The organism is Streptomyces sp. NPDC003393, from assembly GCF_053589015.1.
In genome coordinates this window covers 1-57,671 of sequence record NZ_JBSFRB010000021.1, presented here as the reverse complement: position 1 = coordinate 57,671, position 57,671 = coordinate 1, and the positions used below count along the sequence as shown (strand labels likewise).

Here is a 57,671-nt window from a genome sequence, read left to right as displayed (position 1 = left end):
CGAGGACAACCAGCCGTCGGTGACCGTCCAGGTCTACCAGGGCGAGCGGGAGATCGCCGCGTACAACAAGAAGCTCGGCATGTTCGAGCTGACCGGCATCGCGCCCGCGCCGCGCGGGGTGCCGCAGATCGAGGTCGCCTTCGACATCGACGCCAACGGCATCATGCATGTCTCCGCCAAGGACCTGGGCACCGGCAAGGAGCAGAAGATGACCGTCACCGGCGGCTCCGCGCTGCCCAAGGACGACATCGACCGCATGGTCCGTGAGGCCGAGCAGCACGCCGAGGAGGACCGGCGCCGGCGCGAGGCTGCCGAGACCCGCAACCAGGGCGAGCAGCTCGTCCACCGGACCGAGAAGCTCCTCAAGGACAACGCCGAGCGCATCCCGGCGGACGTCAAGTCCGAGACGGAGACGGCGCTGACCGACCTGAAGGACAAGCTCAAGGACGGATCCGCCGACACCGCGGCGATCCGGCAGGCGATCGACCGTACGGCGCAGGCCGCGCAGAAGATCGGTACCGCCCTGTACGAGAAGGCGCGGGCCGAGCAGCCGCAGGGAGCGGCCGGGGCGTCCGCGGGTGGCACGACAGGCGGGTCCGAGGACGAGGTGGTGGACGCCGAGATCGTCGACGAGGACAAGCCGGACGCGGCCTGACGGCGAGCGGGGCGTCAGGCCGTCGTCCGCGCCGCCGTCAGCGTCTTCGTGCGTACTCAGGCACTGCGGTCCGGGCGGTGCCCTTCCAGGGGTGTGAGGTGGGCCAGGCACAGCGAGGGCTCGACGAACGGCTGCAACCGGTCGACGTTCAGGGGGGCGCGTACTTCCTTCAGCGCGCCGCGCATGAGGCCCAGGTGCAGGGAACAGACCACGTCCTGGTGTTCCTCGGCGACTTCGCGGAACGGGCAGTGCCGCAGCGGGACGACCGGGTCGGGGCGGTCCTGGACCGGGCCCGGGGAGAAACCGACGTCCGTGAGCACCTCGGTCAGCCGCCGGACGGCCTCCGCCGCGTCGATGCGCTGGGCGGGCGAGGGGGTGTCGGCGAGGTAGCGGCCCCATGCCTCCCCGGCGTCGACCGCGGCCTGGGCCGGTTGGGGCAGTGCCTCCGTGACGAGGCCGGTGAGCATCTGGGCGAGCAACTGGTAGCTGCGGCGGCCCGCCGGCACGCGGGGGGAGGCGGCGGCGCGGTAGACGGCGCGGGGCCTGCCGGGCCGTCCGTGCCCCTCCGTGGCGCGCTCGGCGAGCCCCTCCTTGACCAGCGTGTCGAGGTGGAAGCGGGCGGTGTTGGAGTGCAGGCCCGTCTGCTCGGCGATCTCCCGTACGCCTACTGCTCCGGGCGCGGCGCGCAGTACGTCGAGTACCTGGGCCCGGCTCTCGCCCACGGCGGGAGACCCGGCCGGATCATGCAGCGTCCGCTCACTCATTTCACCGATTTTACCCAGTGCGTGTCGTAGAAACGAGGGAAAACCCGTCGCGCGTGTGCAGACGCCGGTTGCGTCATGCGTCGTCGGGCTGTGCCGTCACCGGGGCGAGATCGGAACGGCGGCGGATCTGCATGCCGGGACGGCGGCGGTGCACCGTCACGTACGCCAGGCCCCGGGGGCCCGCGGTGATGCTGCGCGTCGAACCGTGCGGCAGCCACACGAGCCGCCCCTCGGCCAGCCGCAGTTGTCCCTCGGGGGTGTCCATCACGCCGTCGCCGGTGACGACGAGGACCAGGACGTCCAGGTCGGGCTCGGCGTGGGTGCCGATGTGCTCGCCGGCGGGCAGCCGGATCAGGTTGGCGTCGAGCTGGCGGCCGGACTCGGCCAGTTTCCACAGGACGCCGGTGGCTACGGACTGTTCGCCGGCGAGGACCCCGACGTCGCACAGCACCCGCGCCGCGGCCGTCTCCGGCAGGTCGCCGGAGCGCTCCTCAGGCATCGTCGGCCACCCGGGTGATGCGGATCTGCCACTGCTCGGGCCCCGACTCGACGTACTCCCAGGTGAAGCGGCCGGGGTGGGTGGCCTCGAACTCGCGGCGCAGCGGCTTGGGGTCGTGGTTGTTGACCAGGACGAAGGACTCTCCGTCGGCGAGGCGGGCGAAGCGGGTGAAGATGCGCGGGTGGCGCCGGCCGTGCGGGATCTCGCGGACGTCGACGACGGCCGAGTCCTGAAGCCGGCCGCCCTTCAGGAGGGTGGTGAAGTCGCCGACCAGGGCGGGCAGGTCGACTCCCGGCAGTGCTGCCAGGGCGGGCAGCAGTACGGCGCGCTCCATGCCGAGATGGACGGTGAGCATGCCGGCGAGGGTGCGGGTCGCCGCAGCGTGCCGGGTGCCGTCCGTCGAGCCGGTCAGGGAGTCGGCGTGCCGGCTGATCGTGCCGGCCGCGGTGCGCAGTGCCCGGACCAGCAGCCGGGTCTCGGCGGCACCGGACGCGGCGGCGTACAGCGTCTGATCGGTGGCGGTCAGGAAGCGGTGCAGCTGTTCGGTGAACGCGGTGCTGAGCTCTTCGCGGGGCTCGGTGAGCGCGGCCAGACCGTCCAGCAGGCGCTGGTGGCTTTCCTCGACGACCGCCCGCGCCCGCAGGCCCGGGTCGGTGTCGGTCGCCTGGATGTACACCTCAGCGGCGGGTGACATGTGCGGTCCCCTCTGTCTCGGCCCGGGCGGAGTGTCCGTGGCTCCTCCCCGGATTATTACATGCACGCTAGTAAAAAATCGGATACGGCGCCACCGGCGGCGGGGGCCCGGGGGTGTCGTGACCGCGCATGGCCGCCAGGGCGCTCTGTGCGGCCGGGGGGCCGTCGAGTGGGCTGTCAGCAGAGCCACTTGGGCCAGTCGCCCCGCGCCGCCCCCGGCGGCGCCGGCGACGCGCCGGGCGGTCGCGGTGGTGTGCGCTGTCGCGTGCGGCGGGCCGGCGCGCCGGGAGGGCGCCGGTGGACCGTCAGACACGACAGGCCGTTTCGCCCGCCGTGAGGTGGGCGGTGGACCCGTGCGGAAGCCACAGCAGCGCTCCCTCGGTCAGCTCCCGCCGTCCGTGCCGGGTGGTGACGGTGGCGTCCCCGGCCAGGATCAGCAGAAGGGCGTCCGGGTCCTCTCCGTCGTGGACGCGCAGGCGTTGCCCCGGCAGCGGGCGGCTGATGCCGGCGCCCAGCTCGCTGCCGGGCGCTGACAGCCTCCACACTCCCCGGCCGGTGTCGCGGCGACGGCGGTGAGGGCCCGCGTGTCGCACAGCAGCCGCGGCGCCGGGGCGCTCCGGGTGCCGTGGCCCCGCTGGTCGTCGGCGCCGGCCGCGGTGGTGAATGGTTCAGTCATCGGTGACGACCCGTTCGACGTCGGGGACGGCGGGCCGGTCGGCGCGGCCGCCGTCGAGGAAGGCCGTGAAGTCGGCGGCCAGGGTGGTGGGTTCGACGTCCGGCAGGGCGATGAGGGCGGGCAGGAGCACGGCCTGTTCCACGGCGGACTGGGTGGCCAGGCGCGCCTCGATGCTCTGTGCGACGGTCCTCGCGCGGTGCGCGTCGTCGGTCCGGGTGAGTGCGTCGATGTCCTCGTCGAGTGCGGTCGCGGCGGTGCGCAGGGCCCGGATCAGCAGGCGGGTCCCAGGGAGGTCCGCGGCCGGTGCGTACAGGGCCCGGTCGGTGGCGTCGAGGTGGCGGCGTACCGGGCCCGCGCAGAAGTCGGTCAGGGCCGCGAGAGCGGCCTCGCGGGCGTCGGCGCCCAGTTCCAGTTCGGTCAGCAGCGCGACTTTCGGCCGCAGCTCGGCGAGGAGCCCCTGCAGGCCGGTGCGGATCACCGCCCGCGCCTGGACGGCCGATTCGTTCTCGGCGGCCCGGATGAACACCTCTGACGTCGGCGTCATGGCTCTGCCTCTTCCCCTGTCGCACCCCGAACGGACACCCTCAATTATTACATGTAGTATTCGTAAAAACTGGGGCCGGAAACCCCGTCGAGGGGAGGAGGTGCGCCGATGACCTACGTGATCGCGCAGCCCTGTGTGGATGTGAAGGACAAGGCGTGCGTCGAGGAATGTCCGGTCGACTGCATCTACGAGGGACAGCGGTCGCTGTACATCCACCCGGACGAATGCGTGGACTGCGGGGCCTGTGAGCCGGTCTGCCCGGTCGAGGCGATCTTCTACGAGGAGGACGTACCGGCCGAGTGGCGGGAGTACACCCGGGCGAACGTGGAGTTCTTCGACGCTCTCGGGTCTCCGGGCGGTGCGGCCGGGCTCGGGTCGATCGAGCGTGACCATCCGCTGATCGCCGCTCTTCCGCGACAGGGGGAGTGAGGGCGGGAACTTCCGCGGACGCCCGGGTCAGCCGGTCTTGGCGATGGTCAGCAGTGCCGCGGCGTCTTCGAGGGCTTCGAGGCTGTGGCGGGCGGGCGGTACGAGCAGCAGGTCTCCGGCGATGCCCTCCCAGGCATCGTCGCCGCTGTGCAGCCGTACCCGGCCGCGCAGTACGAGGACCGTGGCCTCGCCGGGGTTCTCGTGCTCGGCCAGGGCGGTGCCGGCGCGCAGGGCGATGAGCGTCTGGCGCAGGGTGTGTTCGTGGCCGCCGTACACGGTCTCGGCGCTGCGGCCGGTGGAGGACGAGGCGGCCCGTTCCAGATGTTCGCGGACGCGGGCGTCGAGAGAGAGCTTCTGCATGGGCTGAGGGTGCCGTTTCTGTGTCAGTAGCGGACGCCGATGCGGCGCCAGCGGCGCCCGCTGGTACCGGGTTCGGTGGGATGGGCCGCCGTACGGGAGCGGTACAGGACGAACGGGCGCCACAGGTACCACAGCGGCACACTCCAGGCGTGTACCAGCCGGGTGAAGGGCCACACCGCGAGGATGGCCCAGGCGGCGGTGGCGTGGACCTGGTAGATGAGCGGGGCGTCGGAGATCGCGGCGACGTCCGGGTTCCCCGCGAACAGGCCGCGGAACCACAGGGCGACGCTCAGCCGGTAGTCGTAGCCGGCTCCGAAGAGGTTGATGCCCATCGTGGGAATGATGCCGAGCACGATGACGATCGCGAGCAGGATCAGGGCGAGCCAGTCGACCGGGCTGGTCGTGGACCGCACCCGGGGCACCGTGGTACGGCGGAAGGCGAGGATGGCCACACCGAAGATCACGGCGAGCGCGGCGATGGTGCCGCCGATCGAGGAGAACCAGCGGTAGGTCTCCTCCGGGATGCCCAGCCAGCGGGTGAACGACTCGGGGACGAGGATGCCCAGCACGTGGCCGGCGATGGCCGCGAAGGTGCCGTAGTGGAACAGCGGTCCGCCCCATTTCAGCAGGCGGCGCTCCTGGAGCTGGGTGGACCGGCTGGTCCAGCCGAACTGGTCGTAGCGCCAGCGCCAGACGTGGCCGACGACGAAGGTGACGAGGGCGAGGTAGGGCAGGATGACCCACCACCACAGGTCCCAGGAGCTCATCGGCCCTCCTTGGCGCTCAGGAACGGTCTCGCGGTCGGCTGGGGGAGCGACGCCGGGTGCCCGGGCGCGAAGTGGGGATCCGGCTCGGTCTGTTCCGGCGGCCCGAAGGGCTCCAGTCCGGTGTGTTCCGGTGGCCCGAAGGGTTCCAGGCCGACCTGTTCGCCCGGTGGCCCCTCGGCGGCCAGCCGGCGCCAGGTGTCGCGCTCGCGGCGGCTCGGTTCGGGCAGCCGGCCGCAGAGAACGTCCAGAACGTCGGCGTAGGGAGCGGAGCGCTCGCGCAGCGCCTGCCGGAGTAGTTCGAGTCCGGCCCGGCACTGCAGCAGGACGCGGTGGCCGGACTCGGGAGCGAGGGCGGCGAACTCCAGGACCAGCGGCAGGAAGTCGGGCAGCTCGAACTCGGGCGGTTCGTGCCCGGCCTGGCGGTAGGTGTGCTTGAGGGCGAGCAGGGCCATCCCGCGGGCACGGGTGTCGCCGTGCCGGTAATAGGTCAGGTGGAGGGAGCGGCGGCGGGTGTGGTCGAAGGTGTCCACGTACCGCTCGGCCGCCACGGGGGGCGGCAGACCCCGCAGGTGGTCGCGGACGGCGGTGAGACGGGCGCGGTCGGCCTGGACGCGGACGGCGGGGAGCGCGGCGGCGACATCGTCGAGACAGGCGAGCATCGCTTCGTCGGGGTAGCGCAGCAGGACGGCGGCGATGCGGTGCACGACCGGGGTGTCGGGGGCCCGGCGTCGCGCCCGGCGCGGGCTCATGAGGCGTCCGTCCCGGTGCCGAAGAGGCCCGGGGCCGAACTGTTGCCGTCCCAGCCGAGGAGGTTGAAGCGCACCTGTCCGTCGCTGTCGCGGAACTGGCTGCCGCCGCCGGGTGCCGTGAGCCCGGGCAGGGCGGGCGGTGGCACCGGGCCGAGCCGGTCCTCCCCGTGGCCCGCCTGGTCGGCGACGCCGCCGGGGCGGTCCAGGGAGCAGTGCTGGGCCATCAGGGCGCCGGAGCCCTCGGCGTGCACCCGGGGGATGACGTAGCGGTCGTCGTACTTGGCGATGGCCAGCAGCCGGTAGAGGTCCTCGATGTCGTCGGCGCTCGCGCCGACCGAGTCGAGCAGTTCTCGGTCGGGCGGGTCGCCGAGCTGCCGGCCGCGCATGTGGGCGCGCATGGCGGTGAGTCTGCGCAGCACGTTCTCGACCACGGTGGTGTCCCCGGCGGTGAAGAGGTTGGCCAGGTACTCCATGGGAATGCGCAGGGAGTCGATGGCGGCGAACACGCGGTCGGGGTCGTCGTCGTGGTAGCCGGTGGCGTGCACCGCGTCCGTGACCGGGGACAGCGGGGGCACGTACCAGACCATGGGCATGGTGCGGTACTCCGGGTGCAGCGGCAACGCCACCCGGTGGCGCTTGATCAGCGCGTACACCGGGGAGCGCCGGGCGGCCTGGATCCAGTCGTGGGCGATGCCGTCCCGTTCGGCCGCCGCCTGCACCTCGGGGTCCTCGGGGTCGAGGAAGACCGACAGCTGCGCCTCGTACAGATCCTTGTCGTCCTTGACCGAGGCGGCGTCCAGGACGGCGTCGGCGTCGTAGAGCATCACCCCGAGGTGACGCAGCCGGCCCACGCAGGTCTCCGAGCAGATGGTGGGCTGACCGGCCTCGATGCGCGGGTAGCAGAAGGTGCACTTCTCGGCCTTGCCGGTGCGGTGGTTGAAGTAGACCTTCTTGTAGGGGCAGCCCGACACGCAGAACCGCCAGCCGCGGCAGCGGTCCTGGTCCACCAGGACGATGCCGTCCTCCTCCCGCTTGTACATGGCCCCCGACGGGCAGGAGGCGACGCAGGACGGGTTGAGGCAGTGTTCGCAGATGCGCGGCAGGTAGAACATGAACGCCTGCTCGAACTCCATCCGCACCCGTTCCGACAGGCCCTTCAGGTTCGGGTCGGCGGTGGCGTACTCGCCGGCCCCGGCGAGGTCGTCGTCCCAGTTCGGGCCGTGCACGGGCCGCATGTCCAGGCCGGTCAGCTGCGACTTGGGACGTGCGCTGGTGAAGCTGTCGGACAGCGGCGCGGTGGTCAGGCTCTCGTAGTCGTACGTCCACGGCTCGTAGAAGTCGTCGAGCGAGGGCAGGTCGGGGTTGTAGAAGATGCTGAGCAGCTTGCGCACCCGGCCGCCGGACTTCAGCGTCAACTTGCCCCGGCGGTCGAGGGTCCAGCCGCCCTTCCACTTCTCCTGGTCCTCGTAGCGGCGGGGGTAGCCGGCCCCGGGTTTGGTCTCGACGTTGTTGAACCAGACGTACTCCGATCCGGGCCGGTTGGTCCACGTCTGCTTGCAGGTCACCGAGCAGGTGTGGCAGCCGATGCACTTGTCGAGATTCATGACCATGGCGACCTGGGCCATACAGCGTCCGATTGTGCCTGCGGCACGGGGCATCAGAACTGCACCTCCTGGCTGCGGCGGCGGATGACGGTGATCTCGTCGCGCTGGTTGCCGGTGGGGCCGATGTAGTTGAAGCCGTACGAGAACTGGGCGTAGCCGCCGATCAGGTGGGTGGGCTTGATGAGCAGCCGGGTCAGGGAGTTGTCGCCGCCGCCGTGCAGGCCGGAGGTCTCGCTCTTCGGCACGTTCAGGTGGCGGTCCATGGTGTGGTACATGAACACCGTGCCCTCGGGCATGCGGTGGGTGACCACCGCGCGGCAGGCGACCACACCGTTGCGGTTGTACGCCTCGATCCAGTCGTTGTCGGCCACCTGGATCTTCTCCGCGTCCAGCGGGCTCATCCAGATCACCGGACCGCCCCGGAACAGCGTGAGCATGTGCAGGTTCTCCTGGTACTCGGAGTGGATGGACCACTTCGAGTGCGGGGTCAGGTAGCGCACCACGAGCTCCGGGTGGCCGTCCGGTGAGCGGCTCGGGTCGCCGAAGTGGGCCGTCATGTTCAACGGAGGCCGGTAGACGGGGAGCTGTTCGCCGAACTCGGCCATCCAGTCGTGGTCGAGGAAGAAGTGCTGGCGGCCGGTGAGGGTGTGCCAGGGCTTGAGGCGTTCGACGTTGACGGTGAACGGGGAGTAGCGGCGGCCGCCGGACTCGGTGCCGGACCACTCGGCGGAGGTGATCACCGCACGGGGCTGGGTGCGGGTGTCCTCGAAGGTGATGCGGTCGCCGGAACGCTCCTCGGCCAGGTCGGCCAGGTCCACGCCGGTGCGCTCCTCCAGCGCGCGCAGCGACGCGACCGCGAGACGGCCGTTGGTCGTCCCGGACAGGGCGAGGATCGCCTCGCAGAACTGGTCGTCGCGGGCGATCGAGGGGCGTCCGTCGGCGATGCCGCCGCGCACCGTGCCGTTGCGCCGGCGCAGGTAGTCGATCTCCTGCTCGGGTTTCCAGGTCAGACCCTTGGTGGTGGTGCCCAGGCGGTCCAGCAGCGGCCCGACGGCGGCCATCTTCTCCGCCACCGCCGGGTAGTCGCGCTCCACCACGATCAGCTTCGGCATCGTCTTCCCCGGCACCGGCTCGCACTCCCCGGCCCGCCAGTCCCGCACCCGCCCGTGGGGTTGCGCCATTTCGTCCGCCGTGTCGTGGGCGAGCGGGGCGGCGATCACGTCCCGGCGCACTCCCAGATGGGTGGCGGCGAGCTTGGAGAACTCGGCCGCGACGGTGTGGAAGATGTCGAAGTCGGTGCGGGTCTGCCACGGGGGCGCGATGGCCGGATTGAAGGCGTGCACGAAGGGGTGCAGGTCGGTGGAGGACAGGTCGTACTTCTCGTACCAGGTGGCGGCGGGCAGCACCACGTCGGAGAACAGGCAGGTGCTGGTCATGCGGAAGTCGACGGCCACCGACAGGTCCAGCTTGCCGACCGGGGCCCGCTCGCGCCAGGTGACGTCCTTCGGGCGCAGGCCGGGCGGGGTCTCGCCGGCGGTCACGGCGTCGTCGGTGCCGAGCAGGTGCCGCAGCATGTACTCGTGGCCCTTCATCGACGAGGCGAACAGGTTCGCCCGCCAGATGAGCAGCACCCGGGGGAAGTTCGCCGGGTCGTCGGGGTCCTCGGCGGCGAAACGCAGCCGGCCGGCCTTCAGCTCCTCGACGATGTACTCCGGTACGTCCTTTCCGGCCCGCTCGGCCTCGTCGCACACGTCCAGCGGGTTGCGGTCGAACGCCGGGTGGGAGGGCAACCAGCCCAGGCGGGCGGCCAGCGCGTTGCAGTCCGGCAGGGTGCGTCCGGTCAACCGCCCCTCTCCCAGCGGGCTGGCCAGCGTGTCGGCGGCGAACGCCTCGTAACGCCACTGGTCGGTGGCCAGCCAGAACAACGGCGTACCCACCATGTGACGGGTGGGCCGCTGCCAGTCCAGGCCGAACGCCAGATGGAACCAGCCGGTCAGCGGGCGCACCTTCTCCTGCCCGACGTAGTGCGCCCAGCCGCCGCCGTTGACCCCCTGGCTGCCGGTCAGCATCACCAGGGACAGGAACGCGCGGTAGATCTGGTCGGAGTGGAACCAGTGGTTGGTCCCGGCCCCCATCGCGATCATCGAACGGCCGCCGGTGCGCTCGGCGTTGCGCGCGAACTCCCGCGCCACCCGCGCCGCCGCCTTCGCCGGCACCGAGGTGATCGCCTCCTGCCAGGCCGGGGTGCAGGGCACGCTCGCGTCGTCGTACCCGGACGGCCACCTGCCGGGCAGACCCTCGCGGGCCACCGCGTACTGGGCCAGCACCAGGTCGAACACGGTGGTCACCAGGTGCCCCGCGACCCGCATCGCCGGCACGCCCCGCCGCAGCACCCCGCCGGACTCCCCCGGGCCCGTGTCGAAGCGCGGCAGATCCACCGGCACCGCCTCGCCGTCGGACCGCCCGTACAGGGAGAGCAGGGGGTCCACTCCGTCGAGCCGCAGGTTCCACCGCGGGCCGCCGTCCGGGGAGGTCCAGCGGAAGCCCAGCGAGCCGTTCGGCACGACCGGCTCACCGGTGCGCCCGTCCAGCAGGACCGTCTTGAACTCGGCCGCCTCAGCGTCCTGACCGGGGAGGTCGGCCGCGGTGAGGAACTTGTCCGGCACGTACGCGTCCCCGCGCGCCCGCAGCCGCACCAGAAACGGCAGGTCGGTGTACGTCTTGCCGTACTCGGTGAAGTACGGCACCTGCCGGTCGCGGTAGAACTCGCTCAGGATCACATGGCCCATCGCCATCGCCAGCGCGCCGTCCGTGCCGGGAGCCGCGGCCAGCCAGTCGTCGGCGAACTTGGTGTGGTCCGCGTAGTCCGGCGAGACCACCACGACCTTCTGCCCCCGGTAGCGGGCCTCGGTCATGAAGTGGGCGTCGGGCGTGCGGGTGATCGGCAGGTTCGTGCCCCACACGATCAGATACCCGGCGTTCCACCAGTCGCCGGACTCGGGCACGTCCGTCTGGTCGCCGAACACCTGCGGCGAGGCCATCGGCAGGTCGGCGTACCAGTCGTAGAAGGAGGAGATCGTCCCGCCGATCATGGACAGATACCGGGTCCCGGCCGCGTACGACGCCATCGACATGGCCGGGATCGGCGAGAAACCCACGATCCGGTCCGGGCCGTACCGCTTCACGGTGTGCACCTGTGCCGCCGCCACCAGCTCGCTCACCTCGCGCCAGTCGCAGCGCACGAAACCGCCCTTGCCGCGCGCCCGCTTGTAGACGGCGCACCGCTCGGGGTCCGAGGTCAGCCAGTCCCACGCCTCGACCGGGTCCGCGTGCCGCTCCTTCGCCTGCCGCCACAGGTGCAGCAGCGGGCCGCGCACGTACGGATAGCGGATACGGGTGGGCGAGTAGGTGTACCAGGAGAACGACGCCCCTCGCGGGCAGCCCCGCGGCTCGTACTCGGGGGAGTCCGGGCCGACCGAGGGATAGTCGGTCGCCTGCGTCTCCCAGGTGATCAGGCCGTCCTTGACGAAGACCCGCCACGAGCACGACCCCGTGCAGTTCACCCCGTGTGTGGAGCGCACCTCCCGGTCGTGGCGCCACCGCTCCCGGTAGAACTCCTCCGCGGCCCGGCCTCCCTCGCGGTACAGCGTCCGCCGGTCGGGGGACTGGGCGCCGGGGAAGAAGTACTGCGCCGTACGCATCAAACGCTCGAGCGCCTCACCAGAGAGGTCGGTGCCCACGCCATTCGCCTCCTCGAACGCCCAAGTTGCCTTCGTGCGCGTTGCCTGCTCCGCCCGCGTCGCGTGGTGCCAGGACGTGAGGCGCAAGCATCACCGTGCCCCACCGGGGGGCGGACCGAACAGGTACGACACACCGTCCGCCGGCAGGACATCGCCGCCGTCCGGGCGTCACCGGCCGGCCGGTGACGCCGCGGTCGTCACCCGTCCGGCCCGGGCCTCCCGGCCGGACGGCGCGGGCCGGGCCCGGCCCGCGCGCCGACGACCTGGGAATTCGTGGACAGCCGTTCCGCCGCACGCGTCGCGGGCGCCGCGGTACCAGCGTTCACGTGGGTGCACGGAACCGGCCAGGGACAGTCTCGGCGTTGCCTACCCGGCCTGCAACCGGCTAATCACGCAAGCGGCGTGCCGCTCGGCCTGCCCGCGGCCGGGGGAGCGCGTAGTGTGCATGGCAGCGCGACATGCTGAGGCGCCGGGAGGAAGCACCATGGCGCACAACCCGCGGCAGCGGGGTGAGGACCGGGGCAGCGTGGCCGTGCGGCCTCTGCGGCGTGCTCTGGACCGGCACCGGCTGCGGCACCTGCTGGACGCCGTCGGGGCGGTCAGCGCCGACATGGACACCCGCACCATGCTGCACCGCATCGTGGAAGCGGCCACCGACCTGGTCGCCGCACGCTACGGAGCACTCGGCGTGCTCGCGGAGAGCGGCGAGGTCACCGACCTGATCACCGTGGGCGTCGACGACCCGCAGCTGTGCGCCGCCATGGGCATGCCGCAGGGCCACGGCCTGCTGCACACCATGGTGGACGACCGGGAACCGCTGCGGGTCGCGGACGTGGCGGGGCACCCTCGTTCCGTCGGCTTTCCGCCCGGGCATCCGGTCATGCGGACCCTGATGGGCGTGCCGCTCATGGTGCGCGGCACCGTCTACGGTGACCTCTATGTCGCCGACAAGCTGGACGGCACGCCCTTCGACGACGACGACGAGGGCCTGCTGTCGGCTCTGGCCAGTGCCGCGGGCGTCAGCCTGGAGAACGCGCGCCTCTACGAGCACCTCAAACACGCCGCCGAGCACTTCCAGCGCCGTATGCTGCCCACCCTTCCCGACCTTTCGCCGCTCACGGCCTCGGCCCGTTACGAGCCCGCCTCCGAGCTGCCCAGGCTGGGCGGGGACTGGTACGACGCCATGGCCTTGCCCGACGGCGCCACCTGCGTCGTCGTGGGTGATGTGACCGGGCACGACGTGGAGGCCGCCCCGCTGATGGGCCAGATCCGCGACATGCTGCGGGCGCTCGTCCTCGACCGGGGCGAGCCGCCCGGCCGGCTCGTGTCACGGCTGGACCGCGCCCTGACGGCGTTCGACGACCCGCCGACAGCCACCCTGGTGCTCGGCCGTATCGAGCACGGAGAGGGCGGGCAGTACGGGTTCCGCTGGAGCAACGCCGGCCATCTCCCGCCGCTGCTGGTCGGAGCGGACGGCAGCACGCACTATCTGGCACCCGCCCGGCACGGGATCCCGGTGGGCATCGACGCGTCCGTCTCCCGGTTCACCCACGAACACCCCCTCCCGCCCGGCAGCACCCTGCTGCTGTTCACCGACGGGCTGGTGGAGCGCCGCGACCAGGACATCGACACCGGGCTGGACGACCTGGCCGAGCAGTCCGCCCGACTGGCCACCGCCCCGCTGGAGGAGCTGTGCGACACGCTGATCAGCCGAAACCGTCAGGTTTTCGACGACGACGTCGCCGTGCTCGCCCTGCGCACCCCCGTGGACGACCCGGCACGCTGAGAGACGGGCGCCCGCCCGGAGCCGCCGATGGGGGTGGCACCCGTGACCGGCCCGGCCGGGGCCGACCTCAGGACAAGGGGGGAGGAGGCTCCCCGGGCGTCGACGCGCCGGTCACCGCTCCTCGGCCAGCCATTCGGCGAGGACGGCCGCCTGGCTGTGGTCCACGTCCCGGGTGGCGGTCAGCAGCGTGAGCCTGTCGTGCGCGGCGATGTCCCGCAGACGCTCGGCGGCCTGCCGGTGTCCGGCATCCCGCAGTTCGGCCAGATAGCGGCGGCGGAACTCGGGGAAGCGGCTGGGCTCGTGGGCGTACCACTTGCGCAGATCGCTGGAGGGGGCGACATCGCGCAGCCACTCGTCCAGGTGCGCGTCGTCCTTGCGCATGCCCCGGGGCCAGACGCGATCGACCAGGACACGCTTGCCGTCGTCGGAGGCGGTCTCTTCGTAGACTCGCCGGTAGGTGATCTGCTTGGCCATGAGGGCACCCTCCGAACCGGATCGGCCGCCGGGCCCGGAGCCGGCGGACCGCTCGTACCGCACCGCATACGGACGTGTCTTGCCGTCTCCAGTTTATCGGCGAACCCCCGGGACGCTCCCGGCACAGGCTCGCGGCGGACTCGGCGCGGCGATCGCCGCCTACGCGTCGGGCCGGGCCGGGTCGGGGTGGGCCTCCTCGGTGGGGTGCGGCCAGTGCGCGAGGCTGCCGGGCGAGGGGGCGGACTGCACCGCCTCCTCTGCCGAGGGGTAGATCTCGTAGCTCTCACGCATGCCGCTGAGGTCGAAGATCCTCAGCGTCCGGGCGGAGACGGCGGCGATACGCAGCGAGCCCTCGTGTTCACGGACGCGTTTGGTGATCGCGACGATCACCCCCAGCCCCATCGAGTCCATGAAGCTGACGAAACCCAGATCCAGGACGAAGTGGCGGTGCCCCTCGTCGACCAGCTTGATCACCGCTTCCCGGATCAGCGGCGCGGTGTGCGCGTCCACCTCACCGTCGACCTCGACCACGGTCCAGCCGTTGACCACGTCATAGCTCACCATCAGGTTCTCGTGCCGGACGACGTTCGTTCGCATGGCCATCCCTCTTCCGTCCCCGGGCGGCGCGGCCGTCCGCCCGCACCGCACACCACCGATCCGGCCCCGCCTCGAGTCCACCACTGCGGGTGGCCTGCAACGGGGCGCATCAAACGCGGACGGCCGGGGACGGCAACCCCCTCCTGGCTCGCGGACGCGCAGGTCAAGAGGGGGTGGCGGCGTTCCTTGCGAGGGCTCTCGGATGTCCGGAAGAGACCAGGCGGCCTCGCGCCCTGCTGCGACGGGCGGTTGCGGGGCGCCGGCGACATCGAGGTCCTGGCTGGGGCGGTTCACGAGACGGTGCGCTCGCACGGCATACCCGCCGGTGAGGACCAGGGGATACGGGGAGCCGAGCGCGATCACATCCGCCAGGAGCCGCGTGTGCAGCTCCGGCATGTCCGTCACGCGGCCGCCCGAGTGCGGGAGCCGAGCTGGGGGAAGGCGTCTTCCCACACGGTGCGGCCGACGAGTGTGCGCAGCACCGGCCACAGCACAAAGTCCCTGAGAAGTGACACGGGCGAGGGCGAACCCCCTCCTGGCTGCGACGCGCAGGTCAGGAGGGGCAAAAGGGCGGCTGTTCCGACCGCGTTAAATGTCCCGGAAGATCTCGATCTGCGCCCCGATCGAGTTCAGGCGCTCGGCGAGGTCCTCGTAACCGCGGTTGATGACGTAGACGTTGCGCAGGACGGACGTACCCTCCGCGGCCATCATGGCCAGGAGGACGACGACGGCGGGCCGCAGGGCTGGCGGGCACATCATCTCGGCGGCGCGCCAGCGGGTCGGGCCCTCGACGAGGACACGGTGCGGGTCCAGCAACTGCAGACGGCCGCCGAGGCGGTTGAGGTCCGTGAGGTAGATCGCACGGTTGTCGTAGACCCAGTCGTGGATCAGGGTCTTGCCCTGGGCCACGGCCGCGATGGCCGCGAAGAACGGCACGTTGTCGATGTTCAGGCCGGGGAACGGCATGGGGTGGATCTTGTCGATCGGCGCCTCCAGCTTGGAGGGGCGCACGGTCAGGTCCACCAGGCGCGTACGGCCGTTGTCGGCCACGTACTCCGGCGTGCGGTCGTGGTCGAGACCCATCTCCTCCAGCACCGCGAGCTCGATCTCCAGGAACTCGATCGGCACCCGGCGCACCGTCAGCTCCGACTCGGTGACGACGGCGGCGGCGAGCAGGCTCATCGCCTCCACCGGGTCCTCGGAGGGGGAGTAGTCCACGTCCATGTCGATGTGCGGCACGCCGTGGACGGTGAGCGTGGTCGTGCCGATGCCCTCCACCCGGACGCCGAGCGCCTCCAGGAAGAAGCACAGGTCCTGGACCATGTAGTTGGAGGAGGCGTTGCGGATGACGGTCACGCCGTCGTGGCGGGCGGCCGCCAGCAGCGCGTTCTCGGTCACGGTGTCGCCGCGCTCGGTCAGCACGATCGGACGGTCCGGGTGGACGGAGCGGTCCACGGTGGCGTGGTACTGCCCCTCGGTGGCCGCCACCTCCAGGCCGAACCGGCGCAGCGCGATCATGTGCGGCTCGATGGTGCGGGTGCCGAGGTCGCAGCCGCCCGCGTACGGCAGCTTGAAGCGGTCCATGCGGTGCAGCAGCGGGCCGAGGAACATGATGATGGACCGGGTGCGGACGGCCGCCTCGGCGTCGATGGCGTCCAGGTCGAGGTCGGCCGGCGGCACGATCTCCAGGTCGACGCCGTCGTTGATCCAGCGGGTGCGCACGCCGATCGAGCCCAGCACCTCCAGCAGGCGGTACACCTCCTCGATCCGCGCCACCCGGCGCAGCACCGTGCGCCCCCGGTTGAGCAGCGAGGCGCACAGCAGGGCCACGCAGGCGTTCTTGCTCGTCTTCACGTCGATGGCGCCGGACAGCCGGCGGCCGCCGACCACCCGCAGATGCATCGGGCCCGCGTAGCCCAGCGACACGATCTCGCTGTCCAGGGCTTCCCCTATGCGGGCGATCATCTCAAGGCTGATGTTCTGGTTGCCGCGCTCGATGCGATTGACGGCGCTCTGACTGGTGCCGAGCGCTTCGGCGAGCTGCGCCTGCGTCCAGCCGCGGTGCTGCCGGGCGTCACGGATGAGCTTGCCGATGCGTACGAGGTAGTCGTCTGCCATGAGGTTGAGGTTATCTCAGATATGAGATGGCGCCCGTCAGGGGGGTCCGATCGGGTGAGCCACCGTCAATGACCCCACGGTCAGGGCCCCGACGGCGGTGCGTCGCGTGTCGCGCCATGTCTCGGACGTCCGAAACATACCGGCAAATACGCCCATGTCGGATGACATCCGGGTCCGTTGCTCCGGCCGTCGCCGGGTGCTCCCTCGGATACCCCGACTCGGTCGGCCCATGTGTCCTCCCGTCGAGTCGACTGGGTGCCGGGTGCGCTGCGCCGGTCCGTATCGAACACCTGGGGGGAAACAGTATGGGAGAGCGCGCGGGCTGCCGCACGGACGACAACGAGAAGGTGGTCCCGGGCTTCTTCCGGTAGGGAAGACTGCGCCCGCGCTGACCTGTCGCAGCGAAGGTCGAGCGTTTCTCGGTGGAGGTTGAGTGGTGCGGTCACTCGTGCGAGCAGGACACCCGCGTCGGTGGCGCGTTGCGGCATCCACTTGAAGTGATGGGTTCTGGTCGCCGAGGGAGCCTCGCCATCGGTCCCGGTCGGGCGGCGATGGGCTCGGTCATTCGTCCATTTCGGCCTGGCGTGAAACAGCGACCGCATCGGCTGAGGGCGGGCGTGTCAGCAGCCGTCGAGGAATGTGACCGTCTCGCCGGGCAGCGCCCGGCCCGTACGGACGTGATCGACCGTGACGTCCTCGAACCCGATCGACATGCCGCAGAAGAGCATGAGCTCGGCCGGGGGTGACAGGACCTCCGCGACGCTCCGGTGGAACTTCGCCCAGGCCATCTGCGGGCAACTGTGCAGCCCCTCGGCACGCAGCAGCAGCATGACAGTCTGCAGATACATGCCGGCATCGGCCCACTGGGGCGCACCCATGTCGCGGTCGATGTAGCAGAACAGGGCAGCGGGCGCACCGAAGCAGTCCCAGTTCGCGGACGCGGCCCGCTGGCGCGCCTCCAGGTCCTCACGCGCGATGCCGAGTGCGCCGTAGCGCTGCGCGCCGAAGGCGGATCGGCGCTCGCGGTAGGGGGACTTCAGCGTGGTCGGGTACTGCTCGTACTCCGGCTCGTCCCACGGGTCGCCTGCGGCCAGGCGCTCGCCGGCGCGCTTCTTGACCTCGGCCAACGGCTGGCCGGTCAGCACGTAGGCGTGCCAGGGCTGGATGTTCGATCCGGACGGCGACCAGGCTGCGGCGGACAGGACACGCTCAAGCGTCTCCCTCGGAACCTGCCGGTCGGTGAACCCGCGTACCGCCCGTCGGCTCCTGACCGCCTCATAGACGTCCATGATCGCTTGCCTTCCCATCTGCTCGACGCATCCACTTCCACTACAAGAGAGATAGTGTCACTCGATACTATTTCATGTAAGACTACCCTCGAGCGTGAATCCCCAGCCCCTCGGCGCCCACGCCTGGGGCACGGCATTGTGGAGAGAGCCCATGGCGACACTGCTGCACATCGACTCGTCCGTGTTCCCCGGCGAGGCGTCCTCGTCCCGTTCGGTCACGGCCGCCTTCCGCAAGAGCTGGGAGGAGCAGCACCCCGAGGGCACGGTGATCTACCGCGACCTCGCCGCCGACCCCGTCCCGCACATCACCGCCGACGCCTGGTCAGCCGGTTACGCCGCCCCGCACGAGCGCACCCCGGAGCAGTCAGCCGCGTTCGCCGGGCGCGTGAAGCTCATCGAGGAGCTGGAGCAGGCGGACGCCGTCCTGATCGGCGCTCCCATGTACAACTTCTCGGTCCCGTCGACACTGAAGGCATGGCTGGACAGCGTGCTTCTGCTCGGCCGCACCGCGGGCGAGACCCCCTCCGCCCAGGGCACCCCGGTCGTCGTCGTCGCCAGCCGCGGCGGCTCCTACGCGCCGGGCACCCCGCGCGAGGGCTTCGAGTTCGTCCAGAACTACCTGGAGGCCGTCCTCGAGGGCACCCTCGGCCTGGACCTCGACTTCATCGTCCCGGAACTCACCATGGCCCCCCGCAACCCCGCGATGTCCGACCTGGTCCCCCTCTACGAGGCCTCCCGCGAGCGCGCCTTCGAGGATGCGACCACCAGGGCCAAAGAACTTGCGGAGCGCCTCGCCGCGTAACCGCCGGGCCATGAGTGCCGTGTGATGCCCAGGGCCTCACACGGCACCCTCGCCGAGCGTGCCCTCCGTGGGCGATGGCGACGGTGCTCCGCGACCGAGGCTGGTGGCCCGGACCTGCGAGCCGTGGTATGTGTGACCTGCGAGGATGGCCGCAACTCTCAAGGCGGATTCTCGCGACGGCCACGTGCGACCAAGCGCGCCCAGTCGGCTGACGACCGGCGGGCCTACTCCTCGTCGTCCGCGCGGTAGGCGAACCGGGTCAGCAGATCCTTCAGCTTCTCGGGCTCGCCGGGCTCCAGTTCGGCAATGAGACGCTCGGCCAGCGGCTCCGCCGCCGCATGGGCCGCATCGAAAAGTTCGAGCCCCTCAGGCGTGATCTCCACTGCCCGCACCCGCCGGTCCCCCGGGACGGACCTGCGCACGGCCAGTCCTTTGCGCTCCAGGTCGTCCACGACCCGCATGATGCCCGCCTTGTCCGACCCCGTCGCCGTCGCCAAGTCCCGCTGTACGGTGGGCCCGCGGTTGACCAGCACGATCAGCACCGCGAAATGCCGCAACTCGATACCGAGTGGCCGAAGCGCCTCCCCCATCACCGCGGCCGCGCGCCAGTGCGCCTGACGCAGCAGCAAACCGAGAGCGAAAGGCGAGGCATCCCCGGGGCGGTCGGTCGCACGCGACGCGGCGGATCGGTCAGGAACGTCGGCGGTCATAAGGCCACAGTAACAGCCATCTACTCGTTCGATACGGTATCGATTGAAACTAGCTGAACTGCGCCCGTGGTTGCGGCCCGACCATCGGGTCGCGCGTGATCCTCTGTCGCGGTGGAACGGCGGCACCGACGGTGACGTCCTCGAACCGGGCACTCCACTCGGCGCCCAACGCCACCCGCCGGCGCCGTGCGTCATCGAAGAAGTCCGGATCGTGGTAACGCTCACCCTTCGCCGCAAGAGGCCAGCGGGCCGCGCATGACCATCCGGCCCCCATGTACTAGAGTTATCTCGACATCGAGATATCTGCCGAGGAGCACCGCAGCCGCCCTATCGGTAAGGGTTACCTAACTTAGCCTTGCCTCAGCGGAATGGCCGAGATGCCGTGGCGGCAGCATCGTGGTGGTACGCGCACATCAATGAAGGAGACTGTCGTGTCGGCGAACAGCTTCGACGCCCGCAGCACGCTGCAGGTGGGCGACGAGTCGTACGAGATCTTCCGGCTTGACAAGGTCGAGGGCTCGGCCCGACTGCCTTACAGCCTGAAGGTCCTGCTGGAGAACCTGCTCCGCACCGAGGACGGCGCGAACATCACCGCCGACCACATCCGCGCCCTCGGCAACTGGGAGTCCCAGGCCCAGCCGTCGCAGGAGATCCAGTTCACGCCGGCCCGCGTGATCATGCAGGACTTCACCGGCGTGCCCTGTGTCGTCGACCTCGCCACCATGCGTGAGGCGGTCAAGGAGCTCGGCGGCGACCCGGCGAAGATCAACCCGCTCGCCCCGGCCGAGCTGGTCATCGACCACTCCGTCATCGCCGACAAGTTCGGCACCAACGACGCCTTCAAGCAGAACGTCGAGCTGGAGTACGGCCGGAACAGGGAGCGCTACCAGTTCCTGCGCTGGGGCCAGACCGCCTTCGACGAGTTCAAGGTCGTCCCGCCCGGCACCGGCATCGTCCACCAGGTGAACATCGAGCACCTCGCCCGGGTCGTCATGGTCCGCGACGGCAAGGCCTACCCCGACACCCTGGTCGGCACCGACTCGCACACCACCATGGTCAACGGCCTCGGCGTCCTGGGCTGGGGCGTCGGCGGCATCGAGGCCGAGGCCGCGATGCTCGGCCAGCCGGTCTCCATGCTGATCCCGCGCGTCGTCGGCTTCAAGCTCACCGGCGAGCTGCCCACCGGCACCACCGCCACCGACCTGGTGCTCACCATCACCGAGATGCTGCGCAAGCACGGTGTGGTCGGCAAGTTCGTCGAGTTCTACGGCGAGGGCGTGGCGGCGACCAGCCTCGCCAACCGCGCCACCATCGGCAACATGTCGCCGGAGTTCGGCTCCACCGCCGCGATCTTCCCGATCGACGCCGAGACCATCAACTACATGCGCCTGACCGGCCGCCCCGAGCAGCAGCTCGCGCTCGTCGAGGCGTACGCCAAGGAGCAGGGCCTCTGGCTGGACCCGAACGCCGAGCCGGACTACTCCGAGAAGCTCGAGCTGGACCTGTCCACGGTCGTGCCCTCCATCGCCGGTCCGAAGCGCCCGCAGGACCGCATCGTCCTCGCGAACGCCGCCGAGCAGTTCAAGCTGGACGTCGTCAACTACGTCGACACCGTCGACGAGGCCGGCAAGGACTCCTTCCCGGCCTCCGACGCCCCGGCCGTCCAGACCAACGGCGCCCCCGCGTCCAACCCGGTCCCGGTCACCGCCCCCGACGGCACCACCTACGAGCTGGACCACGGCGCGGTCACCGTCGCGGCCATCACCTCCTGCACCAACACCTCCAACCCGTACGTCATGGTCGCCGCCGCGCTGGTGGCCAAGAAGGCGGTGGAGAAGGGCCTGACCCGCAAGCCGTGGGTCAAGACCACCCTGGCGCCGGGCTCCAAGGTCGTCATGGACTACTACGACAAGGCCGGCCTGACCCCGTACCTGGACAAGCTGGGCTTCAACCTCGTCGGCTACGGCTGCACCACCTGCATCGGCAACTCCGGCCCGCTGCCGGAGGAGGTCTCCAAGGCCGTCAACGAGCACGACCTCGCGGTCACCTCGGTCCTGTCCGGCAACCGCAACTTCGAGGGCCGGATCAACCCCGACGTCAAGATGAACTACCTGGCGTCCCCGCCGCTGGTCGTCGCCTACGCGATCGCCGGTTCCATGCGGACGGACATCACCAAGGAGGCCCTGGGCACCGACCAGGACGGCAACCCGGTGTACCTGAAGGACATCTGGCCTTCGGAGTCCGAGGTCAACGACGTCGTCGCCAACGCGATCGGCGAGGACATGTTCTCCAAGTCCTACTCCGACGTGTTCGCCGGTGACGCCCAGTGGCAGTCGCTGCCGATCCCGACCGGCAACACCTTCGAGTGGGACGCCGAGTCCACCTACGTCCGCAAGCCCCCGTACTTCGAGGGCATGGGCATGGAGCCGGCCCCGGTCGAGGACATCGCGGGCGCCCGGGTGCTCGCCAAGCTGGGCGACTCGGTCACCACCGACCACATCTCCCCGGCCGGCGCCATCAAGGCGGACACCCCGGCGGGGCAGTACCTCACGGAGCACGGCATCCAGCGCCGCGACTTCAACTCCTACGGTTCCCGCCGCGGCAACCACGAGGTGATGATCCGCGGTACGTTCGCCAACATCCGCCTGCGCAACCAGATCGCGCCGGGCACCGAGGGCGGCTACACCCGCGACTTCACGCAGGAGGGCGGCCCGGTCGCCTTCATCTACGACGCCTCGCAGAACTACCAGGCCGCCGGCGTCCCGCTGGTCGTCCTGGCCGGCAAGGAGTACGGCTCCGGCTCGTCCCGCGACTGGGCGGCCAAGGGCACCGCGCTCCTCGGCGTCAAGGCCGTCATCGCCGAGTCCTACGAGCGCATCCACCGCTCGAACCTGATCGGCATGGGCGTCCTGCCGCTCCAGTTCCCGGAGGGTCACTCCGCGGCCTCCCTCGGCCTGACCGGCGAGGAGACCTTCTCCGTCACCGGCGTCACCGAGCTCAACGAGGGCCGCACCCCGCGCACGGTGAAGGTCACCACCGACACCGGCGTCGAGTTCGACGCGGTCGTCCGCATCGACACCCCCGGTGAGGCGGACTACTACCGCAACGGCGGCATCCTGCAGTACGTGCTGCGCAGCCTGATCCGCAAGTAAGGGATCAGCAGGAGCAGTTGGGCCGCATCCCCGGCGACGTGGGTGCGGCCCTCCTCTTTGGCCCCGGAAGGCGTGGGCCTCAGAAGCCGACGAGCGCCTCCAGGTCGATCTCGACCGGGAACGGCACCTCGGTCACGAGCTTCTCGTGGTGCACGGGGTGCATCGGAGCGGGGATGTACGTACGCGTGTCCGCGTTGAGCCAGTACTCGTGCACGGCGAGCTTCTGGTCCCGGTCGAGTTCGACGCGCCAGTAGCAGGGGACCTTGCACGTCGCGAAGAGCGCGGGCTTGCGCACCCGGTCGTCCTGGCGGGAGCCGGGGGAGACGACCTCGACGGCGAGAGCGAGCTTGTCCACGGGGATGCATGCGGCCTCGAAGAAGTTCAGCTTCCGAGGGTCGTAGACGATCACATCGGGCTTGGGCGTGTTCCGTTCGTCCACCATCACGCACTGCTCGGTCAGAACGCGATAGGGCTTGACGCGTGCTTCCTTGAGGGCGTCGGCGATGCCGTCCCGTACCTCGTTGTGCCAGACGTTGGTCTGCCCCCACGCCACGATCACTCCGTCCACAAGTTCCCAGTCAAAGGGCAGCTCAAGGTGTTTGACCTGGTCGAAGGTCCAGCCGGTAGCCGGCGGGAACATCCAGGTGTCCTCGGTGGCCGGGCCGAACTGGGGTGTGGTCATCATCACTGCTCCCATGAGCGACAGTGTGGACGTTGTCACGCCTCGTGGTCTTACGTACGAAGGTACCGTCACCCGAAGTGGCGAGGCGACGAAGCGCCCTTGACCCACCGATCGGTGCCCCAGCCGTTTACAGCAGCCCCGGTTCGCGCTACGTTCACCCCGAAGTGGGAGCGCTCCCAAGTGTCGGTGGACCGGAACCCGCCGCCCGGAAGCGCTCCCACCCCTGCAGGCGTGCGCACACGACGAGGGGGCGGGCCCGGACCGGCCCGCCCCCTCGACTGCTCGGGATGTGCGTCAGGCCAGCAGCTCCACCTCCGCCAGCGCCGCCGTGCCGTCCAGGACCAGGCGGTACTTCTGGTAGGTGCCCGGCTCGGCGATCGTGAACGGACGGGTCTGCTTGTCCCAGGCGAAGGACTCGCCGGCGCGCTTGTCCACCGTGGTCCAGTGCGTGCCGTCGGCGGACGCCTGGAGGGTCCAGCCCGTCGGGGCCTTCGAGTGGTCACCGGAGGAGGTCAGGGTGTACTGGACGGCCTTGGTGACGCCGGTCACCGGAAGATCCACCGTGGTCACCGTCGAGTCCGTCGACGAGGTGTCGTCGAACAGCGCGCCGTCACCCTTCAGCACGTCCGAGCGCGGGCTCGGCGCCTTGTCGCCGGTCGTGATCGACACGGGCGACGCGTTCTTCGCCGTGCCCCACTTCGACGGCCGCGGGCCCATGTCGAACTCCAGGACCCCGCCCTTGGAGAGCAGCGAGTGCGGCAGGTTCGTCGAGTTCCAGGCCTTGCCGTTGAACCGCACACCCTGCACATAGATGTTCTTCGCGCTGTTCTTCGGCGCCTTGATCACCAGGTCGTGGCCGTTCTCCAGGTGGACGGTCGCCTTGGTGAACAGGGGCGAACCTATGGCGTAGTCGCCGCTGCCCATGACCAGCGGGTAGAAGCCCAGCGAGGAGAAGAGGTACCAGGCCGACTGCTCGCCGTTGTCCTCGTCGCCGTGGTAGCCCTGGCCGATCTCGCTGCCGACGTAGAGGCGGGAGAGCACCTCGCGGACCTTCGCCTGCGCCTTCCAGGGCTCGCCGGCCGCGTCGTACATGTACGTGACGTGGTGGGCGACCTGGTTGGAGTGGCCGTACTGGCCCATCCGCACGTCCCGCGCCTCGGTCATCTCGTGGATGATCCCGCCGTAGGAGCCGGCGAACTCCGAGGACGCCGTCTCCGGGGTGGAGAAGTAGGTGTCGAGCTTGTCCCCGAGGGCCTTCTGGCCCCCGTAGAGGTTGGCCAGGCCCCGGCTGTCCTGCGGGGCGGTGAAGGCGTAGCCCCAGCCGTCGGTCTCCGTGTAGTCGTAGCCCCACACGCGCGGGTCGTACTTGGCGGAGTCGACGCGCCAGTTGCCCTTGGCGTCCCGGCCCTGGAAGAAGCCCGCCTTCGGGTCGAACAGCTTCACATAGTCCTGGGCCCGGTTGAGGAAGTACTGCGACTCCTCCTGGTAGCGCTTCTCGCCCGTCTTCTTGTAGAGGGCCAGTCCCATCTGCGCGATGCCGTAGTCGTTGACATAGCCCTCCATCGCCCAGGACAGGCCCTCGCCGGTCGAGGTGCTGGTGTAGCCGAGGAAGGGGGAGGTGCTCATGCCCTTGCGGCCCACGCCCGAGGACGGGGGCACGACCGTGGCGTTCTTCACGGCCGCGTCGTACGCCGCCTTCGCGTCCATGGGGACGCCCTTGACATAGGCGTCGGCGAAGGCCACGTCCGAGGAGGTGCCCGTCATCAGGTCCGCGTAGCCGGGGGAGGACCAGCGAGAGGTCCAGCCGCCGTCCTTGTACCCCTGCACGAACCCGTCGGCCATCTCACCGGCCTGGGAGGGCGTCAGCAGTGAGTACGCCGGCCAGGTGGTCCGGTAGGTGTCCCAGAAGCCGTTGTTGACGTACACCTTGCCGTCGACGATCTTCGCGCCGGTGTGCGTCGGCGTGTCCTGGCCGGGCATCGGCGAGAACGGCGAGGCGTACCGGTACTTCCCGTCGACCTTCTCGAAGCCCGAGTTCGGGTACAGGTACAGCCGGTACATGCTGGAGTACAGGGTGGTCAGCTGGTCCGGCGTGGCGCCCTGGACCTCGACCTTGCCGAGCAGCTTGTCCCAGGTGTGCCGGGCGTGCGCCTTGACGGCGTCGAAGGACGTCCCGTCCGGGATCTCCTGGCGCAGGTTGTCCTCGGCCTGGTCGACGCTGATGAGCGAGGTGGCCAGGCGCAGGGTGACGGCGTGGTCCTTGCCCGCGTCGAAGCGCAGGTAGCCCTTGACGCCACTGGCGGAGCCCTCCTTCACCGGCCTGTCGAAGACGCCGTAGACGAAGAGGCGGGTGGCGCCGGTCGACAGCCCGGACTTCACGTCCGAGTAGCCGGTGACGATCCCGTGCTCCTTGTCCAGGGTCAGGCCGGCCTGGTCGGTGACGTTGTCGAAGAGGACGCTCGCGTCGTCGCCCGGGTAGGTGAAGCGCAGGGCGGCGGCGTGGTCGGTCGGGGCCATCTCGGCCTTGAGGCCGTTCTCGAACGTCACGCCGTAGTAGTAGGGGCGCGCGGTCTCGTTCTCGTGCCGGAAGGCGAGGGCGCGGGCGGTGCGGTCGGTGTCCGGGATGCCGGCGGCGGCGGACGGCATCACCTGGAACGTCTGCCGGTCGCCCATCCACGGACTCGGCTCGTGGCTGACGCTGAACGCCTGGATCGTCGGCAGGTTGTCGGTGTTGTTCGCACGCGCGTACTCGTACAGCCAGCTCAGCGAGGAGGCGTTGGTCACCGGCGTCCAGAAGTTGAAGCCGTGCGGCAGGGCGGTCGCGGGGAAGTTGTTGCCGCGCGAGAAACTGCCGCTGGAGTTGGTGCCGCGGGTGGTCAGCGCGTAGTCCGCCAGGTGCGCCTTCGGCCGCTCGGGGGCCGCGCGCTTGATCGACACGTCGTCCAGCCAGCCGCGGAACTTCGCCGGGCCGGTGGGGGAGTCGTAGGCGAGCAGGATCCGGTCGATGGTCTTGCCGGCCGCGACCGAGCCGATGCGCGAGACGACGTTGTTCCACTGGTTGACGTAGAGCGTCTTGGCCGCGCCCTGCCCCTGCGGGCTGAGGGCGAAACCGTGTTGGTCGGTGGCGCCCAGCCGGCTCAGGTACGTGCCGTCGGTGAAGGCCAGGTCCACGGCGACGTTGGTGGCGTCGTAGTCGCGGTCGCCGTCCGCCATCGACGGGTAGATGCGGTACGACAGTTGGGTGTCGCGAGAGACCTTGACGTCGACGTCGAAGACCTTGTTGTACGAGTACGCCCGCCCCTGGGCCGTGTGCCGGCCGGCGTAGCGCAGCGCCCGCCTGCCCGTGAAGCCGGCCCCGGACTTCGCGGTCGGCGAGCCGCTCGGGCCGCGGTCGACGAGGGAGAGCATGTCCTGCGGGACCGTCCCGTCGCCGTCGCCGGTGGAGAACTGCACGTCGGCGAGCTGGACTATGTTCGAGGCGCCGTTGTTCTTCGTGATGTCCAGCCGGAAGTGCTGGTATTCGGCCGGTTCGGCCAGGTCGTACGTCTTGGTCTGGAACCGTTCGGGGAACGACTCGCCGGAGCGGGTGTCGACGGTCTTCCAGTCCTTGCCGTCGGTGGACGCCTGGAGGGTCCAGTCCTTCGGGTCGCGCTCGGCGAAGTCGTTGGCGGACGTGAGGGCGTATCGAGTGATCTTGACTGGTCTGTCGAAGTCGAACTCGACCCAGCCGGTGGGCTCGAACGTCAGCCACTTGGTGCCCGACTCGCCGTCGACGAGGTTCTCCTTGACCTCACCGCTGCCCGTGTTCTCCCCGCTGGCCCGCAGGTCGGTGACATGGTCGTCCACGTTGCCGGGAATGCCGGTGCTGTAGCCGCCGTCCACGCCCGAGGCGCGCTTGCCGCCGTCCGGCGCGGTGTCGACCGTGTTCAGCCAGTCCGGTGCCGGGTCGCCGGCCTCGAACGAGGACGTGAACTCCGTTGCGGCGGACGGGGCCTTGCCGGGCAGGGCGATCGCCGCCCCCTGGGAACCTGCGGCCATGACAAAGGCGGCCGCCAGAACGACCGCCGGGCTCCATCTGTGCCGTGCTCTGCGCTGCATACGAGGGCACCCTCCCTGGTTCTCCCGCGCCGGACAACGTTGTCAAATTCGGCGCAAGCTCCAGTAGGGAGTCAAGTGACCAGTGGTGTCAAGGGTGTTGTGTGTGGCATTCGGGCGCGAAGTCCGGGATATTTCCCTCAAGGGGGCCACAGGTGACTCATATTTCCGCGAGGTCTCAACTCGGAAAAGACCGGCGGCGAACCTTGCATTCGATCTTGCTCCGTTGGCGGGAAGTGGACTATACCTGTCGGCACTCCGGGGCATCTTCACAGCACCCGATCATCATCGACGTATCACCGAGAACGTCCAGCATCACCGCACTTCCTGCACGACCCAGCTTGACCCGAACGCGGTGCCGGGAAGGATCCGGTTCACCGCCTGAGTCCTGGAGAAGGCGAGGACTTGAGCATGGCATCCACCACCGGCGTAGGCCATCGCGATCTGATCAGGCGGAGCGCGACCGCCGCTCCGGCTTCGGCGACTGTTATGCCGGCATCGCTCAGCTGATCACCGGCGCCGCACCGCGGCTCCGAGACGACGGCGACAACGCCCCACGTGTGGCCGGCGCAAAACCGGTCCGGCCACGGCGGGCGCACACGCAGCACACCCGTACAGATCCGATCGATCAGTGAGGATGCAGAGATGACCATTCGTGCCGGCTCCCTTGACAGGCGGACGCTCCTTCGCGGGGCCATCGCCACCGCGGCGATGGGCTCGTTCGCGGTCGCGTGCAGCTCTCCCTCCAGCAAGGACAACGACAGCTCCGGGGGCCCGAAGGGCGAGAAGAGCGCCACGAACCCGTTCGGTGCCGCCGCGAACTCCACGGTCGAAGCGGCCATCTTCGACGGCGGCTACGGCACCGACTACGTCGACTACACCAACCAGGTGCTCGGCAGCCAGGTCAAGGGCCTCAAGGTCCAGGTCAAGCCGGTCGTCGACATCGCCCCCGAGCTCCAGCCCCGCTTCGTCGGGGGCAACCCGCCGGACCTGATCGACAACTCCGGTGAGGACCAGATCGGCTTCCTCGGCATCCTTGACCAGCTGGAGGAGCTCGACGACCTCTTCGAGGCCAACACCTACGAAGGCAAGAAGATCGCCGACATCGTCTACCCCGGCGTCAAGGTCCCCGGTACGTTCAGGGACAAGTTCGTCGCGCTCAACTACGTGATGACCGTGTACGGCGTCTGGTACTCGAAGACGCTCTTCGAGGAGAACAACTGGACCCCGCCGAAGACCTGGGACGAGGCGCTCGACCTCGGTCAGAAGGCGAAGAAGAAGGGCAAGTACCTCTTCGTCCACGGCAAGGAGGCGGCGACCTACTACCGCACGCTCCTGATCGACTCGGCGATCAAGGAGGGCGGCGACGAGGTCCGGCTCGGCCTGGAGAACCTGGAGAAGGGCTGCTGGTCGCACCCGGCCATCCAGGGCGTCATCAAGGTCATGGAGACCATGGTCAAGGAGAAGATGTTCGTGCCCGGTGGCTCCGGCACCCAGTTCCAGAAGGCGCAGGCGATCTGGAGCAACGACCAGAAGGCGCTGCTCTACCCGTCTGGTGGCTGGATCGAGAACGAGATGAAGAAGGCCACCAAGGCGGACTTCCAGATGACCGGATTCCCGTCGATGACGCTCACCGACAAGCCGGCGCTGCCCTACGAGTCGCTCCGCGCGGCCGCCGGCGAGCCGTTCATCGTGCCCAAGCAGGGCAAGAACCCGGCCGGCGGCAAGGAAGTGCTGCGGGCGATGCTGTCGGAGAAGGCGGCCGCCAACTTCTCCAAGACGAAGCTGGCCCCGACGATCGTCAAGGGCACCGTGCCCGCCGACGGTTACGGATCGACGGCCCTCGTCTCGCAGACGAAGATGCTGGAGGCCGCGGGCACCAACATCTTCAACTACATGTTCGTCGAGACCTACGGGCTGAACACCGACCAGCTGGTGCCGTGGAACTCGTTCCTCGCCGGCGACCTCGACGGCAAGGGGCTGACCGCGGCTCTGCAGAAGATCTCTGACAAGGTCCGGGAAGACGACTCCGTCGACAAGGTCAAGGTCAGCTAGCACCGCGATGAAAGACACGATCCCCACTGCCGAAACCGCGAGCAGCCGGCCCGAGCCGGCCGCTCGCGGCGGGCGGCCACGGCGCCGCAAGCTCACGTTCGACCGGGTGACGTTCTTCCTTGCTTTCCTCGGCGTCCCGCTGGCCATCTTCGTGATCTTCGTCCTGATCCCGTTCGGCCAGGCGATCTTCTGGGCGATGACCGACTGGCGCGGCTTCAGCCCGGACTACAACTTCGTCGGCTTCGACAACTTCACGAAGATGTTCCAGGACGACGTCTTCCTGAAGGCGTTGCGCAACGTCGCACTCCTCGCGGTCTTCGTGCCGCTGGTGACGCTGACGCTCGCCCTGGGGGTCGCCGTGGCCATCACCCTGGGCGGGCCCAGCAAGGGCCCCGTCCGAGGGATCCGGGGAGCGTCGTTCTACCGGATCATCTCGTTCTTCCCCTACGTCGTGCCGGCGATCATCGTCGGTCTGATCTGGGCGCAGATGTACGACCCGAACGCCGGCCTGCTCAACGGCGTCCTCACCGGCCTCGGCCTCGACCAGTTCGACACGTTCGCGTGGCTGGGCGAGAAGGCGACCGCGATGCCGGCCGTGATGTTCGTCATCATCTGGGGGCTCGTCGGGTTCTACGCGGTGCTCTTCATCGCCGCGATCAAAGGCGTTCCCGCCGAGCTGTACGAGGCGGCGAGGATCGACGGGGCCGGCCGGTTCCGCACCACCATTTCGATCACCCTGCCGGCGATCCGGGACAGCGTGCAGACGGCGTACATCTACCTGGGCATCGCCGCCCTCGACGCCTTCGTCTACGTCCAGGCGATGGTGCCGAACGGCGGCCCGGACAACTCGACCCTGACGATCAGCCAGCGTCTGTTCAACGTCGCTTTCGCCAAGCAGCAGTTCGGCTACGCCACCGCGATGGGCGTCGTCCTCGCCGTCGTCACCCTGGTGTTCGCGGCGCTGGTGTTCCTCGTCAACCGTCTCACGGGCGGCGGCGAGGGTGAGAGCAAGAGGAAAGCACCTGGGTCCAGGATTCGGCGTGCCGCAGCCAAGGGAGGTGCCCGGTGACCGCCATTGCCGCCGACCGGAAGCCGGCCAGTGCCCCGAAACCGGCGAGCGACCGGAAGCTGACGCGCATCGCCGCGAGCAGCGACCGCAGATTCGCGGCGATCTCGCACGCCCTGCTGATCCTGTGGTCCGTGATCGTGATCGTGCCCATGCTGTGGGTGCTGCTGTCGTCGTTCAAATCGACCAGCGAGATCCTTTCGTCGCCGTTCTCACTGCCGGATCACTGGCGGATCGAGAACTACGCGCACGCGTGGACCGACGCGAACATCGGAAGGTACTTCCTGAATTCCGTGATCGTCGTGGTCTCGGCACTGATCCTGGTGATGCTGCTCGGCGCGATGTGCGCCTACATTCTCGCCCGGTTCCAGTTCCCCGGCCGCCGGCTGATCTACTACGTGATGCTCGCCGGCCTGACTTTCCCGGTCTTCCTCGCGATCGTTCCGCTCTTCTTCCAGTTGCAGAACTTCGGGCTGCTGAACACGCGTCTCGGGCTGATCCTCACCTATGTCGCGTTCGCGCTGCCGTTCACGATGTTCTTCCTCTATTCGTTCTTCCGGTCGCTGCCGCACGACGTGTACGAGGCCGCGCTGATCGACGGTGCCGGGGACTGGCGGGCATTCTTCCAGGTGATGCTGCCGATGGCCCGTCCGGGCATGGCGGCGGTGGCGATCTTCAACTTCCTGGGCCTGTGGAACCAGTTCCTGCTGCCGGTGGCGCTCAACACCGACCAGGACAATTGGGTCCTCACCCAGGGCATGGCCGCCTACGCGTCCTCGCAGGTCTACGACATCGATTACGGCGCGCTGTTCGCAGCGATCGTGATCACGGTGGTGCCCGTACTGATCGTGTACTGCGTCTTCCAGCGGCGGATCGCCGGTTCGGTGTCACAGGGCACCTTCCGCTGACGCCCACCGCCGCCCGCACGCCGCTCCCCCCGCTGGGAGCGGCGTGCATGTATGTGTCCATGCACCCGGAAACCGTTCAACCTCTTGACGGGAGGCGACCCGAACGGCTCATCTTAGAGTTCACTTGTTGGATAGACGGGGCCTCACCGGAGCGGCCCCGCGCTCAGGAGGTCGTCGTGGAGACTCCAGGGTCGCAGTCGTCGCTGCACCGAGCCAACCTGGAGCGGGTCGTACGTGCCGTGCGTCTTGCCGGTTCCCTCACGCAGGCGGAGATCGCGCGGACCACCGGTCTGTCCGCGGCAACGGTCTCCAACATCGTGCGTGAGCTGAAGGACGGCGGAACGGTCCAGGTCACACCCACGTCAGCGGGCGGCCGCCGGGCCCGCAGCGTGTCCCTGAGCGGTGACGCCGGCATCGTGATCGGCGTCGACTTCGGGCACGCGCATCTGCGGGTCGCGATCGGGAACCTCGCCCACCAGGTGCTCGCCGAGGAGTCCGCGCCGCTGGACGTGGACGCCTCCTGGGTGCAGGGCTTCGACCGCGCGGAAGAGCTGGTCAACCGGCTGATCGCGGCCACCGGGGTGGACCGCTCCAAGATCGCCGGGGTGGGCCTGGGTGTGCCCGGCCCGATCGACGTGGAGTCCGGCACGCTCGGCTCCACGGCCATCCTGCCCGGCTGGGCCGGCATCAAGCCCGCCGAGGAGCTGCGGGGGCGGCTCGGCGTGCCGGTGCATGTGGACAACGACGCCAACCTCGGCGCGCTCGGCGAGCTGGTGTGGGGCAGCGGGCGCGGAGTGCGCGACCTGGCCTACATCAAGATCGCCAGCGGTGTGGGCGCCGGCCTGGTCATCAACGGGAAGATCTACCGAGGCCCCGGCGGCACAGCGGGCGAAATCGGACATATTACACTGGATGAATCCGGCCCGGTCTGCCGCTGCGGAAACCGTGGCTGTCTGGAGACCTTCACGTCCGCACGGTACGTCCTGCCGCTGCTCCAGCCCAGTCACGGCCTCGACCTGACCATGGAAGGCGTCGTACGGCTGGCGCGGGACGGTGACCCGGGCTGTCGTCGGGTGATCGCCGACGTCGGCCGCCACGTCGGCAGTGGAGTCGCCAATCTCTGCAATCTGCTCAACCCGAGCCGGGTGGTTCTCGGCGGTGATCTCGCGGAGGCCGGCGAGCTCGTGCTCGGCCCGATCAGGGAGTCCGTGGGGCGCTATGCCATCCCCAGTGCCGCGCGCCAACTGTCTATTCTTCCAGGGGCACTTGGCGGCCGCGCGGAGGTGCTCGGGGCGCTTGCCCTGGCGCTCAGCGAGATGGGCGATTCCACCCTTTTGGACGGGAACACGCCCGGCACTCTGCACGTGGCCGCTCCTGCCTTCACTTAGAGAACGGATGGCACCGTTGCCATCTCGTTAAGGATTTACTTCTTGACGTCGCACGTGTGGCCGAGTTGACTTCCAGCCACCTCGGCCGCAACGACGCGGCCTCGTCAGGGAGGTTTGAAGAAGTGAACACGCGTATGCGTCGTGCGGCCTTTGCCGTTGCTGCTGGTGCCATGGCCGTCTCGCTCGCCGCTTGCGGCAGCGCCAAGGAGTCCGGTGGCGACTCCGCGAAGTCGTCCTCCAGCAGCGAGAAGAAGGGCGACGACATCAAGGTCGGTCTGCTCCTGCCGGAGAACCAGACCGCCCGCTACGAGAAGCTCGACCGCCCGCTGATCGAGAAGAAGGTCGCGGAGCTGACCAACGGCAAGGGCAAGGTCGTCTACGCCAACGCCAAGCAGGACGCCACCCTGCAGAACCAGCAGGTCGACACCATGATCACCAACAAGGTGGACGTGCTGATCGTCGACGCCGTGGACGCCGCGGCCATCAAGAACTCGGTGCAGAAGGCGAAGGACGCCGGCATCCCGGTCGTCGCCTACGACCGGCTGGCGCAGGGCCCGATCGACGCCTACACCTCGTTCGACAACGTCTCCGTCGGCAAGGCCCAGGGCGAGGCGCTGCTCAAGGCGCTGGGCTCCAAGGCCAAGTCCGGCAAGATCGTCATGATGAACGGCTCGGCCACCGACCCGAACGCCAAGCAGTTCAAGGACGGCGCCCACTCGGTGCTGGACGGCAAGGTGAACATCGGCAAGGAGTACGACACCAAGGAGTGGAAGCCGGAGAACGCCAACGCCAACATGGAAGGCGCCATCTCCTCGATCGGCAAGAAGAACATCATCGGCGTCTACTCCGCCAACGACGGCATGGCCGGCGGTATCATCACCGCCCTCAAGGCCGCCGGTCTGAAGAACATCCCGGTCACCGGACAGGACGCCGAACTCGCGGGCGTCCAGCGCATCCTCGCCGGTGACCAGTACATGAGCGTCTACAAGCCCTACCCGCAGGAGGCCAACGTCGCCGCGGAGATGGCCGTCGACCTCGCCCAGGGCAAGTCCCTCGACTCGGTCGCCAAGGACAAGGTCGACAGCCCGACCGACAAGGCCATCCCGTCGGTCATCGTGCCGGTCGTCTCGCTGACCAAGGCGAACATCAAGGACACCGTCATCAAGGACGGCATCTACAAGATCAGCGAGATCTGCACGCCGCAGTACAAGGCGGCCTGCGCCGCGGCCGGCCTGCAGTAGGCGACGGCTCGACGCGCCTTCCCGCCCGGGGAGCCCACCTCGGACTCCCCGGCCACGGAAGACGCCCCAACGCTCCGCCGGTGCCCCGCGCACAGACAGCCCCGCAAGCTCGCCGGGGCGCCGGACGGAACACCCGCGGGTTGCTCCCAACCCACCCACCCAGCATTCCTGCACAACCTCCCGCCGGGTCAGGCGGCGAAGGAGATGGTTCACGTGTCCGCTACGCCCGTGCTGGCGTTGCGCGGGGTCTCCAAGCGGTTCGGTGCCGTCCAGGCGCTCACCGACGTAGAGCTTGAGGTCCACGCCGGTGAGGTGGTCGCCCTGGTCGGCGACAACGGCGCCGGAAAGTCCACGCTGGTCAAGACGATCGCCGGCGTGCACCCCATCGATGAGGGCGTCATCGAGTGGGACGGCAAGGCCGTCCAGGTCAACAAGCCGCACGACGCCCAGAACCTGGGCATCGCGACGGTGTACCAGGACCTCGCGCTGTGCGACAACATCGATGTCGTCGGCAACCTGTACCTGGGCCGGGAGATCCGCCGCCGCGGCGTCCTGGACGAGGTGGAGATGGAGCGGCGCTCGCGAGAGCTGCTGGACCAGCTCTCGATCCGCATCCCCAGCGTCCGCATCCCGATCGCCTCGCTCTCCGGCGGTCAGCGCCAGGTCGTGGCCATCGCCCGGTCCATGCTCGGCGAGCCCAAGCTGGTGATCCTCGACGAGCCCACCGCCGCCCTCGGCGTCGAGCAGACCGCCCAGGTGCTCGACCTGGTCGAGCGGCTGCGTGAGCGCGGCCACGCCGTGATCCTCATCAGCCACAACATGGCCGACGTCAAGGCCGTGGCGGACAAGGTGGCCGTCCTGCGTCTGGGACGCAACAACGGCGTCTTCGAGGTCAAGTCGACCTCGCAGGAAGAGATCATCTCCGCCATCACCGGCGCCACGGACAACGCCGTGACCCGTCGTGCGGCGCGCACCAATGGGGAGATCAAGAAGTGAGCATCGACAAGACCTCCACGCCCGCCGAGGACCACGTCGTGGAGAACCCCGAGGCGGCGGCCGGCGCCGCCACCGTCGTGGACCCCCGACTGCTGGTGCGCGAACAGGGTTTCGCGGGCTACATCACCGAGTTCAAGCGCAAGATGAAGGCCGGTGACCTGGGCTCCATCCCGGTCGTCGTCGGCCTGGCAATCATCTGGATCATCTTTCAGAGCCTGAACTCCAACTTCCTCACCGCGGGCAACCTCTCCGACATCTCCGTCGCCATGGTCGGCACGGGCATGATCGCCGTCGGTATCGTGTTCGTCCTGCTGCTGGGCGAGATCGACCTGTCGGTCGGTTCGCTCTCCGGTGTCGCGGGCGCCACCTTCGCGGTGCTGAACATCACCCATGGCATGAACGAGGTGCTGGCCCTCGTGCTGGCCATCCTCACCGGAACGGTCGCCGGTGCCATCCAGGGCTTCTTCTTCGCGAAGATCGGTGTGCCGGCGTTCGCCGTCACCCTGGCCGGCCTGCTGTTCTGGAACGGCTTCATGCTCAAGATCCTGGGCGACAACGGCACGATCAACCTCAACAGCGACGGCCTGGTCGCCAAGCTGACCAGCTACTACTTCTCCGACGTGGCCGCCGCCTACGGGCTCGCCGTCGCGGTGACCGTGCTGTACTTCCTCAGCGCCTTCTTCGGCAACAAGCGCCGCGAGGCCGCCGGTGTGCCGTCCAAGCCGTTGAGCGAGACCCTGCTGCGCACCGCGCTGCTGGGCATCGTCTCCTTCGCCGCGGCGATCGTCTTCAACCAGTACAAGGGCCTGCCGCTGGCCGTGCTGGTCTTCGTCGCGATGCTGTTCCTCACCGACTTCGTGCTGCGCCGCACCCCCTACGGCCGCAAGGTCTTCGCGCTCGGCGGCAGCGTCGAGGCCTCCCGCCGTGCCGGTATCAACGTGGAAATGGTCCGGATCTCGGTCTTCGCGATCTCCGGCACCTTCGCGGCCATAGGCGGTCTGTTCATCGCCTCCAAGATCGCCTCCGCCAACCAGGGCGCCGGCGGCGGTGACCTGCTGATGAACGCGATCGCGGCGGCCGTGATCGGCGGTACGTCCCTCTTCGGTGGCCGTGGCCGCACCTGGAACGCGCTCCTGGGCGTGCTGGTGATCGTCTCGATCCAGTACGGCCTGGCGCTGGAGGGCATCGCCTCCCCGGTCCAGTACATGATCACCGGTGGTGTCCTGCTGGCGACCGTCGTCATCGACGCGGTCACCCGCAAGACGCAGAAGACGGCCGGCCGCGCCTGACGGCGGTCGGCAGGCCGACCGGCCGACCGGTCCCGGGACCCGTGAGGGTGCTGTGACCGCGTGACCGGCAGACCACAGGGCCGTGCCCGGCACCGACACAGGTGCCGGGCACAGCCGTGTCCAGGGGGCGCGACCGGCACCTCGGCGGCCGCCGCGGCGCGTCCCCCGGGGGTGGGCCCGCGTTTTCCGGCCGCCACGGCCACGCGCACCGGAGCCGGTTTCGGTGGGGTACAGCCGTTCGGGCTACGACCCACCGCCCGCGCACCGGCCGCTCGGGCGGAACATTAGACTCGTCGAGCCCGGCGAAAGCTCGATCAGCTCTACTGCAAGGAGGCACGGGTGCCGCTGCTGACCCGCATCAGGGGACCGCGCGATCTGGACCGGCTCAGCCTGGAGGAGCTGGATCAGCTGGCAGAGGAGATCCGGACCTTTCTCGTCGACGCGGTCTCCAAGACCGGCGGACACCTCGGTCCCAACCTCGGTGTGGTGGAGCTGACCATCGCCCTGCACCGCGTCTTCCACTCGCCCAAGGACAAGGTGCTGTGGGACACGGGCCACCAGTCCTACGTGCACAAGTTGCTCACCGGCCGGCAGGACTTCTCGAAGCTCAAGATGAAGGGCGGCCTGTCCGGCTACCCCTCCCAGGCCGAGTCCGAGCACGACGTGATCGAGAACAGCCACGCCTCGACCGTCCTCGGCTGGGCCGACGGCATCGCCAAGGCCAACCAGATCCTCGAGCGCGACAGCCACGTCGTCGCGGTCATCGGCGACGGCGCGCTGACCGGCGGCATGGCCTGGGAGGCGCTGAACAACATCGCCGACGCCAAGGACCGCCCGCTCGTCATCGTCGTCAACGACAACGAGCGCTCCTACGCGCCCACCATCGGCGGCCTGGCCAACCACCTCGCCACCCTGCGCACCACCGACGGCTACGAGCGCTTCCTCGCCCGCACGAAGGAGCTCCTGGAGCGCACCCCGGTCGTCGGACGGCCCCTGTACGAGACGCTGCACGGCGCGAAGAAGGGGTTCAAGGACTTCATCGCCCCGCAGGGCATGTTCGAGGACCTCGGCCTGAAGTACGTCGGCCCGATCGACGGCCACGACATCGAGGCTCTGGAGTCCGCGCTGACCCGCGCCAAGCGCTTCGGCGGCCCCGTGATCGTGCACTGCCTCACCGAGAAGGGCCGCGGCTACCAGCCCGCCCTCCAGGACGAGGCCGACCGCTTCCACGCCGTCGGCAAGATCCACCCCGACACGGGCCTGCCCATCGCCACCTCGGGCGCCGACTGGACGAGCGTCTTCGGCGAGGAGATGGTCAAGCTCGGCAAGGAGCGCCGGGACATCGTGGCCATCACGGCCGCCATGCTCCAGCCGGTGGGGCTGGACAGGTTCGCCAAGGCCTTCCCCGACCGGGTCTACGACGTCGGCATCGCCGAGCAGCACGCCGCCGTCTCCGCGGCCGGCCTCGCCCACGCCGGTGTGCACCCGGTCTTCGCCGTCTACGCCACCTTCCTCAACCGCGCCTTCGACCAGGTGCTGATGGACGTGGCCCTGCACAAGTGCGGCGTCACCTTCGTCCTGGACCGGGCCGGCATCACCGGCACCGACGGCGCCTCCCACAACGGCATGTGGGACATGTCCATCCTCCAGGTCGTCCCGGGCCTGCGCCTGGCCGCGCCCCGCGACGCCGACCAGGTCCGCGCCCAGCTGCGCGAGGCCGTAGAGGTGAAGGACGCCCCGACCGTCGTGCGTTTCTCCAAGGGCGCCGTCGGCCCCGCCGTACCCGCCGTGGGCCGTGTCGGCGGCATGGACGTGCTGCGCGAGCCGGGCACCGGCACCCCGGACGTCCTGCTGGTCTCCGTCGGGGCGCTCGCCCCCATGTGCCTGGAGATCGCGACACTCCTGGACAAACAGGGCATCTCCACCACCGTGGTCGACCCGCGCTGGGTCAAGCCCGTCGACGAGGCCATGGCCCCGCTCGCCGAACGGCACCGCGTGGTCGTCACCGTCGAGGACAACTCCCGCGTCGGCGGGGTCGGCTCCACGATCGCCCAGGCGCTGCGCGACGCGGGCGTCGACGTGCCGCTGCGCGACTTCGGCATCCCGCCCCGTTTCCTCGACCACGCCTCGCGCGCCGAGGTCATGGCGGAGATCGGGCTGACCGCGCCCGACATCGCCCGTCAGGTCACCGGCCTGGTCTCCCGGCTCGACGGCCGGTTCGAGCGGACGGCCGCCGAGGTCGACTCGGCGGTGCAGCCGGCCCGCGACTAGGCGGGAGGGCCGGACGGCCGTCAGGCCCTCCGGACCGAGCACGGAGCGCCGTCCCGGCCGGGCACGGACCATGGTCCTGACCGGGCACGGACCACGGTCCTGACCGGGCACGGACCTCGGTGTGGGCCGGCATCCGACCCATCCCGGAACGGGCCGGTTCCGTCACCTCCTACGGGTGGCGGAACCGGCCCTGCTGCGTGAACCTGCCTGTGCCGGGGCATACGCATCCCCAGCCCTCTCGATCATGTCGAGCCATGTCGAGGCGACAAGCGTGGGAGGTAGGCCCGTGAGCAACACGCTGTTCCGGACGAAGAACGTCGAACAGTCGATCAAGGACACCGAGGAACCCGAGCACGCGCTGCGTAAATCCCTGTCCGCCCTCGACCTGACGGTGTTCGGCGTCGGCGTGATCATCGGCACCGGCATCTTCGTCCTCACCGGCACGGCCGCCAAGGACACCGCGGGGCCCGCCGTCTCCGTGTCGTTCGTCATCGCCGGTGCGGTCTGCGCCCTCGCCGCCCTCTGCTACGCCGAGTTCGCCTCTACGGTTCCCGTCGCCGGATCGGCGTACACCTTCTCCTACGCCTCACTGGGGGAGTTCCCCGCCTGGATCATCGGCTGGGACCTGGTGCTGGAGCTCGCGCTCGGCACGGCGGTGGTCGCCGTCGGCTGGTCCGGCTACATCCACTCACTGCTCGACAACGCGGGCTGGCACCTGCCGGAGGTGATCAGCGGCCGGGACGCCGCCACCGGCTTCGGCTTCGACATCCTCGCCGCCCTGCTCGTCCTGGTCCTCACCGCCATCCTCGTCCTCGGCATGAAACTCTCCGCCCGGGTCACCTCGGTGGTCGTCGCCGTCAAGGTGGCGGTCGTCCTCATCGTCATCGTCGCCGGCGCCTTCTTCATCAAGGGCGCCAACTACGACCCGTTCATCCCCAAGGAGCAGCCGGTCGCCGCGGGCGGCAACCTCCAGGCACCGCTCATCCAACTGATGTTCGGCTGGGCGCCGTCCGACTTCGGCGTCATGGGCATCTTCACCGCCGCGTCCGTCGTCTTCTTCGCCTTCATCGGCTTCGACGTCGTGGCCACCGCCGCCGAGGAGACCCGTCATCCGCAGCGGGACGTGCCGCGCGGCATCCTCGGCTCGCTCGTCATCTGCACGGCCCTGTACGTCGCCGTGTCGATCGTGGTGACCGGCATGCAGAAGTACAGCTCGCTGTCCGTGGACGCCCCACTCGCGGACGCCTTCAAGTCCACCGGGCACCCCTGGTTCGCGGGCCTGATCAGCTTCGGCGCCGCCGTCGGCCTCACCACGGTGTGCATGATCCTGCTCCTGGGCCAGGCCCGCGTCTTCTTCGCGATGAGTCGGGACGGCCTGCTGCCCCGCTTCTTCTCCCACACCCACCCGCGCTTCCGCACCCCCTACCGCCCGACGATCCTGCTCGGCGTGGTCATCGCCGTCGTCGCCGGCTTCACCAGCCTGAGCATCCTGGCCGAGCTGGTGAACATCGGCACGCTGTTCGCGTTCGTCGTCGTGGCGCTCAGCGTGATCATCCTCCGCAGGACCCGGCCCGACCTGCCCCGCGCCTTCCGCACGCCCTGGGTGCCGTTCCTCCCGATCCTCTCGGTCTGCGCCTCCCTGTGGCTGATGCTGAACCTGCCCGCCGAGACCTGGGTGCGGTTCGCCATCTGGATGGCGGCAGGCTTCGTCGTCTACTTCCTCTACGGCCGCACCCACAGCCGCCTGGCCCGCGGCGACCAGTCCGCCACCTCCAGGACCCCGGGCACCGGCGCCCCCTGACCGCGAGGCCGGGCCCAGGCCCGGCGGCGGCACGCCGGCCGCGCACCGCCCGCGGTCCGGCAGCGGCGCGCGCTATCCGCGCACCGTCCGCGGCCCGGTGACCTCGGCACCCAACTCGCCGACCCGCCGCCGCAGTTCCCGGTCGGCCGTGACGACGAGGGCGGGCCGCGGGCCAGCCTGCTCGACCAGCTCGACGATCCGGTCGTCGCCGCTGCCCACCGCCGACTCCACCCGTACACCGGGCACGGATTCGACCCCGCGGGCCCCGCCCTCGACGACGAGCAGGATCTCCACGGGTCCCGGACGGCCGGGCAGCCCCTCGGCGGCCATCCGGTCCCGCAGCCGCTCGGTCGCCCCCTTCCGGTCCCGCCACCACCCGTCGGGGACCGACCCGACCACGTTCGCGGCGTCGACGATCACGAGCAGGGCAGAAGTGTCGTCCATGCGATCAGGGTGGCACGGCGCCCCGAGTGCCGGTACGGCCAGGTCGGACGACCGGCGTGACCGGGGGCCGGGCCTGGAACGATGACGCGTCCGGCTTAGAGTGAGGGCGTGAACGGCGACTGGCTTCTGCGCGGCCGCGACGGTCGGCTCAGCGTGTACTTCCCCTCCGGCGACGCCACCCTCTGCCGGGCCGAACAGTGGCCCGGCGGCCCGTGGGACGCACCCCGCCGGGTCGGCGGTGAACCAAGGCCGCACCCGGACTGCGCGGTCGGACAGGGTGCCGACGCCTACGCCCATCTCGTCTCCTGGCGGCCCACCGCCGACGGGACGTCGACCCTGGTCCACACGACCCACTTCCGGCCTCGGCTCGCCGCCCTGGACTGGCACCCGATCGGGCACCCGAACCGGACGGGCGGGCGCACCGGCACACCGGCGGTGGCGGTCGACGCGGACGGGCGCGCCCACGTCTTCGTCCGCAACGGGGGCAGCGGCGTCAGCATGCGGGCCCAGCAGACCACGGGCGGCTGGGAACCCTGGCGGGACCTGAAGGGCCATCGCGTCCACGAGGACGGTCTGGCCGCGGTCACCGGCGAGTCCGGCCTGGTCGAGCTGTACGCGGCCGTGCCCGACGGCGTTCAGCACTGGCGTCAGGAGAAGCCGGGCGGCGCACCGGCCCGCACGGAGAAGCTGCCGACCCCGGTCCGCCCGGGCACCCTTTGCGCCCTGGCCACCTCGCCCGGCAGCACCACCCTGTTCTACGTGGACGACTCCGGCGACCTGTGCGCGTGGCGCCCGGGCGGCAAGCCGATCGCCCTGCTCCCCGCCGCGGGCCCCGGCCCGGTCGCCGCCCTCCGTTGCGTGCTCGACGGCCACGACTGCACGCTGCTGGCGCAGCGTTCGGCGGCCGGACACGTGGCCTTCGCCGCCTATCCCACGGAGGACGAGACGGCGGGTGCCTGGTGGACCGAGTCGGGCCCCGTCCTCGCCGCGGACGCCCTGGTCGGCGTGACCACGGACACCGACGGCCGCGTCGCCGCGGCGACGTTGTCCCCGTCCACCGGACGCCTCCTGCTCACCCACCGCACGGACGAGCCGGGGCTGGCGCTGGAGGCGTGGCGGGAGGTGTGAGGTCAGGAGCCGCCGTGCGCCGGTGACTTCTTCGCGGACTCGGGGATCGGGGAGTCGCTGCGGATCGCTTTCCACAACTGCGAGGCCTGCGGCTCCGCCGCCACCACGCGATTGGGGTCGACCTTGTCGTACGCCACCGGGAGCATGATCGTCTCCATCGTGGAGGGATCGACGCCGTTGAGGCTGCGTCCGAAGTCCGCGAGCTTGGTGAGCGAGGCGAGGTCGGAGTCGGTGGTGAGGGCCGAGGTGAGCTTGTCGGCGATCTTGTAGCTCTTGGTGGGGCTGCCCAGCAGGTCCTGCTTCTTGATCTCGCTGAGCAGGTCCAGCATGAACTGCTGCTGCAGGCTGATGCGGCCCAGGTCGCTGCCGTCGCCGACGCCGTGCCGGGTGCGCACGAACTGCAGCGCCTGCGTGCCGTTCAGCCGGTGCGGGCCCTTGGTCATGTTCAGTCCGCTGGACTTGTCGTGTATGTCCTGCGGGACGTTGACGGTCACCCCGCCGATCGCGTCCACCAGCCCCTTGAAGCCGGCGAAGTCTATCTCCACGTAGTGGTCCATCCGGACCCCGGATATCTTCTCCACCGTCTTCACGACACAGGCCGGACCGACCTGTGAGTAGATGGAGTTGAACATCACACGCTTCGCCGAGGGCACCGTCGTGCCGTCGGACTTGGTGCACTCCGGCCGGGTGACCAGGGTGTCCCGCGGGATACTGACGGCGACGGCCTTGGTGCGGCCCTCGGGGATGTGCATGACCAGCGCGGTGTCGGACCGGGCGCCGGAGACATGACCGGCGTCGAGCGCCGCATTGGCGCCGGCACGTGAGTCGGAGCCCAGGATCAGGATGTTCTGACCGGAGGTGGGCAGCTTCTCGGGGCGGTCGTCACCGATGGCCTTGTCGATGTCGACGCCCTTGATGTTGCCGTCGAGGTCGCTGTAGAGCCAGTACGCGGTGCCGCCGGCGGCCAGGACGAGCACGCCCAGGGCGATCAGGATGTTCCGACCGGTGTGACGCTTGCCGGTGCGGCCCTTACGGTCCTTGCCACGTCGCCTGTTGGGCGCGTCCGAATCGCTGCGCTGGGGCGTCGAGACATGGCTCATGTCTGTGGAGTCCTCGTGAGGTCATGGCCCGCAGGGGGCGCTGCTTGTGGCGGTCAAGGACTCGGGTGGGGGGAGGAGGGCCGGTCCGCGTCATGCCAGGCGATCGCGCCACTATAGACAGATGGTGCGTCGATCATGCTCATAATGTGACTCATTTGTAAACGGTGGGCGAAGAATTAGGATGCGCGCATGACATGGCTGATCACGGGCGGAGCAGGTTTCATCGGAGCGCATGTCGTCCGCGCAATGCTGGCGGCGGGCGAATACGTCGCGGTGTACGACGATTTGTCCACCGGTGACCGCAAGCGCGTTCCCGACGAGGTGCCCTTCGTCGAGGGGTCGGTCCTGGACGGCGAGTTGCTCCGGACCACCCTGGCCGAGTTGCGGGTCTCGGGCATCGTCCACCTCGCCGCGAAGAAGCAGGTGGGGGAGTCGGTGGAACGCCCCTTGCACTACTACCGGGAGAACGTGCAGGGCCTGCAGACTCTGCTGGGGGCCGCGGCCGACACGGGCGTGCGACGCTTCCTCTTCTCGTCCTCGGCCGCCGTCTACGGTATGCCCGATGTCGACCTTGTGACCGAAGACACACCCTGTGTTCCTGTGAATCCGTACGGCGAGACCAAGTTGGCAGGGGAGTGGCTGGTGCGTGCGGCCGGCCGGGCGCACGGCATCACCACCGCCTGTCTGCGCTATTTCAATGTCGCCGGGGCCGCCGACGACGATCTCGCGGACACAGGGGTGTTCAATCTTGTGCCGATGGTCTTTGAGAAGCTCACCGAGGGCAGCGCTCCGGTCGTCTTCGGTGACGACTACGACACCGAAGACGGCACCTGCGTCCGCGACTTCATCCATGTCGAGGACATCGCGTCGGCGCATCTGGCGGCCGCCCGCGCCCTGGCCGAGCGGGAGCCGGGCAGTGACCTGACTGTCAATATCGGTCGCGGTGAGGGCGTTTCCGTGCATGAGATGATCGCCCTGATCGGTGAGGTGACCGGTTACGGTGCCGCGGCGACGCCGGTGTCGGCGCCGCGCCGTGCGGGTGACCCGGCACGGGTGGTCGCGTCCGCCGAACGCATCCGCGCGGATCTCGGCTGGACGGCCCGGTACGACGCGCGCGCGATGGTGCAGTCCGCGTGGACCGGTTGGTGTGCGCGTACGCCGTCGGCGCGGCGGGTGGCGGAGATTTCGGACTGATGGCGAGACCCAGGTCCGCCGCGCGTGGACGCGCGGGAGCGGTGAGCGAGGGGACTGGCGGCGAAAGCGCCGCCGAGGACGTCCTGGACGGGCGGTGGCTGCTGCTCGGCAAGGACATGCGTCTGACCGCCTACGCCAGGGCCGAGGGCGGCTTGGTGCGGTGGACGGAGTGCCGTCCGGGCGGCCCGGACTGGCGGGGGCCGGAGTTCATTGCCGCGCCTGGAGTCGACGCCATTTCCCTTGCCCAAGGCGCCAATGGGTACGTGCACTTCTTCGGCCGACGTGCTGGAGGCGGGGGTCGTGGCTCGGCTCTGGAGATCGTGCATGCGATCCAGTACCAGACGGGTCGGCCGCTCACCGAGTGGACGAGCGTCGGCAATCCGTACAAGGACCCTGGGCAAGCCGCACTCGTCGGCGCCCCAGTGGGGGCCGTGACTGCTTCCGGGACGGTGCACGTCTTCGTGCGCAACGCGGGCGGAGGTGTGATGATGAGGCGCGAGGGAGACCGCGGCGCCTGGCTTCCCTGGCGCGACATCCGCGGCAACAAGGCCAAGGACGGACTCGCGGCCACGGCACTCGGCTCGGGACGGATCGAGTTGCTCGCTCCTGGGGACGGTCCGGCCATGCACTGGTGCCAGACTCAGAGCGACGGCGACATGGAGAGAAGGCCGAACATTCACATCGCGCCGGCGCGGAACAGTGTCGTCGCTGTGGAGACCGGGCCGGACCGGGTCACGTTCTTCTGGACCGATCTGGTCACGGGAACTGTCCACGCGCATCGGCCCGGTGGCTGGGTGATCCCCATGGGAGCGAGTCCGGCGGAAGGACGCCCAGCAGCCCTGCGAGCAGTCATCGACGGGTACGACTGCACGGTGCTGGCACACCGCGCCACGGACGGAGACGTGATGGTGGCGGCCTGCGCCACGGAGAACGAGCAGGCGGGGGTGTGGTGGTCCCCGACAGGGGAGAGCAGCGCGCACCAGCCTGCACTGGCCCACGACGGCCAAGGTCGGCTGGTGCTGGCCGTCATCGGGGCCCGGGGCGAGTTGAGAATCGCGCGGCAAGGTGTCGGACCAGGACTCGTCCTCGAGCCGACGCACGCTGTCTGAGAGTTCCACCACGTCCTATGGCGTGCTTATGACATGCATCACAGCAACCGTCACTATGGCCCCATTGCACCTTTTTGTGCGCAGGTCTGTGCTGGGAAGTAAGGAACAGGTATGGACAAGCTTTGGTTGAAGGTGTGAAGATCCCGTGTCGCTTTGTCGTCTTTGGTGGCGAAGGCCGGTCAAACGTTTGAAGTCCTGGGGGAGGGCTGACAGTCATCCACCGGCTCGGCGGGACATCGCGCCTCGGCGGCTGCTGGGTATGGCGAGCGCACCACGGGTGGGGCGGTGTCCGTACCCGGCCGGCGGTGGTGGTTCTTATGTCTTGGACGGTGTGGATCTTCGGTGGTGAGCCTCAACAACCCTGAGGCCAGCGCGCTGGTGTCGACGTATAGGTCGCTGGTGCCTGTGGGAGCACGTCGACGCATCGTGCGTCGAGTCCCGCGTCCACTTCGCAACGCGGTGATGCATCTGCTGGCCTCCTTCGACTCGCTGCGTTCCACTGTCGCGACGCGCGCCCTCGGGGGCAGCAGCTCGCCTGCACGGCACGGGCCCAGCGCCTTCCTCAGAGTGGTTCGGCACAGGGGCAAGCACGTCCGTGCCGTGGTGGTACAGGGCGCCACCGAGTGGGCGGCTCGTGCGCGCAACCTGCACATCCTGGTCGCCCTCCTGGAGGCGGCCGAGATCGACTACTTCTGCGTTCGCGGCACTGCGCAGGCGGTGCCCTGCGTCGCGGTCTCCGCGGACCAGCGTGAGGAAGTAGAGGAAATCCTGCAGATCGCCTTCGGCCGCAATCCGGGATATGTCTCCGAGGGCCTGGGGGAGCAACGGGACGGAGCGTCGGCCAAGACCTGGCGCAAGATGCGGTCCCACCAGGTGCTGCGCCTCGCGTGGAACGTCTGCGACCCCACCGGGACACTGGTTTTTGGTCAAGAGTCGGGCTGTGACCTGGAGTACTGGCGGCGAGAGGGCGACGAACTTGTCGCCCCGCGGCCCAACAGCGTCCTGACGCAGACGCCGGTCACCGGTGAGCGCCGGATCATGGAACAGAAGCTATTCAGCCCGGTGCCTGCTCTGTACCACACCGGATATGCACGCTCGATGCCCGAGTTCGGCGTGCCCCTGGCCGGTGATCACCTCTTCTCCATCGATGTCGTCTACACATGGGTGGATGACTCGGATCCGGTGTGGAGGGCGAGCAAGGACGCGGCCCGCCGCATCCTCACCCAAGACGCCGGCGGCTCCCTGCATGAGCAGGCGGCCAACGACGCGCGCTACACGAGCCGTGACGAACTGCGCTACTCCCTTCGGTCGATCCACCAGTACGCGCCCTGGGTGCACAACATCTACTTGGTCACCGCCGGCCAGGTACCGCGCTGGCTCAACACCGAGTATCCGGGACTGCGAGTTGTGGATCATCGAGACATCTTTTCCGATCCCATGGCGTTGCCCACGTTCAACTCGCACGCCATCGAGAGTCAACTGCACCATATCGAGGAGTTGTCGGACCACTTCCTCTATTTGAACGACGACGTGTTCTTCGGGCGTCCGGTGGGGCCGGGGCACTTCTTCCATCCGAATGGCCTTACCAAGTTCTTCATGTCCAAAGCGCTCATCCCCTCCGGAGAGGTGAGCCCGTCGGATCTGCCGGTGAATGCTGCGGGCAAGAACAGCCGCGGACTCATAGCTCAGCAGTTCGGCACCTTCATCGCTCAGAAGATGAAGCACACGCCTCATGCGCTCAGGCGCGAGGTGCTGCAGGAGATCGAGCGCACTTACCCCAATGACCACTGGAGGACGCAGCACTCGAAGTTCCGTTCGCCGGACGATGTGCCCATTGCTTCGTCGCTCCACCACTACCACGCCTTTCACACGGCGAGAGCAACAGTCGGCGACCTCCGATACGTCTACATCGACATCGGCGACGTGAAAGCGCGACAGCGTTTGCACAGGCTCCTGGCGCGACGCGACTTCGACACCTTCTGTATCAACGACACGATCGTGCCGGAGGACCGTGACGCCCAGGAACGGATGGTTCGCGACTTCCTGGAGTCGTACTTCCCCGTCCCCAGCCCTTACGAATTGCCGGCTGAAGTGGAGAACGCGCGGGCACAAGGTTCGCCCGCCGAGTTGCGGAGCGCTCGAATATGATCACCAGACTCCGGCGGATGGTCCGCCGATTCCGTTCGGCCGTTCGCCGCCCGTTCGCCGCCCTCCGTACCTGGATGCTGCTCCGTCTCTTTCTGCCGCGCCGGACGCGCGTGGGCCGCCTGTCCTACGCGGCCGTGCTCGACGGCCAGACCGTGAACCTGCACGCGCAACTTCCGGACTACCTGTCAGTCCCCGAGCAGGCGGAGATCGAACTGACCCGCGGCCGAGAGCGCCACGCCTCCGCGGCTCGTGTCTACGAGGACTTCGATGGACAGCTCCTGTGTGATGCCGCCGTTCTTCTGGGCGCGATAACGGGTGGACTGCCGATCGGGGACGGAGACTGGAAGGTTCGCCTGCGCATGACAGACGGGCGTCGCTCGCGGAGAATTCCACTGTTGCTCGTGGAAGCCCCCGAGCCGTACGCCGGCCCGACCATGCCGCATGCGACGTCTCCCATCACCGGCCAAAGATACCGGCTTGCCCGATCCGTCACTGGCAACCTGCGGATCGTCACCGCCACACCCCGGCCGTCGGCCGAGGTGGTCCGGGTCGACCTCTCCCACACGGGACTGACCGTTGACTTCCGCTTGGTCGGATCGGAGGCGGGCGGTGACCCGCGGGTGGAGTTCGCGGCCACGGGAAGACGTCTGACTCGCCCTGTGGAACAGTGTTCCGACTCGACGTGGCGAGTGCACGTACCCCTGGAGGAGATGTCGCCCACCCGGCGAGACGTGCTGCACTGGGATGTGACGGCGCACTTCGCGTCGGGGCGAAGCCTGCGCGTCGGCCGCCATCTCCATGACGTGCGCAACCCGCAGCGTGTGTTCGGCATCGCTGCGAAGGCTGTGGCCCCGCCCGGCTCCTCGCCCATGATCGTCCACCCCCGTTACACCCCCGCAGGGAACTTCCGGGTCACCTGCACTCGTATGCCCGAGTCCGGGCGGAGCACCTCATGAAGATCACCTTCCTGCTCACCACCGCGGACGCCGTCGGCGGCACCGAGCGAGCGGTCTTCAACCAAGCTGCGGAACTCGCCGGACACCACGATGTGCGAGTGATCAGCGTCTTCAAGAGCCAGTCGAAGCTCTTCTTCGGGGTGGACGAACGGGTGCGCGTCGACTATCTCGTCGATCTGACCGGCCCAGTGCCGCGCACCGTGCGGCCGACCCGTCTGACGGACGGCGAGCTGACGAGCCTGGCGGCACTGCCGAGCGCCTTGGTCGACCGGGCGTGGGAGGCCGCCTTCAACCGGCTGTCCGACACCGAACTGGAACTGACGCTCCAGGACATCGACACCGACATCCTCATCACCACGACCCCCGCACTCATGGCTCTGGCCGTGCAGCTCTGCCCGGCCGATGTCATCACCGTCCACCAGGAGCACCGTGTGTCCGAGCTGCGCGGCAGCAGCGGTGAACCGCTCCTGCGGTATGCCTCGCGCCTGGACGCGCTGGCGGTGCTGAGTGAGCGGACGGGAGAGTGGTTCGCAGAGACGTTCGGTGCCAGTGCGCCGCGCATCGAGGTCATTCCCAATGCCCTGCCGGCCGGCTTCCGGCCGAGGTCCACACTGCAGACGCGGACCGTGGTCACCGCGGGACGGCTCGTCGGTGAGAAACAACTCGACCACGCGATCCAGGCTTGGGCGCTCATCGCGCCGTATCACCCCTCGTGGACACTGCGGATCTTCGGAGACGGCCCGCTCAGTGGGGCGCTCAGGCGGCAGATCAACCACCTCGGCCTGCACGACTCCGTTCAGCTGAACGGTAATTCCCCTCATCTGGCCGAGGAATGGGCCAAGGCCAGCATCGCCCTCATGACCTCCCGCAACGAGGCGTTCCCGCTCGTTCTGATGGAGGCGCAGGCGGCCGGTGTACCCGTAGTGTCGTATGACTGCCCCAACGGGCCACGGGAGATCATTCTCGACGGCCAGACGGGCGTGCTCGTTCCCCCTGGGGACGTTGAGGCACTTGCCCAGCGACTCGACCAGCTCATGAGGGACGACGCGATGCGTCACCGGATGGGTGCGGCCGCCGCGGAATCCATCACGCGGTTCGCTCCTCCTCTGGTCAACGAGCGCTGGGAGCGGTTCTTCCAGGAACTCGTCGACTTCCGCGCACGAGGCGACCGAGCATGGGCGAAGGCCGACAGACAGTCATTGCACGCCGTGTTCAGTGGCCCGAACGGTGTGGTCGTCCCCGCCACTCCGGCTCCGGCCAGCCAGTCGCGCGGCGGCGCGCAGCGCCGTCTCGAGGAGTCCATCGCCAAGCGGCACCAGGACCTGGTTCGCGATGGCGGGCAATTGTGCCGGACGTCGGACTCCACTACGCCTTATGAAGTGGTTCAGGCCAATCTGGCGCTGGTCGCGGACGCCTTGGAAGCAGCGGGCATTCCTTACCTCGTCGTACGCGACACGATGGTGCGCCACACGGTCGCGGTCCACGAGTCGTTCAGGGACATGGTCTTCAAGACGCTCGCCGGTACCTACCGGAATCAGGCGGTCTACACGGCACTGCTCAACGACCGGCAGGAGACGGTCTCGACCGTGCTCGCAGGTCTGGCCGAGGGACTGATGGAGCAGACCAGTTCGGGTGTGCGCGTCTACCAGAACGTGGTGACCAAGTCGCGCACCATGCGCTTGGGAGCCGTCTACGGCTGCACGATCTCCTTCTGGACTCAGGATCCCGAGGACCCCGAGACCATGGTCGCCCCGACGCGCACACTCATCGGCACCCAGATCGCGCAAGGCTCCCTGGGTCGGGCCGAAACAGTTCTCGGCGGACGCAGGTATCCGACGGTCGTACCGTTCACCCAGCCCCTCCACAACCAGGTGACGTTCCCCATCGACGCCGTCTACACCTGGGTGGACGGTTCCGACATGGCGTGGCTGGAGCGCAAGAACCGGGTGCTGTCCCACCTGGGCCTCGAGACGGTGGACGCGGCGGCCAGCGCCGCGCGCTTCCGCAGCCGCGACGAACTGCGGTACTCGCTTCGCTCGATCGACATGTACGCGCCCTGGATCCGCAACATCTACATCGTGACGGACCGGCAGGTGCCGGCTTGGCTCGACACCGAGCATCACCGAGTCCGCGTGGTGGACCACAGAGAAATCTTCGCGGACCCGCACAACCTGCCGACGTTCAACTCGCATGCGATCGAAAGTCAGTTGCACCACATTGAAGGGCTCGCCGAGCACTTCCTCTACTTCAACGACGACTTCTTCATGGGCCGCACGGTGCAGCCCAGCCTCTTCTTCCAGGGCAACGGGCAGGCGAAGCATTTCCTTTCCCCGACATCGATCCCCATGGTGCCGCCCCTGGAGACCGATGACTTCAACATCAGCGCCGCGAAGAACAACCGGGTACTGATAGCGAGGGCTTTCGGTCAGGTCATCACTCACGCCTTCCTCCACGCTCCGTACGCCCTGAGACGGAGCGTCATGGCGGACCTGGAGCGAGATTTCCCTGAGCAAGTCATGGGCACCGCCGCCAGCCGGCTCCGCAGCCACAGCGATGTGTCGATCGCCTCGTCTCTGCACCACTACTACGCCTTCCATACGGGGCGCAGTGGGCCGGGCTCCATTTCCTGTGGTTTTGTGAACGTCGGCATCAAGGAGCATCGCTCCCGCCTCAACAGGCTGCTCACCGTACGCCCCAACGACGTTTTCTGCCTCAACGACTTCCATGACGGTGACGTCGACGAAGACGAGCAGGATGCCATCCTCGCGGCCTTCCTGCCCAGCTACTTCCCTGTGGCGAGCCAGTTCGAATACGGGTCTGCGCGAAACCAGCGCTACCACAGCGGTCTTCTGCCCGAGTGGCCCCTGTGACGCGGTCGATCAAGGAGCGAACGTGAGCAAGGTCTGTGTTGTGGGGAACTCCGTGGCAGCTCCCCGAACTCCCGATGAGGCGCCGCTCGCTGGATGGGGTCAATTCCTGCAGCAGTTCTTGACGCCCTATCACGAGGTGCGGAATTACGCACGGGACGCCATGACAGCCCGTGGGTATTTCACAGAACGCTTCGTGTCTCTCCTCAATCTGCTCGAACCAGGCGACCTCGTCCTGTTCAACTTCGGTCTCGTGGAGCAGCGCGTCGACAACCCGCAGCGCTACCATGGCGCCCGCGAGTTCAAGGAGTTTCTGCACCTGTACGTCCGCGGTGTACGGGGCGAGGGTGCGGTCCCGGTTCTCGTGACACAGACCGCACGGTGTTCGTTCGACGCGTCCGGTCGCGTCGCGGACACCAGCGACGGTTACCCCCAACTGGTCAGGGAGGTGGCCGCAGAGACGGATGCCCCCCTGATCGACCTGCACGAACTCACTCTGCGGCTGATACAGGGGCTCGGTCCGCAGTACGCTCGCCAGTACTTCCGCTGGCTGGACCCGGGCGAGCATCCGAATCATCCGGATGGGATCATCGACTCGTCCCACTTCAACGAGCAGGGTGCACGCGAAGTCGCCCGGCTCGTCGCCGGAAGTCTGCACGGAGCGGTCGGTGTTCCCCAGGGCTTCGTCGATCCGGAAGCCGTGGCCGTCGCTCCGGCGTTCCCACCCCCACTGACGGAATTCACCGTCGACAAGCCAGAGGCGGCTCTGTTCGAAGAGTTCCGTGTGGGCGCCGCTCCGGTCTTCTCGAGGCCGGCCCCGCACGCGGTCGTCGGTGCGATGCAGAAGTTCACGGGCACCGCCGCGCCTGGCACGACGTATCTGCTCTTCTTCGAGAACGGCGTCTACCTCGGGGGAACCCGGGTCGGTGCGAGCGGGGCGTGGGCATGGCGCAGGGTCGTCAACTGGCCCGGCGGGCCACATCTGATGCACGTTGTCGGCTTCACCGAGCAGGGAGTCACTCCGGTGGCCGAGTTGGCGTTCACCGTGCGGGACTGGGTGGAACCACCGGTCGTCACCGGCCCCCGTGAAGGCGCGTGGACGGGGCCTCGCCCACGGTTCTCCGGCACCGCGGAACCGGGTGTGTCCGGTGTGGCTGTCCTCGAGGGCGGCCGCATGATTGCCATGGCGCCGGTCGACAAGGACGGGTCCTGGAAGGTCACGCACCCCCACGACTGGAAACCGGGGTCGCACGTCGTGGAGTTCGTGGCTGTCTTCAGCGCCATTCACTCCACTCCCGTTCAGCACACGATCCGGGTCCACGGGATTGCGGAGGACAACTGGCTCAGGAACTCGCTCGCCTCTCGTGAGCCTTGCTCCGGCAAATGTGATCACCTGCCGTTCAACGGGCGCTGGTGACCTTGGTCCAGCGACCGCGGCGATCGGCGTACAGGGCGATGGTGGCGAGGTCGACCTACCGCGGGCGCTGCCTCAGACGAGGTCGCCGTTCGGCATAAGGGAATGCGAGAGGGTCTCCGCCAGGAAGCGGAGACCCTCTCACCTGCGATGACGTGCGTCCGTCACGCCGGAACCGAAGCCACCCCCGGCTCCAGGAACCGCCTGCCGAGCACCCGCTCGCTGACGCCCTCGCGGTCCAGGTACGGAGTGATGCCGCCCAGGTGGAAGGGCCAGCCGGCGCCGGTGATCAGGCACAGGTCGATGTCCTGGGCCTCGGCGACGACGCCCTCCTCGAGCATGAGACCGATCTCCTGCGCGACCGCGTCGAGCACCCGCGCCCGGACCTGCTCCTCGGTCAGGACCACATCGCCCTGCTTCAGGAGCGCGGCGACCTCCGGGTCCAGTTCGGGCTTGCCGCTGTCGTAGACGTAAAAGCCGCGCTTGCCGGCCTCGACGACCGCCTTGAGGTTGGGGGAGACCTTGAAGCGGTCCGGGAAGGCCCTGTTGAGGGTCTCCGAGACGTGCAGGCCGATCGCCGGGCCGACCAGCTCGAGGAGGACGAGCGGGGACATCGGCAGGCCCAGCGGCTCCACCGCCTTCTCCGCCACCTCGACCGGGGTGCCCTCGTCGATGACGTTCTGGATCTCGCCCATGAAGCGGGTCAGGATGCGGTTGACCACGAACGCCGGGGCGTCCTTGACCAGCACCGCGGTCTTCTTCAGCTTCTTGGCCACCGCGAAGGCGGTCGCCAGCGAGGCGTCGTCCGTCTTCTCGCCGCGGACGATCTCCAGGAGGGGGAGGATCGCCACGGGGTTGAAGAAGTGGAAGCCCACGACCCGCTCGGGGTGCTGGAGCTTGGAGGCCATCTCCGACACCGCCAGGGAGGAGGTGTTGGTCGCCAGGATCGCGTGCGCCGGGGCTACCGCCTCGACCTCCGCGAACACCTGCTGCTTGACGCCCATCTCCTCGAAGACGGCCTCGATGACGAAGTCCGCGTCCGCGAAGCCCTCGGCCTTGTCCAGGACACCGGTCACCAGCGCCTTGAGGCGGTTGGCCTTGTCCTGGTTGATACGGCCCTTGCCGAGCAGCTTGTCGATCTCGGCGTGGACGTAACCCACACCCTTGTCGATGCGCTCCTGGTCGATGTCGGTCAACACGACCGGCACCTCCAGCCGGCGGAGGAAGAGCAGGGCCAGCTGGGAGGCCATCAGGCCCGCGCCGACCACGCCGACCTTCGTCACCGGGCGGGCGAGGTTCTTGTCCGGGGCGCCCGCCGGGTGCTTGCCGCGCTTCTGCACCAGGTTGAACGCGTAGATGCCGGCGCGCAGTTCACCGCCCATGATCAGGTCCGCGAGGGCCTGGTCCTCGGCGTCGTAGCCCTGCTGGAGGTCGCCGTTCTTGGCGGCGGCGATGATGTCCAGCGCACGGTAGGCGGCCGGGGCCGCGCCGTGCACCTTGGAGTCGGCGATGAAGCGGCCGCGGGCGACGGCCTGGTCCCAGGCCTCACCGCGGTCGATGACCGGGCGCTCGACGACGAGGTCGCCCTTGAGGACGGACGCCGTCCAGATCAGCGACTGCTCCAGGAAGTCGGCGCCCTCGAAGATCGCGTCGGCGATGCCGAGTTCGTAGACCTGCTTGCCCTTGAGCTGCTTGTTCTGGTTGAGGCTGTTCTCGATGACGACCGTCACGGCCCTGTCGGCGCCGATCAGGTTCGGCAGTAGGGTGCAGCCGCCCCAGCCGGGGACCAGGCCGAGGAAGACCTCGGGGAGCGAGAACGCCGGCAGCGCCGCGGACACCGTGCGGTAGGTGCAGTGCAGGCCGACCTCGACGCCGCCGCCCATCGCCGCGCCGTTGTAGTAGGCGAAGGTGGGGACGGCCAGCTTCGACAGCCGCTTGAAGACCTCGTGCCCGCCCTTGCCGATGGCCAGCGCGTCCTCGTGCCGCTTCAGCAGCTCGACGCCCTTGAGGTCGGCGCCGACGGCGAAGATGAACGGCTTGCCGGTGATGCCGACACCGACGATCTCGCCGTCCGCGGCCTCCTTCTCGACCTGGTCGACGGCCGTGTCGAGGTTCGCCAGCGACTGCGGGCCGAAGGTGGTCGGCTTGGTGTGGTCGTGGCCGTTGTCCAGCGTGATGAGGGCGAAACGGCCCGCGCCGAACGGGAGGTCGAAGTGGCGTACGTGCGCCTGCGTGACGACCTCGTCCGGGAACAGCTCGGCCGCGCCCTTCAGGAGTTCAGCGGTGGTGCTCACTTGTCGCCTCCGTCGAAGTGCGGGTTCTCCCAGATGACCGTCGCGCCCATGCCGAAGCCGACGCACATCGTGGTCAGGCCGTAGCGGACCTGCGGCTGCTCCTCGAACTGGCGGGCCAGCTGCGTCATCAGCCGGACGCCGGAGGAGGCCAGCGGGTGACCGAAGGCGATCGCGCCGCCGTACTGGTTGACCCGCTCGTCGTCGTCCGCGATGCCGTAGTGGTCGAGGAAGGCCAGGACCTGGACGGCGAAGGCCTCGTTGATCTCGAACAGGCCGATGTCGGAGATGGACAGGCCGGCCTTGGCCAGGGCCTTCTCGGTGGCCGGGATCGGACCGTAGCCCATGACCTCCGGCTCGACGCCGGCGAAGGCGTAGGAGACCAGGCGCATCTTGACCGGCAGCCCGTTCTCCCGGGCGAAGTCCTCGCTCGCGATGACGGAGGCGGTGGCGCCGTCGTTCAGACCGGCCGCGTTGCCCGCGGTGACCCGGCCGTGGACGCGGAACGGCGTCTTGAGATTCGCCAGGTTCTCCAGGGTGGTGCCCGGGCGCATCGGCTCGTCGGCGGTGACCAGGCCCCAGCCGGTCTCCCCGCTCTCGGGGTTGGTGCGGCGCACCGAGATCGGCACCAGGTCCTGCTGGATCTTGCCGTTGGCGTAGGCCTTGGCGGCCTTCTCCTGCGAGCGCACCGCGTACTCGTCCGCGCGCAGCTTGGTGATGTGCGGGTAGCGGTCGTGCAGGTTCTCCGCGGTCATGCCCATGAACAGGGCGGACTCGTCGACCAGCTTCTCGCTCACGAACCGCGGGTTCGGGTCCACACCCTCGCCCATCGGGTGGCGGCCCATGTGCTCGACGCCGCCGGCGATGGCGACGTCGTACGCACCGAAGGCGATGGAGCCGGAGACGGTGGTGACGGCGGTCAGCGCGCCCGCGCACATGCGGTCGATGGAGTAGCCGGGGACCGAGGTGGGCAGGCCCGCGAGGATGCCGGCGGTGCGGCCGATGGTCAGGCCCTGGTCGCCGATCTGCGTGGTCGCGGCGACGGCGACCTCGTCGACCTTCTTCGGGTCGAGACCGGGGTTGCGGCGCAGCAGCTCCCGGATCGCCTTCACGACGAGGTCGTCGGCGCGGGTCTCGTGGTAGATGCCCTTCGGGCCCGCCTTGCCGAACGGGGTGCGGACGCCGTCGACGAAGACGACGTCCCTGACGGTACGAGGCACGATGGCTCTCCTCCAGGGTGCGGGATGGCACTGCTGCGACGCGCAAGCGCTGAGCGCGCGCTCAGGACTCATGCTACTCGCGGGTAATGTGACTGCACAGTCCCCCCGCCGGGAGCGGCGAACGTCACACCGTCGCGCCCCCGAGCGTCACACGACCGCGGCCCTGGACGTCGCACCCCCACGGCCCGGTCGGGCGGCGGGGGTGCGAGGAGGAAGCCTGGGCGCGGGCGGCCGGCCCCGGGGTCTGCCCTAGGCGCCCGCGCCCTTCGTCGACAGGGCCGCCACCAGGACCGGCGTGACCTGTTCTACCTGCCACGGGCGCGCGCCGTGGCAGGCCAGTGCGGCGGCCACCGATGCGGCGTCGGCGTCCTTCGGCGGTTCCCAGCACAGCCGCCGCACCGTGTCCGGCGCGACGAGGTTCTCCTGCGGCATGTTCAGCCGCTCGGCGAGCGCCGAGACGGCCGCCCGGGCCGCGGCGAGGCGAGCCGCGGCGGCCGGGTCCTTGTCCGCCCACGCGCGCGGCGGCGGGGGTCCGGTGACCGGCTGCCCGGGCTGGGGCAGCTGGGACTCGGAGAGGGACCTGGCCCGGTCCACCGCGGTCTGCCACTGCTCCAGCTGACGGCGGCCCATCCGGTGGCCGAAGCCGTTCAGCGCGGCGAGGGCGTGCACGTTGGACGGCAGCGCGAGCGCGGCCTCTACGATGGCCGCGTCCGACAGCACCTTGCCCGGCGAGACGTCCCGACGCCGGGCCACCCGGTCCCGGGTCTGCCACAGCTCCCGTACGACGGCCAGCTGCCGCCTGCGCCGGACCCGGTGCATCCCGGAGGTGCGCCGCCAGGGGTCCTTGCGGGGCTCGGCGGGCGGCGCCGAGGCGATGGCGTCGAACTCCTGCAGGGCCCACTCCAGCTTGCCCTGCCGGTCCAGCTCCTTCTCCAGCGCGTCGCGCAGGTCGACGAGCAGTTCCACGTCCAGGGCCGCGTAGCGCAGCCACGGCTCCGGCAGCGGCCGGGTGGACCAGTCGACGGCGGAGTGGCCCTTCTCCAGGACGAAGCCGAGCACGTTCTCCACCATGGCGCCGAGCCCGACCCGCGGGAATCCGGCGAGCCGGCCGGCCAGCTCGGTGTCGAACAGGTGGCTGGGCAGCATGCCTATCTCGCGCAGACACGGCAGGTCCTGGGTGGCGGCGTGCAGCACCCACTCGACGCCGGACAGGGCCTCGCCCAGGCCGGACAGGTCGGAACAGGCGACGGGGTCGATGAGCGCGGTGCCTGCGCCCTCGCGGCGCAGCTGCACCAGGTAGGCGCGCTGGCCGTAGCGGTAGCCGGAGGCCCGCTCGGCGTCGACGGCGACGGGGCCGGAACCTGCGGCGAACGCGCCGATCACCTCCGCCAGCGCCGCGGCGTCGGCGATCACGGGTGGAAGGCCCTCGCGGGGCTCCAGCAATGGGATCGGCGCCCCCGTGTCAGAAGAGCCGCCGTCGTCCGGAGGGGCGCCTCCGGTGGTTCGCAGTGGGCTGTCTGCTGCGGTTTCTCGGGCGTCGGTCACCTGTCAAGGGTATCCGTGGATGGACGGCGCCCGCCGACGGAACGTTCCGTCGGCG

43 protein-coding genes (1 of these 43 running past the window's edge) are annotated in these 57,671 nt (G+C 69.2%); 21 read left to right on the top strand and 22 right to left on the bottom strand.

Annotation, left to right across the window (positions count from 1 at the left end; translation table 11 throughout):
- Window positions 1-655: the final stretch of a molecular chaperone DnaK gene (gene dnaK, locus ACWDUZ_RS21110; protein ID WP_451633312.1), read on the top strand. Its footprint begins 1,214 nt before the window's first position; only the last 655 of its 1,869 coding nucleotides appear in the window; its start codon lies off the left edge, out of view; it ends in the stop codon at window positions 653-655.
- 56 nt (window positions 656-711) lie between these two features.
- Here the strand turns inward: dnaK and ACWDUZ_RS21105 are convergent, their stop codons facing one another.
- The 5 genes from ACWDUZ_RS21105 to ACWDUZ_RS21085 all read right to left on the bottom strand — a co-directional run bounded on the left by ACWDUZ_RS21105 (window position 712) and on the right by ACWDUZ_RS21085 (window position 3,831).
- On the bottom strand, window positions 712-1,419 hold the full coding sequence (locus ACWDUZ_RS21105) for a helix-turn-helix transcriptional regulator (RefSeq protein ID WP_451633311.1): 708 nt from the start codon (window positions 1,417-1,419) through the stop codon (window positions 712-714).
- Window positions 1,420-1,492: 73 nt separating this feature from the next.
- The gene (locus ACWDUZ_RS21100) at window positions 1,493-1,918 is read right to left on the bottom strand and encodes a hypothetical protein (RefSeq protein WP_451633310.1); all 426 of its coding nucleotides are present in this window, start codon (window positions 1,916-1,918) and stop codon (window positions 1,493-1,495) included.
- On the bottom strand, window positions 1,911-2,612 hold the full coding sequence (locus tag ACWDUZ_RS21095; RefSeq protein WP_451633309.1) for a DUF2249 domain-containing protein: 702 nt from the start codon (window positions 2,610-2,612) through the stop codon (window positions 1,911-1,913). Before ACWDUZ_RS21095 ends, ACWDUZ_RS21100 begins: the two co-directional genes overlap by 8 nt.
- A 304-nt stretch (window positions 2,613-2,916) precedes the next feature.
- Entirely contained in the window at window positions 2,917-3,156 is a 240-nt protein-coding gene (locus tag ACWDUZ_RS21090; protein ID WP_451633308.1) for a hypothetical protein, read from the bottom strand.
- Window positions 3,157-3,279: 123 nt separating this feature from the next.
- A complete protein-coding gene (locus ACWDUZ_RS21085; protein WP_451633307.1) occupies window positions 3,280-3,831 on the bottom strand; it encodes a DUF2249 domain-containing protein in 552 nt (183 codons plus the stop codon).
- A 108-nt stretch (window positions 3,832-3,939) separates the two neighbouring features.
- Between ACWDUZ_RS21085 and fdxA the strand changes: the two genes are divergently transcribed.
- Entirely contained in the window at window positions 3,940-4,260 is a 321-nt protein-coding gene (fdxA, locus tag ACWDUZ_RS21080; protein ID WP_451633306.1) for a ferredoxin, read from the top strand.
- Between the two features lie 27 nt (window positions 4,261-4,287).
- On the opposite strand, the gene ACWDUZ_RS21075 is transcribed toward fdxA, so the two are convergent.
- The 5 genes from ACWDUZ_RS21075 to ACWDUZ_RS21055 are packed head-to-tail and all read right to left on the bottom strand — an operon-like array spanning window position 4,288 to window position 11,441.
- Window positions 4,288-4,620, bottom strand: coding sequence for a cupin domain-containing protein (locus ACWDUZ_RS21075; protein WP_451633305.1), 333 nt, complete (start codon window positions 4,618-4,620; stop codon window positions 4,288-4,290).
- 23 nt (window positions 4,621-4,643) lie between these two features.
- A complete protein-coding gene (narI, locus tag ACWDUZ_RS21070) occupies window positions 4,644-5,387 on the bottom strand; it encodes a respiratory nitrate reductase subunit gamma (RefSeq protein WP_451633304.1) in 744 nt (247 codons plus the stop codon).
- The gene (gene narJ / locus ACWDUZ_RS21065) at window positions 5,384-6,136 is read right to left on the bottom strand and encodes a nitrate reductase molybdenum cofactor assembly chaperone (RefSeq protein WP_451633303.1); all 753 of its coding nucleotides are present in this window, start codon (window positions 6,134-6,136) and stop codon (window positions 5,384-5,386) included. The genes narI and narJ overlap by 4 nt, the downstream gene beginning before the upstream one ends.
- Window positions 6,133-7,794, bottom strand: coding sequence for a nitrate reductase subunit beta (narH, locus tag ACWDUZ_RS21060; protein WP_451633302.1), 1,662 nt, complete (start codon window positions 7,792-7,794; stop codon window positions 6,133-6,135). Before narH ends, narJ begins: the two co-directional genes overlap by 4 nt.
- Window positions 7,794-11,441 (bottom strand): nitrate reductase subunit alpha, encoded by a 3,648-nt coding sequence (locus ACWDUZ_RS21055; protein ID WP_451633369.1) that lies wholly within the window; start codon window positions 11,439-11,441, stop codon window positions 7,794-7,796. Before ACWDUZ_RS21055 ends, narH begins: the two co-directional genes overlap by 1 nt.
- A 523-nt stretch (window positions 11,442-11,964) precedes the next feature.
- On the opposite strand from ACWDUZ_RS21055, the gene ACWDUZ_RS21050 reads away from it, so the two are divergent.
- The gene (locus ACWDUZ_RS21050; RefSeq protein WP_451633301.1) at window positions 11,965-13,266 is read left to right on the top strand and encodes a PP2C family protein-serine/threonine phosphatase; all 1,302 of its coding nucleotides are present in this window, start codon (window positions 11,965-11,967) and stop codon (window positions 13,264-13,266) included.
- A gap of 111 nt (window positions 13,267-13,377) precedes the next feature.
- On the opposite strand, the gene ACWDUZ_RS21045 is transcribed toward ACWDUZ_RS21050, so the two are convergent.
- The 4 genes from ACWDUZ_RS21045 to ACWDUZ_RS21030 form a co-directional block, all read right to left on the bottom strand.
- A complete protein-coding gene (locus ACWDUZ_RS21045) occupies window positions 13,378-13,740 on the bottom strand; it encodes a DUF488 domain-containing protein (protein WP_451633300.1) in 363 nt (120 codons plus the stop codon).
- A gap of 159 nt (window positions 13,741-13,899) precedes the next feature.
- Window positions 13,900-14,343 carry an STAS domain-containing protein gene (locus tag ACWDUZ_RS21040; RefSeq protein ID WP_451633368.1) on the bottom strand — a complete coding sequence of 148 codons (444 nt, stop codon included), beginning with the start codon at window positions 14,341-14,343 and terminating at the stop codon, window positions 13,900-13,902.
- Window positions 14,344-14,925: 582 nt separating this feature from the next.
- Complete coding sequence (locus ACWDUZ_RS21035) at window positions 14,926-16,455, bottom strand: helix-turn-helix domain-containing protein (RefSeq protein WP_451633299.1); 1,530 nt, start codon at window positions 16,453-16,455, stop codon at window positions 14,926-14,928.
- A 620-nt stretch (window positions 16,456-17,075) separates the two neighbouring features.
- Complete coding sequence (locus ACWDUZ_RS21030) at window positions 17,076-17,744, bottom strand: nitroreductase (protein ID WP_451633298.1); 669 nt, start codon at window positions 17,742-17,744, stop codon at window positions 17,076-17,078.
- Window positions 17,745-17,895: 151 nt separating this feature from the next.
- On the opposite strand from ACWDUZ_RS21030, the gene ACWDUZ_RS21025 reads away from it, so the two are divergent.
- Window positions 17,896-18,546 (top strand): FMN-dependent NADH-azoreductase, encoded by a 651-nt coding sequence (locus ACWDUZ_RS21025; RefSeq protein WP_451633297.1) that lies wholly within the window; start codon window positions 17,896-17,898, stop codon window positions 18,544-18,546.
- Window positions 18,547-18,770: 224 nt separating this feature from the next.
- Here the strand turns inward: ACWDUZ_RS21025 and ACWDUZ_RS21020 are convergent, their stop codons facing one another.
- Window positions 18,771-19,256 carry a MarR family winged helix-turn-helix transcriptional regulator gene (locus ACWDUZ_RS21020; RefSeq protein ID WP_451633296.1) on the bottom strand — a complete coding sequence of 162 codons (486 nt, stop codon included), beginning with the start codon at window positions 19,254-19,256 and terminating at the stop codon, window positions 18,771-18,773.
- Between the two features lie 431 nt (window positions 19,257-19,687).
- Here ACWDUZ_RS21020 and acnA point away from each other — a divergent pair, with 431 nt between their 5' ends.
- A complete protein-coding gene (gene acnA, locus ACWDUZ_RS21015) occupies window positions 19,688-22,408 on the top strand; it encodes an aconitate hydratase AcnA (protein ID WP_451633295.1) in 2,721 nt (906 codons plus the stop codon).
- A 79-nt stretch (window positions 22,409-22,487) separates the two neighbouring features.
- Here the strand turns inward: acnA and ACWDUZ_RS21010 are convergent, their stop codons facing one another.
- Complete coding sequence (locus ACWDUZ_RS21010; RefSeq protein WP_451633294.1) at window positions 22,488-23,105, bottom strand: Uma2 family endonuclease; 618 nt, start codon at window positions 23,103-23,105, stop codon at window positions 22,488-22,490.
- Between the two features lie 279 nt (window positions 23,106-23,384).
- Window positions 23,385-27,188, bottom strand: a complete 3,804-nt coding sequence (locus ACWDUZ_RS21005; RefSeq protein WP_451633293.1) for a GH92 family glycosyl hydrolase — start codon at window positions 27,186-27,188, stop codon at window positions 23,385-23,387.
- Window positions 27,189-27,896: 708 nt separating this feature from the next.
- Here ACWDUZ_RS21005 and ngcE point away from each other — a divergent pair.
- The 9 genes from ngcE (at window position 27,897) to ACWDUZ_RS20960 (ending at window position 40,200) form a co-directional block, all read left to right on the top strand.
- Window positions 27,897-29,240 (top strand): N-acetylglucosamine/diacetylchitobiose ABC transporter substrate-binding protein, encoded by a 1,344-nt coding sequence (gene ngcE, locus ACWDUZ_RS21000; protein ID WP_451633367.1) that lies wholly within the window; start codon window positions 27,897-27,899, stop codon window positions 29,238-29,240.
- Window positions 29,241-29,247: 7 nt separating this feature from the next.
- Window positions 29,248-30,309 (top strand): carbohydrate ABC transporter permease, encoded by a 1,062-nt coding sequence (locus tag ACWDUZ_RS20995; RefSeq protein ID WP_451633292.1) that lies wholly within the window; start codon window positions 29,248-29,250, stop codon window positions 30,307-30,309.
- Window positions 30,306-31,214: a carbohydrate ABC transporter permease gene (locus ACWDUZ_RS20990; RefSeq protein ID WP_451633291.1), complete on the top strand. Its 909-nt coding sequence runs from the start codon at window positions 30,306-30,308 to the stop codon at window positions 31,212-31,214. Before ACWDUZ_RS20995 ends, ACWDUZ_RS20990 begins: the two co-directional genes overlap by 4 nt.
- A 176-nt stretch (window positions 31,215-31,390) precedes the next feature.
- The gene (locus ACWDUZ_RS20985) at window positions 31,391-32,602 is read left to right on the top strand and encodes an ROK family transcriptional regulator (protein ID WP_451633290.1); all 1,212 of its coding nucleotides are present in this window, start codon (window positions 31,391-31,393) and stop codon (window positions 32,600-32,602) included.
- 134 nt (window positions 32,603-32,736) lie between these two features.
- Window positions 32,737-33,843, top strand: a complete 1,107-nt coding sequence (locus tag ACWDUZ_RS20980; RefSeq protein WP_451633366.1) for a sugar ABC transporter substrate-binding protein — start codon at window positions 32,737-32,739, stop codon at window positions 33,841-33,843.
- A gap of 204 nt (window positions 33,844-34,047) precedes the next feature.
- Window positions 34,048-34,839, top strand: a complete 792-nt coding sequence (locus ACWDUZ_RS20975) for an ATP-binding cassette domain-containing protein (RefSeq protein ID WP_451633289.1) — start codon at window positions 34,048-34,050, stop codon at window positions 34,837-34,839.
- The gene (locus ACWDUZ_RS20970) at window positions 34,836-36,128 is read left to right on the top strand and encodes a sugar ABC transporter permease (protein ID WP_451633288.1); all 1,293 of its coding nucleotides are present in this window, start codon (window positions 34,836-34,838) and stop codon (window positions 36,126-36,128) included. The genes ACWDUZ_RS20975 and ACWDUZ_RS20970 overlap by 4 nt, the downstream gene beginning before the upstream one ends.
- 339 nt (window positions 36,129-36,467) lie before the next feature.
- The gene (gene dxs, locus ACWDUZ_RS20965) at window positions 36,468-38,399 is read left to right on the top strand and encodes a 1-deoxy-D-xylulose-5-phosphate synthase (protein WP_451633287.1); all 1,932 of its coding nucleotides are present in this window, start codon (window positions 36,468-36,470) and stop codon (window positions 38,397-38,399) included.
- 286 nt (window positions 38,400-38,685) lie between these two features.
- Window positions 38,686-40,200 (top strand): amino acid permease, encoded by a 1,515-nt coding sequence (locus ACWDUZ_RS20960; protein ID WP_451633286.1) that lies wholly within the window; start codon window positions 38,686-38,688, stop codon window positions 40,198-40,200.
- Window positions 40,201-40,272: 72 nt separating this feature from the next.
- On the opposite strand, the gene ACWDUZ_RS20955 is transcribed toward ACWDUZ_RS20960, so the two are convergent.
- Complete coding sequence (locus ACWDUZ_RS20955; protein WP_451633285.1) at window positions 40,273-40,644, bottom strand: NTP pyrophosphohydrolase; 372 nt, start codon at window positions 40,642-40,644, stop codon at window positions 40,273-40,275.
- 108 nt (window positions 40,645-40,752) lie between these two features.
- On the opposite strand from ACWDUZ_RS20955, the gene ACWDUZ_RS20950 reads away from it, so the two are divergent.
- Window positions 40,753-41,772 (top strand): hypothetical protein, encoded by a 1,020-nt coding sequence (locus ACWDUZ_RS20950; protein WP_451633284.1) that lies wholly within the window; start codon window positions 40,753-40,755, stop codon window positions 41,770-41,772.
- Between the two features lie 2 nt (window positions 41,773-41,774).
- On the opposite strand, the gene ACWDUZ_RS20945 is transcribed toward ACWDUZ_RS20950, so the two are convergent.
- Window positions 41,775-42,872 carry an LCP family protein gene (locus ACWDUZ_RS20945; RefSeq protein ID WP_451633283.1) on the bottom strand — a complete coding sequence of 366 codons (1,098 nt, stop codon included), beginning with the start codon at window positions 42,870-42,872 and terminating at the stop codon, window positions 41,775-41,777.
- Between the two features lie 189 nt (window positions 42,873-43,061).
- On the opposite strand from ACWDUZ_RS20945, the gene galE reads away from it, so the two are divergent.
- From galE to ACWDUZ_RS20915, 6 genes are all read left to right on the top strand, one after another.
- Window positions 43,062-44,066, top strand: coding sequence for a UDP-glucose 4-epimerase GalE (galE, locus tag ACWDUZ_RS20940; protein WP_451633282.1), 1,005 nt, complete (start codon window positions 43,062-43,064; stop codon window positions 44,064-44,066).
- Entirely contained in the window at window positions 44,066-45,175 is a 1,110-nt protein-coding gene (locus ACWDUZ_RS20935; RefSeq protein WP_451633281.1) for a hypothetical protein, read from the top strand. The genes galE and ACWDUZ_RS20935 overlap by 1 nt, the downstream gene beginning before the upstream one ends.
- A gap of 342 nt (window positions 45,176-45,517) precedes the next feature.
- Complete coding sequence (locus ACWDUZ_RS20930; protein ID WP_451633280.1) at window positions 45,518-47,323, top strand: stealth family protein; 1,806 nt, start codon at window positions 45,518-45,520, stop codon at window positions 47,321-47,323.
- The gene (locus ACWDUZ_RS20925) at window positions 47,320-48,279 is read left to right on the top strand and encodes a hypothetical protein (RefSeq protein WP_451633279.1); all 960 of its coding nucleotides are present in this window, start codon (window positions 47,320-47,322) and stop codon (window positions 48,277-48,279) included. The genes ACWDUZ_RS20930 and ACWDUZ_RS20925 overlap by 4 nt, the downstream gene beginning before the upstream one ends.
- Window positions 48,276-51,149, top strand: coding sequence for a stealth conserved region 3 domain-containing protein (locus ACWDUZ_RS20920; RefSeq protein WP_451633278.1), 2,874 nt, complete (start codon window positions 48,276-48,278; stop codon window positions 51,147-51,149). Before ACWDUZ_RS20925 ends, ACWDUZ_RS20920 begins: the two co-directional genes overlap by 4 nt.
- Before the next feature lie 22 nt (window positions 51,150-51,171).
- Window positions 51,172-52,563 (top strand): hypothetical protein, encoded by a 1,392-nt coding sequence (locus tag ACWDUZ_RS20915; protein ID WP_451633277.1) that lies wholly within the window; start codon window positions 51,172-51,174, stop codon window positions 52,561-52,563.
- Between the two features lie 161 nt (window positions 52,564-52,724).
- Here ACWDUZ_RS20915 and ACWDUZ_RS20910 read toward each other — a convergent pair whose 3' ends face one another.
- From ACWDUZ_RS20910 to ACWDUZ_RS20900, 3 genes are all read right to left on the bottom strand, one after another.
- Window positions 52,725-54,854: a 3-hydroxyacyl-CoA dehydrogenase NAD-binding domain-containing protein gene (locus ACWDUZ_RS20910; RefSeq protein WP_451633276.1), complete on the bottom strand. Its 2,130-nt coding sequence runs from the start codon at window positions 54,852-54,854 to the stop codon at window positions 52,725-52,727.
- A complete protein-coding gene (locus ACWDUZ_RS20905) occupies window positions 54,851-56,071 on the bottom strand; it encodes a thiolase family protein (protein WP_451633275.1) in 1,221 nt (406 codons plus the stop codon). The genes ACWDUZ_RS20910 and ACWDUZ_RS20905 overlap by 4 nt, the downstream gene beginning before the upstream one ends.
- A 249-nt stretch (window positions 56,072-56,320) precedes the next feature.
- Window positions 56,321-57,616, bottom strand: a complete 1,296-nt coding sequence (locus ACWDUZ_RS20900) for an HRDC domain-containing protein (protein WP_451633274.1) — start codon at window positions 57,614-57,616, stop codon at window positions 56,321-56,323.
- Window positions 57,617-57,671 lie beyond the last annotated feature (55 nt).

Bases quoted from the DNA above. Each gene is read 5' to 3' on its own strand.
- ACWDUZ_RS21105 (WP_451633311.1), bottom strand. From the start codon at position 1,419: ATGAGTGAGCGGACGCTGCATGATCCGGCCGGGTCTCCCGCCGTGGGC.
- ACWDUZ_RS21100 (WP_451633310.1), bottom strand. From the start codon at position 1,918: ATGCCTGAGGAGCGCTCCGGCGACCTGCCGGAGACGGCCGCGGCGCGG.
- ACWDUZ_RS21095 (WP_451633309.1), bottom strand. From the start codon at position 2,612: ATGTCACCCGCCGCTGAGGTGTACATCCAGGCGACCGACACCGACCCG.
- ACWDUZ_RS21085 (WP_451633307.1), bottom strand. From the start codon at position 3,831: ATGACGCCGACGTCAGAGGTGTTCATCCGGGCCGCCGAGAACGAATCG.
- fdxA (WP_451633306.1), top strand. From the start codon at position 3,940: ATGACCTACGTGATCGCGCAGCCCTGTGTGGATGTGAAGGACAAGGCG.
- ACWDUZ_RS21075 (WP_451633305.1), bottom strand. From the start codon at position 4,620: ATGCAGAAGCTCTCTCTCGACGCCCGCGTCCGCGAACATCTGGAACGG.
- narI (WP_451633304.1), bottom strand. From the start codon at position 5,387: ATGAGCTCCTGGGACCTGTGGTGGTGGGTCATCCTGCCCTACCTCGCC.
- narJ (WP_451633303.1), bottom strand. From the start codon at position 6,136: ATGAGCCCGCGCCGGGCGCGACGCCGGGCCCCCGACACCCCGGTCGTG.
- narH (WP_451633302.1), bottom strand. From the start codon at position 7,794: ATGCCCCGTGCCGCAGGCACAATCGGACGCTGTATGGCCCAGGTCGCC.
- ACWDUZ_RS21055 (WP_451633369.1), bottom strand. From the start codon at position 11,441: ATGCGTACGGCGCAGTACTTCTTCCCCGGCGCCCAGTCCCCCGACCGG.
- ACWDUZ_RS21050 (WP_451633301.1), top strand. From the start codon at position 11,965: ATGGCGCACAACCCGCGGCAGCGGGGTGAGGACCGGGGCAGCGTGGCC.
- ACWDUZ_RS21045 (WP_451633300.1), bottom strand. From the start codon at position 13,740: ATGGCCAAGCAGATCACCTACCGGCGAGTCTACGAAGAGACCGCCTCC.
- ACWDUZ_RS21040 (WP_451633368.1), bottom strand. From the start codon at position 14,343: ATGGCCATGCGAACGAACGTCGTCCGGCACGAGAACCTGATGGTGAGC.
- ACWDUZ_RS21035 (WP_451633299.1), bottom strand. From the start codon at position 16,455: ATGGCAGACGACTACCTCGTACGCATCGGCAAGCTCATCCGTGACGCC.
- ACWDUZ_RS21030 (WP_451633298.1), bottom strand. From the start codon at position 17,744: ATGGACGTCTATGAGGCGGTCAGGAGCCGACGGGCGGTACGCGGGTTC.
- ACWDUZ_RS21025 (WP_451633297.1), top strand. From the start codon at position 17,896: ATGGCGACACTGCTGCACATCGACTCGTCCGTGTTCCCCGGCGAGGCG.
- ACWDUZ_RS21020 (WP_451633296.1), bottom strand. From the start codon at position 19,256: ATGACCGCCGACGTTCCTGACCGATCCGCCGCGTCGCGTGCGACCGAC.
- ACWDUZ_RS21010 (WP_451633294.1), bottom strand. From the start codon at position 23,105: ATGGGAGCAGTGATGATGACCACACCCCAGTTCGGCCCGGCCACCGAG.
- ACWDUZ_RS21005 (WP_451633293.1), bottom strand. From the start codon at position 27,188: ATGCAGCGCAGAGCACGGCACAGATGGAGCCCGGCGGTCGTTCTGGCG.
- ngcE (WP_451633367.1), top strand. From the start codon at position 27,897: ATGGGCTCGTTCGCGGTCGCGTGCAGCTCTCCCTCCAGCAAGGACAAC.
- ACWDUZ_RS20995 (WP_451633292.1), top strand. From the start codon at position 29,248: ATGAAAGACACGATCCCCACTGCCGAAACCGCGAGCAGCCGGCCCGAG.
- ACWDUZ_RS20980 (WP_451633366.1), top strand. From the start codon at position 32,737: ATGCGTCGTGCGGCCTTTGCCGTTGCTGCTGGTGCCATGGCCGTCTCG.
- ACWDUZ_RS20975 (WP_451633289.1), top strand. From the start codon at position 34,048: ATGGTTCACGTGTCCGCTACGCCCGTGCTGGCGTTGCGCGGGGTCTCC.
- ACWDUZ_RS20955 (WP_451633285.1), bottom strand. From the start codon at position 40,644: ATGGACGACACTTCTGCCCTGCTCGTGATCGTCGACGCCGCGAACGTG.
- ACWDUZ_RS20945 (WP_451633283.1), bottom strand. From the start codon at position 42,872: ATGAGCCATGTCTCGACGCCCCAGCGCAGCGATTCGGACGCGCCCAAC.
- galE (WP_451633282.1), top strand. From the start codon at position 43,062: ATGACATGGCTGATCACGGGCGGAGCAGGTTTCATCGGAGCGCATGTC.
- ACWDUZ_RS20935 (WP_451633281.1), top strand. From the start codon at position 44,066: ATGGCGAGACCCAGGTCCGCCGCGCGTGGACGCGCGGGAGCGGTGAGC.
- ACWDUZ_RS20925 (WP_451633279.1), top strand. From the start codon at position 47,320: ATGATCACCAGACTCCGGCGGATGGTCCGCCGATTCCGTTCGGCCGTT.
- ACWDUZ_RS20920 (WP_451633278.1), top strand. From the start codon at position 48,276: ATGAAGATCACCTTCCTGCTCACCACCGCGGACGCCGTCGGCGGCACC.